The 57,671-nt window shown below is 72.4% G+C and carries 50 protein-coding genes (1 of these 50 running past the window's edge); 37 read left to right on the top strand and 13 right to left on the bottom strand.

The window, feature by feature from the left end:
• From HNP84_RS46940 to HNP84_RS46920, 5 genes are all read right to left on the bottom strand, one after another.
• Positions 1-2,020 carry the 5' portion of a beta-glucosidase family protein gene (locus HNP84_RS46940; RefSeq protein ID WP_221337644.1) on the bottom strand. Its footprint begins 533 nt before the window's first position, so 2,020 of the gene's 2,553 nt are visible here — the first part of the coding sequence; its start codon is at positions 2,018-2,020; the stop codon falls past the left edge of the window.
• Positions 2,021-2,228: 208 nt separating this feature from the next.
• On the bottom strand, positions 2,229-2,492 hold the full coding sequence (locus HNP84_RS46935) for a hypothetical protein (RefSeq protein WP_185056628.1): 264 nt from the start codon (positions 2,490-2,492) through the stop codon (positions 2,229-2,231).
• 773 nt (positions 2,493-3,265) lie between these two features.
• The gene (locus HNP84_RS46930; protein ID WP_185056627.1) at positions 3,266-4,282 is read right to left on the bottom strand and encodes a zinc-dependent alcohol dehydrogenase; all 1,017 of its coding nucleotides are present in this window, start codon (positions 4,280-4,282) and stop codon (positions 3,266-3,268) included.
• A gap of 48 nt (positions 4,283-4,330) precedes the next feature.
• Positions 4,331-6,589 carry a beta-glucosidase gene (locus HNP84_RS46925; RefSeq protein ID WP_185056626.1) on the bottom strand — a complete coding sequence of 753 codons (2,259 nt, stop codon included), beginning with the start codon at positions 6,587-6,589 and terminating at the stop codon, positions 4,331-4,333.
• A 19-nt stretch (positions 6,590-6,608) separates the two neighbouring features.
• Positions 6,609-7,925, bottom strand: a complete 1,317-nt coding sequence (locus HNP84_RS46920) for an MFS transporter (protein WP_185056625.1) — start codon at positions 7,923-7,925, stop codon at positions 6,609-6,611.
• Positions 7,926-8,514: 589 nt separating this feature from the next.
• Here HNP84_RS46920 and HNP84_RS46915 point away from each other — a divergent pair.
• From HNP84_RS46915 to HNP84_RS46905, 3 genes are all read left to right on the top strand, one after another.
• The gene (locus HNP84_RS46915) at positions 8,515-11,433 is read left to right on the top strand and encodes a glycoside hydrolase family 2 TIM barrel-domain containing protein (protein WP_221337643.1); all 2,919 of its coding nucleotides are present in this window, start codon (positions 8,515-8,517) and stop codon (positions 11,431-11,433) included.
• Between the two features lie 93 nt (positions 11,434-11,526).
• Entirely contained in the window at positions 11,527-12,522 is a 996-nt protein-coding gene (locus HNP84_RS56570) for a LacI family DNA-binding transcriptional regulator (RefSeq protein WP_185056624.1), read from the top strand.
• 78 nt (positions 12,523-12,600) lie between these two features.
• Positions 12,601-14,103 carry a glycoside hydrolase family 43 protein gene (locus tag HNP84_RS46905; RefSeq protein WP_185056623.1) on the top strand — a complete coding sequence of 501 codons (1,503 nt, stop codon included), beginning with the start codon at positions 12,601-12,603 and terminating at the stop codon, positions 14,101-14,103.
• A gap of 137 nt (positions 14,104-14,240) precedes the next feature.
• Here the strand turns inward: HNP84_RS46905 and HNP84_RS46900 are convergent, their stop codons facing one another.
• Complete coding sequence (locus HNP84_RS46900; protein WP_185056622.1) at positions 14,241-15,116, bottom strand: alpha/beta fold hydrolase; 876 nt, start codon at positions 15,114-15,116, stop codon at positions 14,241-14,243.
• 61 nt (positions 15,117-15,177) lie between these two features.
• On the opposite strand from HNP84_RS46900, the gene HNP84_RS46895 reads away from it, so the two are divergent.
• Positions 15,178-15,759 carry a TetR/AcrR family transcriptional regulator gene (locus tag HNP84_RS46895; protein WP_185056621.1) on the top strand — a complete coding sequence of 194 codons (582 nt, stop codon included), beginning with the start codon at positions 15,178-15,180 and terminating at the stop codon, positions 15,757-15,759.
• On the opposite strand, the gene HNP84_RS46890 is transcribed toward HNP84_RS46895, so the two are convergent.
• The 5 genes from HNP84_RS46890 to HNP84_RS46870 form a co-directional block, all read right to left on the bottom strand.
• Positions 15,760-18,168: an alpha-L-rhamnosidase gene (locus HNP84_RS46890; RefSeq protein WP_185056620.1), complete on the bottom strand. Its 2,409-nt coding sequence runs from the start codon at positions 18,166-18,168 to the stop codon at positions 15,760-15,762.
• 13 nt (positions 18,169-18,181) lie between these two features.
• The gene (locus HNP84_RS46885; RefSeq protein ID WP_221337642.1) at positions 18,182-19,444 is read right to left on the bottom strand and encodes an MFS transporter; all 1,263 of its coding nucleotides are present in this window, start codon (positions 19,442-19,444) and stop codon (positions 18,182-18,184) included.
• 420 nt (positions 19,445-19,864) lie between these two features.
• Positions 19,865-20,254, bottom strand: a complete 390-nt coding sequence (locus HNP84_RS46880; protein ID WP_185056619.1) for a nuclear transport factor 2 family protein — start codon at positions 20,252-20,254, stop codon at positions 19,865-19,867.
• Positions 20,255-20,400: 146 nt separating this feature from the next.
• Positions 20,401-21,306, bottom strand: coding sequence for an SDR family NAD(P)-dependent oxidoreductase (locus HNP84_RS46875; RefSeq protein ID WP_185056618.1), 906 nt, complete (start codon positions 21,304-21,306; stop codon positions 20,401-20,403).
• Positions 21,307-21,328: 22 nt separating this feature from the next.
• Positions 21,329-23,617, bottom strand: a complete 2,289-nt coding sequence (locus tag HNP84_RS46870) for a CaiB/BaiF CoA-transferase family protein (RefSeq protein WP_185056617.1) — start codon at positions 23,615-23,617, stop codon at positions 21,329-21,331.
• Between the two features lie 268 nt (positions 23,618-23,885).
• On the opposite strand from HNP84_RS46870, the gene HNP84_RS46865 reads away from it, so the two are divergent.
• Both HNP84_RS46865 and HNP84_RS46860 read left to right on the top strand, forming a co-directional pair.
• A complete protein-coding gene (locus HNP84_RS46865; protein ID WP_185056616.1) occupies positions 23,886-24,374 on the top strand; it encodes a MarR family winged helix-turn-helix transcriptional regulator in 489 nt (162 codons plus the stop codon).
• A 120-nt stretch (positions 24,375-24,494) separates the two neighbouring features.
• The gene (locus HNP84_RS46860) at positions 24,495-25,640 is read left to right on the top strand and encodes a CaiB/BaiF CoA transferase family protein (RefSeq protein ID WP_185056615.1); all 1,146 of its coding nucleotides are present in this window, start codon (positions 24,495-24,497) and stop codon (positions 25,638-25,640) included.
• Between the two features lie 26 nt (positions 25,641-25,666).
• Here HNP84_RS46860 and HNP84_RS46855 read toward each other — a convergent pair whose 3' ends face one another.
• Entirely contained in the window at positions 25,667-26,266 is a 600-nt protein-coding gene (locus tag HNP84_RS46855) for a TetR/AcrR family transcriptional regulator (RefSeq protein ID WP_185056614.1), read from the bottom strand.
• A gap of 194 nt (positions 26,267-26,460) precedes the next feature.
• On the opposite strand from HNP84_RS46855, the gene HNP84_RS46850 reads away from it, so the two are divergent.
• From HNP84_RS46850 to HNP84_RS46795, 12 genes are all read left to right on the top strand, one after another.
• Complete coding sequence (locus tag HNP84_RS46850; protein WP_185056613.1) at positions 26,461-27,645, top strand: acyl-CoA dehydrogenase family protein; 1,185 nt, start codon at positions 26,461-26,463, stop codon at positions 27,643-27,645.
• Between the two features lie 43 nt (positions 27,646-27,688).
• Positions 27,689-28,813 carry an acyl-CoA dehydrogenase family protein gene (locus HNP84_RS46845; protein ID WP_185056612.1) on the top strand — a complete coding sequence of 375 codons (1,125 nt, stop codon included), beginning with the start codon at positions 27,689-27,691 and terminating at the stop codon, positions 28,811-28,813.
• A 29-nt stretch (positions 28,814-28,842) separates the two neighbouring features.
• Positions 28,843-29,739, top strand: coding sequence for an SMP-30/gluconolactonase/LRE family protein (locus tag HNP84_RS46840; protein WP_185056611.1), 897 nt, complete (start codon positions 28,843-28,845; stop codon positions 29,737-29,739).
• Positions 29,736-29,963 carry a ferredoxin gene (locus HNP84_RS46835; protein ID WP_185056610.1) on the top strand — a complete coding sequence of 76 codons (228 nt, stop codon included), beginning with the start codon at positions 29,736-29,738 and terminating at the stop codon, positions 29,961-29,963. The genes HNP84_RS46840 and HNP84_RS46835 overlap by 4 nt, the downstream gene beginning before the upstream one ends.
• Positions 29,964-29,990: 27 nt before the next feature.
• A complete protein-coding gene (locus HNP84_RS56565; RefSeq protein ID WP_221337640.1) occupies positions 29,991-31,208 on the top strand; it encodes a cytochrome P450 in 1,218 nt (405 codons plus the stop codon).
• Between the two features lie 28 nt (positions 31,209-31,236).
• A complete protein-coding gene (locus HNP84_RS46825; protein ID WP_221337639.1) occupies positions 31,237-32,589 on the top strand; it encodes an FAD-dependent oxidoreductase in 1,353 nt (450 codons plus the stop codon).
• Complete coding sequence (fdxA, locus tag HNP84_RS46820; RefSeq protein WP_185056608.1) at positions 32,586-32,933, top strand: ferredoxin; 348 nt, start codon at positions 32,586-32,588, stop codon at positions 32,931-32,933. The genes HNP84_RS46825 and fdxA overlap by 4 nt, the downstream gene beginning before the upstream one ends.
• Positions 32,926-33,567 (top strand): NUDIX hydrolase, encoded by a 642-nt coding sequence (locus tag HNP84_RS46815; protein WP_185056607.1) that lies wholly within the window; start codon positions 32,926-32,928, stop codon positions 33,565-33,567. The genes fdxA and HNP84_RS46815 overlap by 8 nt, the downstream gene beginning before the upstream one ends.
• Positions 33,568-33,595: 28 nt before the next feature.
• Entirely contained in the window at positions 33,596-34,723 is a 1,128-nt protein-coding gene (locus HNP84_RS46810; protein WP_185056606.1) for an FAS1-like dehydratase domain-containing protein, read from the top strand.
• Positions 34,724-34,744: 21 nt separating this feature from the next.
• The gene (locus HNP84_RS46805) at positions 34,745-35,050 is read left to right on the top strand and encodes a hypothetical protein (RefSeq protein ID WP_185056605.1); all 306 of its coding nucleotides are present in this window, start codon (positions 34,745-34,747) and stop codon (positions 35,048-35,050) included.
• A gap of 11 nt (positions 35,051-35,061) precedes the next feature.
• On the top strand, positions 35,062-36,561 hold the full coding sequence (locus HNP84_RS46800) for a class I adenylate-forming enzyme family protein (RefSeq protein ID WP_185056604.1): 1,500 nt from the start codon (positions 35,062-35,064) through the stop codon (positions 36,559-36,561).
• A 168-nt stretch (positions 36,562-36,729) separates the two neighbouring features.
• Positions 36,730-37,077 carry a DUF6247 family protein gene (locus HNP84_RS46795; RefSeq protein ID WP_185056603.1) on the top strand — a complete coding sequence of 116 codons (348 nt, stop codon included), beginning with the start codon at positions 36,730-36,732 and terminating at the stop codon, positions 37,075-37,077.
• A 38-nt stretch (positions 37,078-37,115) separates the two neighbouring features.
• Here HNP84_RS46795 and HNP84_RS46790 read toward each other — a convergent pair whose 3' ends face one another.
• Positions 37,116-37,808 carry a TetR/AcrR family transcriptional regulator gene (locus HNP84_RS46790; protein WP_185056602.1) on the bottom strand — a complete coding sequence of 231 codons (693 nt, stop codon included), beginning with the start codon at positions 37,806-37,808 and terminating at the stop codon, positions 37,116-37,118.
• A gap of 433 nt (positions 37,809-38,241) precedes the next feature.
• Here HNP84_RS46790 and HNP84_RS46785 point away from each other — a divergent pair, with 433 nt between their 5' ends.
• The 19 genes from HNP84_RS46785 to HNP84_RS46695 all read left to right on the top strand — a co-directional run bounded on the left by HNP84_RS46785 (position 38,242) and on the right by HNP84_RS46695 (position 57,107).
• Positions 38,242-39,291 carry an acyl-CoA dehydrogenase family protein gene (locus HNP84_RS46785; protein WP_185056601.1) on the top strand — a complete coding sequence of 350 codons (1,050 nt, stop codon included), beginning with the start codon at positions 38,242-38,244 and terminating at the stop codon, positions 39,289-39,291.
• A gap of 1 nt (position 39,292) precedes the next feature.
• Positions 39,293-40,420: an acyl-CoA dehydrogenase family protein gene (locus tag HNP84_RS46780; protein WP_185056600.1), complete on the top strand. Its 1,128-nt coding sequence runs from the start codon at positions 39,293-39,295 to the stop codon at positions 40,418-40,420.
• A gap of 170 nt (positions 40,421-40,590) precedes the next feature.
• On the top strand, positions 40,591-41,826 hold the full coding sequence (locus HNP84_RS46775) for an ABC transporter substrate-binding protein (protein WP_185056599.1): 1,236 nt from the start codon (positions 40,591-40,593) through the stop codon (positions 41,824-41,826).
• A 3-nt stretch (positions 41,827-41,829) separates the two neighbouring features.
• Positions 41,830-42,696, top strand: coding sequence for a branched-chain amino acid ABC transporter permease (locus tag HNP84_RS46770; protein ID WP_185056598.1), 867 nt, complete (start codon positions 41,830-41,832; stop codon positions 42,694-42,696).
• A gap of 2 nt (positions 42,697-42,698) precedes the next feature.
• Positions 42,699-44,522 (top strand): branched-chain amino acid ABC transporter ATP-binding protein/permease, encoded by a 1,824-nt coding sequence (locus tag HNP84_RS46765; RefSeq protein WP_185056597.1) that lies wholly within the window; start codon positions 42,699-42,701, stop codon positions 44,520-44,522.
• A complete protein-coding gene (locus tag HNP84_RS46760) occupies positions 44,522-45,271 on the top strand; it encodes an ABC transporter ATP-binding protein (RefSeq protein ID WP_185056596.1) in 750 nt (249 codons plus the stop codon). Before HNP84_RS46765 ends, HNP84_RS46760 begins: the two co-directional genes overlap by 1 nt.
• A 17-nt stretch (positions 45,272-45,288) precedes the next feature.
• Complete coding sequence (locus tag HNP84_RS46755) at positions 45,289-46,035, top strand: SDR family NAD(P)-dependent oxidoreductase (protein WP_185056595.1); 747 nt, start codon at positions 45,289-45,291, stop codon at positions 46,033-46,035.
• A 2-nt stretch (positions 46,036-46,037) separates the two neighbouring features.
• Positions 46,038-47,183: a CaiB/BaiF CoA transferase family protein gene (locus HNP84_RS46750; protein WP_185056594.1), complete on the top strand. Its 1,146-nt coding sequence runs from the start codon at positions 46,038-46,040 to the stop codon at positions 47,181-47,183.
• Positions 47,180-49,288: an acetate--CoA ligase family protein gene (locus HNP84_RS46745; RefSeq protein WP_185056593.1), complete on the top strand. Its 2,109-nt coding sequence runs from the start codon at positions 47,180-47,182 to the stop codon at positions 49,286-49,288. Before HNP84_RS46750 ends, HNP84_RS46745 begins: the two co-directional genes overlap by 4 nt.
• A complete protein-coding gene (locus tag HNP84_RS46740; protein ID WP_185056592.1) occupies positions 49,281-49,727 on the top strand; it encodes an FAS1-like dehydratase domain-containing protein in 447 nt (148 codons plus the stop codon). The genes HNP84_RS46745 and HNP84_RS46740 overlap by 8 nt, the downstream gene beginning before the upstream one ends.
• Complete coding sequence (locus tag HNP84_RS46735) at positions 49,724-50,182, top strand: MaoC/PaaZ C-terminal domain-containing protein (RefSeq protein WP_221337638.1); 459 nt, start codon at positions 49,724-49,726, stop codon at positions 50,180-50,182. The genes HNP84_RS46740 and HNP84_RS46735 overlap by 4 nt, the downstream gene beginning before the upstream one ends.
• Positions 50,179-50,601, top strand: coding sequence for a Zn-ribbon domain-containing OB-fold protein (locus tag HNP84_RS46730; RefSeq protein WP_185056591.1), 423 nt, complete (start codon positions 50,179-50,181; stop codon positions 50,599-50,601). The genes HNP84_RS46735 and HNP84_RS46730 overlap by 4 nt, the downstream gene beginning before the upstream one ends.
• Complete coding sequence (locus HNP84_RS46725) at positions 50,588-51,769, top strand: acetyl-CoA acetyltransferase (protein WP_185056590.1); 1,182 nt, start codon at positions 50,588-50,590, stop codon at positions 51,767-51,769. Before HNP84_RS46730 ends, HNP84_RS46725 begins: the two co-directional genes overlap by 14 nt.
• Positions 51,766-52,551, top strand: coding sequence for an enoyl-CoA hydratase/isomerase family protein (locus HNP84_RS46720; RefSeq protein WP_221337637.1), 786 nt, complete (start codon positions 51,766-51,768; stop codon positions 52,549-52,551). The genes HNP84_RS46725 and HNP84_RS46720 overlap by 4 nt, the downstream gene beginning before the upstream one ends.
• Positions 52,548-53,351 carry an enoyl-CoA hydratase/isomerase family protein gene (locus HNP84_RS46715; protein ID WP_185056589.1) on the top strand — a complete coding sequence of 268 codons (804 nt, stop codon included), beginning with the start codon at positions 52,548-52,550 and terminating at the stop codon, positions 53,349-53,351. Before HNP84_RS46720 ends, HNP84_RS46715 begins: the two co-directional genes overlap by 4 nt.
• A gap of 3 nt (positions 53,352-53,354) precedes the next feature.
• Entirely contained in the window at positions 53,355-54,140 is a 786-nt protein-coding gene (locus HNP84_RS46710; protein ID WP_185056588.1) for an electron transfer flavoprotein subunit beta/FixA family protein, read from the top strand.
• Between the two features lie 13 nt (positions 54,141-54,153).
• A complete protein-coding gene (locus HNP84_RS46705; RefSeq protein WP_185056587.1) occupies positions 54,154-55,116 on the top strand; it encodes an electron transfer flavoprotein subunit alpha/FixB family protein in 963 nt (320 codons plus the stop codon).
• Positions 55,113-56,288 (top strand): MFS transporter, encoded by a 1,176-nt coding sequence (locus HNP84_RS46700; protein WP_185056586.1) that lies wholly within the window; start codon positions 55,113-55,115, stop codon positions 56,286-56,288. The genes HNP84_RS46705 and HNP84_RS46700 overlap by 4 nt, the downstream gene beginning before the upstream one ends.
• 120 nt (positions 56,289-56,408) lie before the next feature.
• The gene (locus HNP84_RS46695; protein ID WP_185056585.1) at positions 56,409-57,107 is read left to right on the top strand and encodes a TetR/AcrR family transcriptional regulator; all 699 of its coding nucleotides are present in this window, start codon (positions 56,409-56,411) and stop codon (positions 57,105-57,107) included.
• Positions 57,108-57,671: the final 564 nt, after the last annotated feature.

The raw sequence follows: 57,671 nt of genomic DNA, 5'->3' as shown, positions 1-57,671 counted from the left end.
TTGCCGTACGTGCGATGACGTCACGGCCGTACACCTGGGCGACCTCGTCGCCCGCCCGATCGCCGACGTTGACCACGGTGAACGACAGCCGCACCACGCCGTCCGTCGGCACCTGTGGAGACTCGATCTCCAGGTCGCGGTAGTCGAACCTGGTGTAGCTGAGCCCGTGCCCGAAGGGGAACACCGCGCCGATCGAGCCGTCGACGTACGTGGGCTGCTGCAGCGTCCGCCAGTACGGAAGCGGAGCGGCGCCGGCCGAACGCAGCATCGCGATCGGCAGGCGCCCCGCCGGGTTGACGTCGCCGAACAGGACGGACGCGACGGCGTTACCGGCCTCCTCACCGCCGAAGAACGAGCTCACGATCGCGGGAACGGAGTCGGCCATCCACCCGAGAACGTACGGCCGGCCATGGCTGAGGACCACGACCGTCGGTGTCCCCGTGGCCACGACGGCCTCGACCAGTTCGCGCTGCACGCCGGGGAGGGCGCACTCGGTGCTGTCGAGGCCCTCGCCGACCGTGCCGAACCCGTTGATTCCCGACTGGTCGCCGACGACGACCACGGCCACCTCCGCGGCGCTCGCCGCGCGCACCGCGGCCCCGAAACCGGACCGGTCTTCGCCGGCGACCGGGCAGCCGGGCTCGTACAGCACGTTCACGTCGTCTCCGGCGCGCCGCCGGATGCCCTCCAGGAAGGTCACGACCGGCACCGATTCGACCATCAGCCTGGCATCGTCGGGGCTTCCCCTGCCGGCGAGGTCCTCGACGTCCTCGGGGCGCGCCTGCGGGTCGGCGGCGAGGTGGAATCGCGTGGTCATGCTGTCGAGAACCTGGTAGCTGTAGTCCCCGAGCTGGCCCATCGGGCGGTCCGCATTCGGGCCGATCACGGCGATCGTGCGCAGCGAAGGGCTGAGGGGGAGCACCGGCGCATCGCCGACCGGTTCGTTCCGCAGGAGGATGACGGACTTCTCCGCGATCCTGCGCGAGAGCGCCCGCTCCTGATCCGAGTCGAAGGTCTCGGGCACCGGCTCCGCTTCGGCGTAGGGGTTCTCGAACAGCCCGAGGCGGAACTTGGCGAGCAGCACGCGCGAGACGGCCCGATCCAGGTCGGCCTCGTCGATGACGCCCGACCGCACGGCTTCGACGATCTGCTCCGCCGACACCTTGTTGTCGAGGTTCAGATCGACCCCGGCGCGCAGCGCCTGCGCGAGCGCGTGGGCCTCGTCCTCGGCGGTGCCGTGCTTGGTGTGCAACTGCCCCACCGCGGCGAGATCGGAGATCACCAGACCGTCGAAGCCGAATTCCTCGCGCAGCAGGCCGGTCAGGTAGGACTTCGATCCGGTGAGCGGAACCCCGTCGATGGCGTTGTACGCGGGCATCACGCCTCGCGCGCCGCCCTCGCGGATCGCCATCTCGAAGGGCACCCCGTGGATCTCGCGCAGCTCTCGTGGGCCGAGCTGCGCCGGTTCGGTGTTCCGGCCGCCGTCACTCGCGCTGTAGCCGAGGAAGTGCTTCAGCGTGGCGATGAGGGGAACCCGCGCGTCGGCGTTCTGAAGGCCGCGCACGAACGCGGTCGCCATCGTTCCGACCAGGTACGGCTCCTCGCCGTACGTCTCCTCCACGCGGCCCCATCGCGGGTCGCGGGCGACGTCGGCGAGCGGGGACAACGCCTGACGCACCCCGAGCCGGGCCATCTGCGTCCCGATCGTCCTGGCCATCTCCTCGATCAGCTCGGGATCCCAGGTGGCCGCCTGGGCGATCGCGTCGGGAAAGGTCGTCGCGTCACGGACCTTGAAGCCGATCAGGGCCTCTTCCGCGAGGAGGACGGGGATGCCCAGCCGCGTGTCTTCGACGTGCTTGCGCTGCAGCTCGTTCGCCCTGTGCACCGCCTCGCGAGGCGGCAGCCCGAGTGTGGACAGGCCCGCCGTCACGTTGCCCCACCCGGTCACGGGCGGTGTGTGCACATCGACGGCCGATCCGAAGGGCGCTTGCGTCTGGGCGGCCTTCTCCTCGAGTGTCATCCGGCCCAAAAGGTCGCGCACTCGCTCCTCAGCGGGAAGGGATGCGTCGCGATACGCCTCGTAGTTCTCCATCTGCCATTTCTCTTCGGGGGATGCGGACGATTGGACTACTGATGGGTGCCGCCGTCGCTGCGGATCCCGGCGCCGGTGATGAACGAGCCGTGGTCCGAGACCGGCACGCCGCTGCTGATCCCGCCCGGCACGATGTTCACCTGCCGTGCTGCTGGGCGATGCTGTGGGCGAAGGAGGCGACGCCGCCTCGGCCGGCCGCGTACGCGGCCATGGATGCGGCGACGTCCACGCCGACGATGGTGAGCCGGTCCCCGGCCGCGAGGGACGCGGTCTCCGCCAGCCCTTCCCCGGAGGCGTCGGAGGCCACCGCCCGGGCGCCCTCGGCCGGGAGCCGCAGGGCCATGGCCCGGCCGGCGCCGGCACCGGCGATCACGGTAGGTCGGTCGATGAGCCGTTCCATGGACGTGACCTCCGGAGATGATGACGGTGCCGGGCAGCGTCGGACCGCTTTCGCGCGCAAGCCTGTGGGTACGCTAGCTATCTCCATCTTCGTGCACAAGTGCTTGCGCGCGAAAGTTACCGCTACAGTGAGGGGCGCCGTACGGCTAGGCGCCGGCGGCGCTAAGCCCGCATCAACCGGGGCCTTTCGCTCCGATGCTCGTCATGCCCGCTAGGCGCCGACCGGCGTGGTGGGTGGGTGCTTCAGTTTTTCCAGTGCGATCCCCACTTCTCGTACGGCGTCGATGAACCGTGCAGCCGGGCGGTCCGCCGGTCATGGGACAAGCCTTTCTGAGAGGGCTCCGAAGACTCGAAGGAACATTCGCGGCGGCGATATTCAGTTGTTCGCTACCGGCATCAGTGCCGCTGGTCCTGGAGTCGCATCCTCAGGAGCACGCCTCGATTCGGCTCGCATGCGTTTGCCGCCGTGTTCAAGTGGCACCTCACGCTGTCGACGATGACCTGGGCCATGGGCACCCCACGAACGAACGCTAGGAGTACCTCACCAGGGCACGATGCCTGGTTCCCACTGAGCGGGACCTGTCATGGCTGCGATGGCTTCGGCGCGTCCGTGCCCCTGTAGCCTTACGACGCCGACGTCCAGGTTCACCGGGATCCCTCCAGTGTGGTCTTCCCCCGTGATGGCGAAGCGCCGGTGCGTACACTCCCGTGGTCTCAGGGCGGCACGCACGTCCATCGGGCACGACGGGTAGCGCCAGTGAAGGCGGCACGACGTCAGTCGAAAACGACGACGACTTTGTCGGTGGCGCCGGGAACCGACGCGAGCCGAATGGCTCGTTCCGCTTCGGCGAAAGGCACGATGTCACTGATGAGGTGCCGGTACTTCCGCCAGTCGGCGATGATCGATTCGGTCACCTCGAAGATCTCGGTCGGGTAGCCCATGGCGAGCCGGATGTCGGGTTCGCTGGGGAGGATGTCTCGCAGGTCGATCTCCACCGGCTTGTTGTGGACGCCGACGATCGTGAGAACCGCGCCGTGCTTGAGTCCCTTGAGAGCCGTTTCGATCACGGCAGGCACGCCGGCGGCGTCCAGGTAGACGTCCGTATCCGGCCGCGGCGGCCGTCCGACGGGTCCTGGCACCTGTCCGTGGAGTTCCTTGAGGCGCTCGATCACGTCCTCCTCGGCCGAGTTGACGACCCCGTCCGCGCCGATCAGCCGCGCCTTCTCCAGCCGGTTGGCGACCACGTCCACCACCACGACGTGATCCGCGCCATTGGACTTGGACGCGACGGCCGCTCCCAGCCCTATCGGGCCGGCGCCGAAGATGACCACCTTGGTTCCTGCGCCGGTGCCGGACCGGTTGACGCCGTGGAACGCGACGGCCATCGGTTCGTTGAGCGCCGCCACCTCCCACGGGATGTCATCGGGAATCACGCGGAAATGCACGCCGGGCTTGGCATCCGGAAGGACGAGCAGTTCGGACAGCGCGCCCTGGACGCCTCCGTTGCCGATGATGCCGTCGGCGTTCGCCATCGGGTTGACCACCACATGGTCCCCGACGGACACACCCGATACGTCGGCGCCGATTTCGACGACTTCACCGGCGGCCTCATGCCCCAGCGGTATGTCGTACCGCTGATGCGGCAGCCCGCCGATGTGGGTGTAGAACACGTCGGTACCGCAGATCCCGCAGGCCCTGACCTTCACCAGGACGTCGCGCGGCCCTGCGGCCGGGCGGGCGATGTCGAGCAGTTCGACGGTGCCAGGAGCGGTGACTCTCAAACTCTTCACGTCCGTCTCCAGACTGTCTTCGATGACGGGGTTTCGCGTGACGCGGGCTCAGGCCGGGCGGCTGGCCGCCATGAGTGATCGCAGAGCGTCCGTGGAGACGTCCAGGCCCGAGATGCCGATGAACTGCCGCATCGTCATTGAGGCGATCATCGCCATCTGTTCCTCGGTGATCGGCGCGCCTGTCAGCCCGAGCGCGTCCATGACCTTCGAGCCCACGCCGGGATGCTCGAACCACGCCCCGACGGGGGTGTCCATGGTCAACTCGGTGGCGATGCGCTCGCCCTGGAGTGTGAGGGTCGAGGACCGCAGCACGGTGTTGGCGTCGGCGCACACCTCGATGCGGTAGTCGCCTGGGGCGACCGCCCAGCGACCCACGCGGACGTCCCAGTATGCGAAGGCGCGCCGGGGAAGGTCGATCTCCACCGTCGCGGTCTCGCCGGGGTCGAGCCGGACCTTGGCGAACCCCCGCAGCTCCCGCAGCGGGCGCCGGACGGGCCCGGCTTCGGTCGCCACGTAGACCTGGACGACATGCTTGCCGGCACGAGTCCCCGTGTTGGTCACCACGACTTCGGCGGTCGCGCTGTCGGCGCCCTTGCGGGTGACGCGCAGAGCGCGTGTCTCGAACGTCGTATAGGACAGGCCGTGCCCGAAGGGGTATCTCACGGGAGTCCCCGCGGTGGAGAAGTAGCGGTAGCCGACGAGGACTCCCTCGCCGTATCGCACGTGTCCCTGCTCGCCGGGGAAGTTCAGCCAGCTCGGATGGTCCTGGAGCCGGATGGGGATGCTCTCGGCCAGGTGGCCGGACGGGTTCACCCGGCCGAAGAGGATGTCGGCGACAGCGTGTCCGCCTCCTTGGCCGAGCAGGAATCCCTCAAGGATCGCGTGCACGTCGTCGTGCCATCCCTCCAGCGAGACGATGCCGCCGTTGGCGAGGACGACGACGGTGCGGTGCGCGGCGGCCGCGACCTCGCGGATGAGCTCGACCTGTGCCGGGGGAAGGTCGATGGTGTCCCGGTCGAATCCCTCCGACTCCCGCTGTTCGCTCAGACCGGCGAACACCACCGCGATGTCGGCGCTGCGGGCCGCGGCGATCGCGTCGGAGACGAGCCGCTCGTCCCGCGGCCCATCGAGGACGAACCCGGGCGTGTAGCCGACGGTCGCTCCCACCTCGGCCGCGATCGTACGGATCTCGTCGATCGGCCGGTCGACGCGCGTCGCATTGACGTGCGCGCTGCCCCCGCCCTGATACCGCGGGTGCTCGGCGAACGCGCCGATGACCGCGACATGGACCCCACCGGGGATGGGCAGGACCTGGTCCTCGTTGCGGAGCAGCACCGCGCACTCCTGCGCGATCTGCCGGGCGATCCGGTGGTGCTCCTCGTAATCGACCGCGGCGGCCGAGGTCACCTTGCGCCGGGCCAGCGCGGCGATCCGCGCGACACTCGCATCGACGTGGGATTCTGAGACCTCTCCGGATCGCAGGGCCGTGAGCACGTCCTCGTCGTGGCCCATGTCACCACCGGGCATTTCGAGATCGAGGCCCGCCTTAAGAGCCGCGACCCGGTCGGTCACCGCACTCCAGTCCGAGACGACGACCCCTTCGAAGCCCCATTCGCCGCGGAGCACCTCGGTGAGCAACCACCGGTTCTCGGAGGCGCTCACGCCGTTGATCTTGTTGTAGGACGCCATCACCGTCGCCGGGCGCGCCTCGGTGACGATGTGTTCGAACGCCGGCAGGTAGATCTCGCGGAGCGTGCGCTCGTCGACATCGGAGCTGATGGTCTGCCGGTTCGTCTCCTGATTGTTCGCGGCGAAGTGCTTCACGGACGCGCCTGGGCCCTCGGCCTGGAGAGCGCGGGTGAACGCGGCCCCGAGAACACCGGACAGGTGCGGGTCCTCGGAGTAGTACTCGAAGTTCCGCCCGCACAGCGGGGAGCGCTTGATATTGACGCCTGGGCCGAGAACGACATCGACTCCCTGTGCGGCCGCCTCCTTGCCGAGCGCTGTGCCGAGCCGGGCCGCCATGGCCGGGTCCCAGCTGGAGCCGATCGCGACGCCGGGCGGGAAACAGGTCGCCTTATCGCTTTCGAACAGCGCGAGGTTGTCATGATGGCCGGACTGGTGCCGCAGACCATACGGCCCATCGGCCATCGCTATCGCGGCGATCCCCGCTTCTTCGAGCGCTTCGGTCTCCCAGAAGTTCCTGCCGGACAGCAGGCTCGCCTTCCGCTCTGCGGGAATCCCGGAAAGCGGTGCCGCCTGTGAGGCGTCGGCGGCGGGTCTGTCATCGTCGTGATGAGTGGTCATCGTTGCCTATCTGTGGGTGCTAGCGAACGGCGCGGATACGCTGGGCCGTGAGACCGGCCCCGAGGGCCACTACCGCGCCGACCAGGAACAGGGCCGTGTAGTTTCCGCCCCCACCGATGAGCAGGATGGCGGGCGCGAACATCGGGGCGAGGGCCGTGGAGGTGGTGTTCGCGACGTAGTAGATGCCCATCCACCGCCCCGCCTCGGAGCTGTCCGGGATCACGTCGCCGGCCAGGGCCAGGTCAACGGAGCCGAACAGTCCCGCTGCGGCGAGAACGAAGCCGACGGCGGTGGCGAATTGAGGCACCCCGTTCGCGAACGCCAGGATGACCAGACCGGTCGCGGAAAGCGCGGAGGCGAGGTAGATGAACGCCTTTCGGCGCTTCAGCCGGTCGGAGACGATCCCGCCCACGACCGCGAAAAGGGTGGTCACGGCGATTCCGATGCCACCGACGAACGCGAGCTGCCGCCCGGCGTCTTCCGGGACGAGACCGAGCCGGTCGAGCAGGAAATACAGCTGGTAGGTGCTCAGGAAGGTCAGCCCCACCTGCATCAGGAAACGGCCGAGCCAGACCAGGGCGAAGTCCCGGTGCCTTCGCGGGTCGAACACCAGTTGACGGAACACCGCCCCCAGGGATTGACGCTCCGTCGCGGCCGGCGCCGGCCCGTCGGGGATGGTGACCGCGTACACGACGAACAGGACCGCCAGCACGGCGACGGGAAGGAGGAACAGCAGCAGCGGATCGCCGGTGAGCATGCTTCCGACGAGGGTGCCTGCCACGCCCGCGAGCTGGCCGCCGACCCCCACCAGGGCGCCGACCGTTCCGCGCTGGCCGGAGGGGATCGTCTCCGCGAGTACGGGGTTCATGGCGCCCAACGCGCACGCCAGGCCGACGGTGTAGACGGCCCAGCCGATGCCGATCGACACCGTGGTGGTGGCCAGAGCCATGAGCAGGCCGCTGCCCGCGCAGATGATGATGCCCGCGACGATCCAGGGGCGTCGTCGCCCCCACCGCAGCCGGGTCCGGTCGGACAGGACGCCGCACAGCGGCCCGGCCAGCAGATTGATCACGGCGGCGACCGCGACGATGACGCCGAGGGCCGTCTCCTTCCCCTGCGGATCCACCTGCTGCACCTTGTAGGCGACGGCGAAGAGGGTCGGGGTGAGCAGGGCAAAGCTGCCCGCGAACATCGTGATCGTGTAGACGAAGATCAGCCACTTCGACGCGCGCGGCGGTTCGGGCTGGACGCCGGTGACGACAGGACCGTTCGGACCGGGGTCATCAGCGGTATCCGTCGGAAGCTTGGTGCCACGGTCCGGATGTTGGGTGGTCATTGTCTGACTCCGTCGTCGTCTCTTCGAACGTGGTGCGCGATCCGGCGCACCTTCTTGCCGATCGCCGGGTCCCAGCTCGCCGCCTGGCCCCCACGCCGGCGCGAACCGATGGCTTTGTCCGTGCACCGAAGTCAACGAGGTCCATGGGGACGGCACCCTGGATCGGACCGGCCTTCATGATTCGCGGTGTCCTTGGGGCGGGCGGGATGCGCGGGTGACGGTCGAGAACGGGTGAGTCCGACGTCCCCTCCGGCGCGTTGTGGTGAGGACTGGCCGCCATCGTTACTCCACCATTTCCGGGCGCTTTCGCGCGCAAGCTTGCCGGTACGGTAGCCCCCTCAACTTTCACGCACAAGTACTTGCGCGCGTAAGTTCATCTGCCTACAGTTGGGGCCTCGTCTCCCGCGAGGAGCACGAGGAGCACGAGGAGCACGGGCTTGCGTCGTGGGGCGACCGATCCGGGCCCGGACGAGCCGGTCCGCCACCGTTGATCGGTGCTTCCACCGGCCCGACTGTCAGAAGGATCGCCTTGTCCCGCGGCGAACCGCATGCGCGTCCACGCCCGCACGCTTACTGAGGAGTAGCATCCGTGAAACGCCTGCCCATGGGGGCGCTGCGCCGTACGCCCGACATCGTCCTCGACGGGACGTGGGAGTTCCGGCTCCTGCCGTATGAGCAGGAGTGGAAGAGCGTGGAGGTGCCGGAACTGTGGACGATGCGGGAGAAGGCCGATCCGCCGCACTATCTCAACGTCGCGATGCCGTTCGACGAGGTGCCTCCCGCGGTCCCGGAGCACAATCCAACCGGTGTCTACCGGCGGACCGTGGAACTGACGCCACAACCGGGGCGCCGGACGATCTTGCACGTCGGCGCCGCCGAAGGTCACCTGAGCGTCACCGTCAACGGCCACCCCGTCGGGACCAGCACCGACTCGCATCTCGCGGCCGAGTTCGACATCACCGACGCCGTGATAGCGGGCTCCAACACGATCGAGCTCCAGATCGCCAAATGGTCGGCGGTCACCTACCTGGAGGACCAGGACCACTGGTGGCAGGCCGGCCTGTCCCGATCGGTGTTCCTCTACACCGTGCCGGAGGTGCACCTGCGTGACGTGGCCGTGGTGGCGGACTACGAGGCCGGGCGCGGAAGCTTGAAAGTGACGGTGGCCACGGCCGGACTGGACCATCTGCACGAGGTCGCGTGGTCGGCACGGATCGAGGTGCTCGGCCGGACGGAGACACGCGGAATCAGCCCGCGCGTGGTGGAGCCCGCCTTCGCGCCGCCGTTGACCGATCGCTCGAAGCGGCCCAAGCCGCTGGGCCTCCCCGACGGGCTCATGGATCTGCTCAGCCTGCGCGCGGCCGGCGCTCCCATCGCCGAGGAACTGCGCCCGGCGGCCGATGGCATGATGCCGCCGCGGGAGAAGGCGGGCACCGCGGTCCTCACACTCGACGCCCTTGAGGTCGCCCCCTGGACGGCCGAGACACCGCATCTGGAAGAGCTGCTGGTCGAGTTGGTCTCGCCCGCGGGCGAGACCGTGGACACGGCGCGGTTGCGCATCGGTTTCCGCCGCGTACGCATCGAGGGGCGTGACCTGCTGGTCAACGGCGAACGCGTGCTCATCCAGGGAGTCAACCGCCACGATGTGGACCCGCGCACCGGCCGCGTCATCTCGCGGGAGCTGATGCTGGCGGAACTGTCCCTGCTCAAGCGGTTCAACGTGAACGCGATCCGTACCTCGCACTATCCCAACGACCCGGTCTTCCTCGACCTGTGCGACGAGATCGGCTTCTACGTGGTCGATGAGGCCGACATCGAGGGGCACGCCTTCACCACCACGCTCGCCCACGATCCGCGTTACCTGCCCGAGTTCGTCGAGCGGGTCTCCCGGATGGTGCTGCGCGACCGTAACCATCCCTCGCTGATCATCTGGTCGCTCGGTAACGAGACCGGTTACGGGCCCAGCCACGATACCGCCGCCGCGTGGGTGCGCGCCGTCGATCCGACACGGCCGTTGCACTACGAAGGCGCGATCGCCAGGGACTGGCATGCCGGCCACGCGGCCAGCGACCTGGTCTGCCCGATGTATCCCTCGTTCGAGGCCCTCACGGCCTTTTCCGCCGATCCGCGAGCGGACCGGCCGGTCATCCTGTGCGAGTACGCCTACTCGCAAGGGAACTCGACCGGCGGACTGGCCGAGTACTGGCGGCTGTTCGAGAACCTGCCGGGCCTGCAAGGCGGCTTCATCTGGGAATTCAAGGACCACGCGCTCGACCCCGACGGCGACGGCCGGTACCGCTATGGCGGCGACTTCGGCGACGAGCCGAACGACGGCGTCACGCTCCTCAACGGCGTGGTCTTCCCCGACCTCACCCCCAAGCCCGCGCTGTACGAGGCGCGCGGCCTGTTCAGCCCGATCCGCATCACCTCCGGCGCGGAGGAGGCCCAGGCCGGTACGTTACGGCTGCGCAACCGGCAGACCTTCGCCGACCTCGGTGCCTACGACCTGCGGCTGCAGGTGGAGACCGAAGACGGGCCGGTGGGCGCGGTCACGCTCCCCGCGCCGCCGGCGGCGCCAGGTGCGGAGGCCATCATCGACGTGCCGGATTCGATCCGTGCGCTGCTCGGCACGGCCCTGGCGCTCACCGTGAGCGTGCGTACGCGCCGGGACGCCGTGTGGGCGCCGGCGGGCACAGAGGTCTCCGCCCATCAGGTCACCTTCCCCCGCAGGCTGCCGCGCCTTCCCCGTGACACCGGCACCGCACACGCCGAAGTGCGTCATCCGCTGTTGCGCCGTGGGCCGCAACTGTGCCTGTGGCGGGCCCTGACCGACAACGACCAGTCGTTCGCCCTGGACAACCGGTTCGTCCGATCCGGTTTCTTCCAGCTCACGCCCATCGATGTCCGCGCCGACGCCGGGACGGCCACCATCCGGTACCGCGCGGCCTTCGGTGACGAGGTCGTGCACACCCGCACCGTCACGGTCCTGGACCAGGGAGACTACCTGTTGGCCGAGCATGTGACGCTGCCCGATGCCGTCGGCGACGGGCTGCGCGTGGGCATGGAGTTCGAGCTCGTGGACGGCTTCGAACAGGCCCGATGGGTGGGGCTGGGGCCGTGGGAGAACTACCCCGACCGCCGAGCCTCGGCCCTGCTCGGCGCGTGGGAGAGCCCCATCGGCGATCTCGCCGTGCCGTATCTGAAACCGCAGGAGAACGGTGGCCGCGGGGAGGTCACCGAACTACGCCTGTCCGGCCCGGCCGGAACCGTGCGAACCGTGCACGCGACGCCCCTGCACATGACCGTGAGCCGTTACGCGATCAGCGAGCTGGAGGCGGCGGCACACTGGTGGGAACTGCGGCCGAGCCGCAAGACCGTCGTCCATCTCGACATCGCTCATCGCGGCGTCGGCACCGGACTTCTGGGCCCCGACACTTTGCCCGCGTATCGGCTGCCCCGGCGCGAATACGCCTGGCAGTGGCGCCTGACACTCTCCGAAGAGGACTGATGGACCCCGCGATTTGCGGGCGATGGATGATTCCATGAGATAGTGATAGGGCTTGCGCGTGCAAGCCCTATCGCAGGCAGAGGTGAAGTTCTCGTGACGCAGCGAAACAGGCGTGTCACCGCAACGGATGTCGCCCGCTCGCTTGGATTGTCCCGCGCCACCGTGGGCTATGTGTTCAACAACACCCCGGGCCAGAGCATCCCCGCCGCCACGCGTGAGCGCGTCCTGGCCGAGGCCGCGCGTCTGGGCTACCGGCCGCACCGGACCGCCCAGGCGCTCGCCAGAGGGCGCAGCATGATCATTTTGCTGGTGCTGCCGGACTGGCCCATGGAGCACAGCCTGCGCCAGAACCTGGAGACGGCCTCCCAAATCCTCGACGAGGCGGGCTACGCCCTGGTGACCTACACCCGCCACGAAAGGGGGCACGCCCGGCCCCTGTGGGAGTTGCTCAACCCGGACGTCGTCATCTCCTGGACGCCCATCACCGCCGCCGAGCGCAGCTCCATGCAGGCCAGCGGCATCACCAAGATCCTTCCTCAGGTGCAGCAGGAGCGGTCCGCCCTGGCGTCGGCGACGCTCACCGCGGGCACTCGCCTGCAGATCACGCACTTGCACGAACTGGGGCACCGGCGGCTCGCCTTCGCGACGAGCACCAATGAGCGCTTCTCCCTGCTGTCGGAAGGACGGGTGGAAGCGGCGCGGCAGGCAGCCGACCGGCTCGGCCTCGACCCCCTCGACGTCCGTCCGGTCGATCATCTCGATGGCAGCGTGGCACGAGCCGTACGGGAATGGCACGCGAATGGCGTCACCGCCGTGGCCGCCTTCAATGACGACATCGCCGCGATGACCGTGGCCGCCGCGCAACGCGCCGGCCTGTCCGTCCCCGGTGACCTGGCCGTCATCGGTCACGACGACACGCCGATGGCGAGCATGCTCTACCCGTCGCTGTCCAGCGTCAGCATCGACAGCGTCGGCCTGGGCCGTTACCTCGCCAACCTGGCCCTGCACGCGGCCGAGGACCGGCCGTTGCCCGAGACGCCCCCCGACCTGCACGCGACCATCGTGGCCCGCGAATCCACTCGGCGGTAGGGCGGCGGCATCGGCCCGCCCTGCGACAGGCCGCCCGCCCGCCGCCCGCCCCGCATAACCCGATAGAAAGAGCCACAGGTGACGACGACACCTATCATCGCGGGGTTCTACCCCGACCCGACCATCTGCCGGGTGGGAGAGACGTACTACATCGCCAACTCCAGCTTCGAGTACGCGCCAGGCGTGCCGATCCACCGCAGCACCGACCTGGTGAGCTGGACGTTGGTGACCAACGCGCTGCAGCGTCCCGAGCAGTTGGACGTGCGTGCCGCCCCCGCGAGCACGGGAGTGTACGCACCGACGCTTCGCCACCACGGGGGGAGGTTCTGGCTTGTCACCACGAACGTGGTGGAAATCCACCGCGGCCAGATGATCGTCTCGGCCGATGACCCCGCGGGGCCATGGTCGGAGCCGGTCTACGTGGACGGCGCCATCGGGATCGACCCGGACCTGGTCTGGGACGAGGACGGGATATGCCACCTCACCTGGGCATCGACCGCGCCTGAGCTGACCGGAATCATCAGCGCGCCGATCGACCCCGCGACGGGCGCGATGCTCGCCCCGCCGAAGTCGCTCTGGAACGGCACCGGGCTGGCCTACCCGGAGGGCCCGCACCTCTACCGACGTGACGGCTGGTGGTACCTGCTGCTCGCGGAAGGCGGTACGGAGCGGGGGCATGCGGTCACCATCGCGCGTTCCCGTTCGCTGGATGGACCCTTCGAGGCGGCGCCGGCCAATCCGATCCTCACCCATCGCAGCTCGGGTCATCGCGTGCAGAACACCGGCCATGCCGACCTCGTCCAACTGGCCGACGGCTCGTGGGCCATGGTGTATCTCGGGGTACGCCCCCGCGGCCAGACCCCGATGTTCCACGTCAACGGCCGTGAGACGTTCATCGCGGGCGTGGAGTGGGTCGACGGCTGGCCTGTGGTCGATGAGGGGCGCTTCGCCCCGGTGCCGCCGGACCACTCCTTCGTCGATCGGTTCGACTCCTTCGAGCTCGACCGGCGTTGGGTGTCGCCGAACCTGTTCCCGCACACGTTCACCACGTGGCAGGCGCCCGGCCGCCTCGTGCTGACGGCGCCCGCCGAGGGCGACCCGAGGCCGGTGCTGGCGGCGCGTGCGCGGGACCTTGAGTGGACAGCGGAGGCCCGGCTCGACACCTCCAGGGGCACCGGGCGCTTCATCGTCGGCATCGACGGCTCCCACTGGTATGGGCTCACGGCCGACGCCGAGACGGTCGAGGCCACCGTGGTCGTCGGACCGGCCCGCACGACGATCGCGCGGGTGCCGGTTCCCCCGGGCGATGGGGTGAGGCTGCGCATCTCGGTCCGGGAACCCGCGGCGGCCGGCCCCATGCCACCGCCGGAGCCCGACGTCGTGGAACTGGCCGTCCTGGCCGCCGACGGGACGCCCCAGGTTCTCGGCGCGTTCGACGGACGCTACCTGTCAACCGAAGTGGCCGGCGGCTTCACCGGTCGCACGTTCGGCGTCGAGCCGGTCGCCGGCGAGGTCGTGGTGCGCGAGGTCTCCTACCGTCCCCACACTCCCACGGACGCCGAATCCGGCACCGCCTCGTGAGCGATGCCCCGCTCACCCAGAGCGCGGTTCTCCGCCGGCGGTGCCGGGCGCACCGCGTACGGCGCGGCGTGCGTGCGCCAGGAGGTGCTTTCCACCCTGATTCACCGCTGAGGACGATCTTCGAAAGAGCTTGGTGTTCAAGCGGTCGAGGAGACGTCCCGTAGGAACGAGCGGATCAACCGGCCGACCGCTTCGGGTGAATCGGCCGGTAGCCCGTGGCCGGCGTCCGCCACGATCTCTACCCGGGCCGAGGAGAGCAGCCTGCGCGTGCGGTCCGCCGCGCGCTGGACGTTGTGGACCGGGCTGCGTCCGCCGAGGATCACCAGGGTGGGCGCGGTGATGGCGCGTAGTTGGCCGTTGGTCAGAGGCTGAGGGGGACAGACGGCTCGCTGCCGGTGATCCAGCATCGCCGACACCAGCAGGTCTCGCATCGGCGGCTGCGGGAGGCGTCCCGCCCGGCACCAGGCCAGGTAGCGGACCGCGGCTGCGGTGGAGCCGGTGAGCGTCGTGGAGATCAGGCGGAGCCAGAAGCCGGCGCGGATGGGGGTGAGGGCCCTGGCCGGTTCGAGAGCTGTCACCGAGGCGACCCGCGATGGCCGGTGTACGGCCTGGTTGAGTGCCATCCAGCCGCCGTAGGACAAGCCGATCAGGTGGGCGCGGTCGCAGCCGAGTCCTGCCAGGACCTCATCCAGCCATTGCGCGCGCTGGTGCGCGTCGGTCAGCGGGCGCTGCTGGATGCTGGCGCCGGCATCGCCGAGGGTGTCGATGGCGAAGACGGTGCCGTACGGGGTCAGCGTGGGCACGAGGTGGGCCCAGGACGCCGAGGTGGCCTTGCCTCCGTGCAGAAGTATCACCGGTGGCCCCGTGCCGGCATGCGCCCGGTAGGTGGCGGTGGGGCCGAAGGAGGTTTCCACGTCCTGGCGGGTGTGTTCCGGCCAGGTCCGCATGGCCTGCTCGTACAGCGCGAAGAACCGCTCTCGCGCCGAGTCGTTGACGAATCCGCTCACATGCACGCAGGGCTCCACTTCGCGGGACCTCCGCTACATTACGATCGTAATGTATGGGAGGGGAACCGTGAGGACTCGATTGGACCCGTCGCGGCGCCAGGCCGCGATCGCCGAAGCGGTCGGCCGTGTGCTGAGCCGCGGCGGGCCGGACGGGCTGGGTCTGCGGCAGGTCGCGGCAGAGGCCGGAGTGACCACCGGGGCGATCCAGCATCACTTCACCACCAAGGACGAGATGCTGCTGTTCGCGCTGCGGCATCATGGACGTCGTCTGGCCGAGCGGCTCTCGGCGCGGGCGGCCGGCGCGCCGCAGCCCTCGCCACCCCATCGGGTGCTGCGCGCGATCGCGCTGGAGTTGCTCCCGCTGGACGAGGAGCGTGCCGTCGAGGCGAGGCTGGCCGCGGCCTTCACGGCCCGCGCCGCGGCCGACCCGGATCTCGCGGCCGTTTTCCGCGAGCAGTACGCGCTGCTGCATACCCTGGTGGCCGATCAGTTCCGGCGGGCCGGCGTGTCCGATGCCGACGCCGACGCCCGGGAACTGCTCTGCCTTGTCGAGGGCTTGCGCACCGAGCGTCTCCTCGGCCAGGCCGACGACGATGCGATCCTGGCCCTGTTGGACCGTGCGCTTGATCGGCTTCCAGCCTTGCCCTGATCATGCTTCCAGTGCGGTCTTCAGGTCGTTCGCCAGTTCCTCCGACGCGCCGGGGACGAAGCCGAGCACGTTGTTGAGGGAGTAGGTGGCGGCCTCGGGGGCGGTGCCGTCGAGGGGGATGCCGGGGAAGTGCTTGGCGAACGCCTCCGTAACCGCCCGCCACACCGCCGGGTCCCCGGCGAGCGTCTTCAGCGGGGTGTCCATGGTGTACGGCTCGGGCGGGCCGTCCTTGCCGGGCAGGTCGCAGCCGAAGGAGTGGCTGCCGCCGGTGATCTCGGCGGTCGTGCCGTCGGGCAGTTCGACCAGGGCGTGGGTGCCGTCGGGGATGGTCACGTCGAGGGTGAACCGGCGGGTCAGGCGCCAGCCGATGCGTACCTGGCCGTGGACGGTGGTGTGGGTGAGGGTGGCGTGGGTGAGGCCGCCGCCGGGTTTGGGGGCGATCCGCATGCGCCGGTAGCCGGGTTCGAGCGGGGCCAGGCCGCCGACGGTCTTGTGCAGCCAGTCGCAGACCGCGCCGAGGGCGTAGTGGTTGAGCGAGGTCATGCCGGTGGAGTTGAGGGTGCCGTCGGGGCGGATGGCGTCCCAGCGTTCCCAGATCGTGGTCGCGCCCATGGTGACCGGGTAGAGGAAGGAGGGGCAGCCGGTCTCCAGGAGCAGCAGGTAGGCCTCTTCCAGGTGGCCGGTCTTGGTGAGGGCGGGCAGGACCAACGGGGTTCCCGCGAAGCCGGTGGAGATCTTGAAGCCGGCCTTGGCGACCAGTTGCGCCAGGCGCGCGCCGGCATGGGCCTCCTGGCCGGGGTCGAGCAGGTCGAAGCAGATGGCCAGGGCGTAGGCGGTGGTGCTCTCGCCGGCGACCCGGCCGTTCTTGGTGACGTATTCGGCGCGGAAGGCGTCGCGTGTCCTTTCGGCCAATGACGCGAAGTGTCCGGCGTCGGCGGTGGCGAGGATGCGGGCGGTGTCGGCCATCTCGCGTGTGGTCTTGGCCAGGTAGGCGGCGGCCACCAGGTGCCGGTCGGTCTTGCCGCCCGCGGCGTTGTCCGGGGGTGCGTCGGGGTCGAGCCAGTCGCCGAACTGGAAGCCGCTGCTCCACAGCCCGTTGTCGTCGAGCCGGGTCTCGACGTCGCGGATGAAGGCGGCCATGGAGTCGTAGCAGCGTCTGAGGATCTCGGTGTCGCCGTACTCCTGGTACAGGACCCAGGGCAGGCTGACCGCCACGTCGCTCCACAGGGCGGTGGGGGAGGACGGGGTGGACAGCACGTCGGGCACCACCCAGGGCACGTAGCCCTTTTCGCGCTGCTCGGCGGCCAGGTCCTGCAGCCAGGAGCCGAGGACGTCGCGCACGTCGTACAGGAAGGCGGCGGTGGGGGCGAAGGCGTTGAGGTCGCCGGTCCAGCCGAGGCGCTCGTCGCGTTGCGGGCAGTCGGTCGGCAGGCCGACGAAGTTGCCGCGCATCGACCAGACGGTGTTGGCGTGCAGGCGGTTGAGCAGCTCGTGGGAGGTCTCCAGCCAGCCGGTGCGGCGCATGTCGCTGTGCACCACCACCGCTTCGACCTCCTCGAAGGGGCCGTCGATCTCGGCGTAGCGGAAGCCGTGGAAGGTGAAGCGGGGCTCCCAGACCTCCCGGCCGCCGCCGCGCAGGATGTAGCGATCGGTGGACCTGGCCGTGCGCAGGGTCTCGACGTCCAGTTCGCCGTCCTTCAACAGTTCGGCGTGGCGGATCGTCACGCTCTGCCCGGCCTGGCCGGTGACGGTGAGCCGTACCCAGCCGGAGATGTTCTGCCCGAAGTCGACGATCGTCTTGCCGTCCTTGATGACGGTCTCCACCGGGGTCAGCTCCTCGATCCGGCGGATCGGGGTGGCGACCGTGGGCACCAGGGTGCCGAGGTCCCACTCGAAGGGCTCCACCCGTGCCCAGGTGCCGGTGAACCCCGGCAGGTTCCAGCCCCGCGGCTCCCGCCGGGCGTCGTAGGTCTCGCCGTCGTACAGACTCGCGGCCAGCACCGCGCCGGTGCCCGCCCGCCACTGTTCGTCGGTGGCGATGACCACTGTCTGCTCGCCGTAGGTGAGTTCCAGTCGCATGTACAGCGCCGGCCGCTTCGTGTAGTGGTGTCTTCTGCCCTCGAAGCCGAGGCGTCCGGCGGCCCAGCCCTCGCCGACGATCGCGCCCAGGGCGTTGGCTCCCGAGCGGATCAGGTGGGTGACGTCATGGGTGCTGACCTGGAGCCGGTGCCGGTAGGACGTCCAGCCGGGCGCCAGCACCTCATCGCCCACCCGGGTGCCGTTCAGGTAGGGCTCGACGATGCCCAGCGCGGTCACCTGGAGGCGGGCATGGTCGGGCAGCCGGTCACAGGTGAACTCGCGCCGGAAGTAGGGCGCCTCGGCGGGAAACGGCGCGGTGACGAACGACATCAAGGCGAGCTCCTCAGCGGACGGACTTGATACGGAGGATGACCAGGCCACCGAGCAGGGTGCAGGCGGCGGCGACGAGGTAGAGCAGCGTGTAGTTCTTCTCCGCGCCGCTCGCGCCGACGGCGAGGAAGACGGGCGCGACGAACGGCGCGACGGATTGCGGGAGCGAGGCGGCGAAGCCGAACACACCCAGGTAGCGGCCCGCGTCGGTGTCCCGCTCGGGCAGCACGTCCAGCGCGAGCGCCTGGTCCACGGCCGAGAACATGCCCAGGCCCACCGAGCAGATGAGCGACCCGGCGAACAGCGGCGGCACGCTCGACGACAGCGCCATCGTCACCGTGCCCAGCGCGTAGATCGCTCCGGCGGCCAGGACGAACACCCGGCGACGGCGCAGCCGGTCCGACAGGAACCCGCCGCCCAGCGCCCCGCCCGCGGTGGCCAGTACGCCGAGGCCGGCGACCGCCGCGATCGTGCCCGCCACCTGCTCCACGCCCACCCCCAGCCGGGAGGCGAAGAAGAAGGCGGTGAAGGTGGTGTTCAGGCTCAGACCGAAGTAGAAGGCGAAGCGTCCCAGCCAGTTCAGGGAGAAGTCGGGGAAGCGCCGCACGCTCCAGGTGTACTTCAGCAGCAGCGACCGGAAGGTCAACGGCTCGGCGGCGGGCAGGTCCCTGCTGTCGGCCTCACCGGCCAGCCAGGCGAACAGGACCACCGACAGCACGCCGACGGCGCCGGGGACGAGGAACAGCATCAGGGCCTTGCCCGACAGGGTTCCGGCCAGCATCACGCCCACCACGGGCGCGACCAGCGCGGCGAAGCCGCTCAGCCCGGCGACCTTGCCGCGCTGCTCCTCCGGCAGCCGGTCGGCCTGGGAGCTGAGCAGACCGCCCAGCGTGCTGCCCCAGCCGAACTGGGCCAGCACCCAGCCGAGCCCGAGGACGAGGATGCTCGGGGCCAGTGCCATCACGATCAGGGAGACGACGCCCACGATCATGCCGCCGACGATGAACGGCCGGCGGCGGCCCAGGCGGGAGCGGGTGCGGTCGCTCAACGTGCCCATCAGCGGCCCGGTCAGGATCGGGACCAGCGCGCCGACGCCGGTGATGTAGCCGAGGTACTGCTCCTGGCCGGGAGCGAGTTGGGCGACCCGGATCGACAGGGAGATGGCGAGCGGCGTGGTCAACGCCATGAAGACCCCGAACTGGGCCAGGACCATCAGCCAGATGTAGGTCGGGCTGACCTTGGGTGGGAGGGAGACTGCCGGTGCGCTTGCACTCATGGGGGACCCCGTGGTTTCGAAGGGGTGAGATGTGTCCCGGATGTTAACCACACGCTACTTACGCGCGCAAGTAATGCGGGCTCGGGTTACACCCGGTGCAACCCAGGGGGTGGCCCGTCCTCCGAGGGCGCCGTCCGCGGAGAACATCGGCGTGCGGTATCGCCGCCCCTGCCGGGAGCGCAGCGCACCGCGGCGCCGCCGACCGCCCGGACGGCGGCCGGGGAGCCTCGTGCGCGAGACGGCATCGAGGAGTCGCGGGCCGCACGTCACCACGACGATCGCGAACGCTTCGCCGCCGACATGGGCTGTCGCACGGAAGCGGAAGCCGCGGACATGTCCGCGGCTTCCGCAGGGCTGGGCCACCCGCGCGCGGAGGTGGTCAGCCGATCCCTTCGCGCTCCCTGGTGGCCCGGGGGCCGTTCACCCGTCCTGACCGTGCCTCCGCACAGCCATGTCGTCCGGGTTCCAGAACGCACGCATGGAGGTGATCCGGCCGTCCTCGTCGAAGGTCATCACATCGATCGGCGCCACGTCGATGGTCTGATCCGGCAGCTCGGTGCGGACGAGGAAGTGGAAGGCGGCGCTGCCGGCGGCGACGCGGAGGGCGATCAGCTCGGTGTGCCGTCTCGACGTCTCGATCGCCGCGTAGAACTCCCTGATCGCGGCGCGACCGCGCCGCGGCTCACTGCCCACCGGGTCTTCGAGCGTCGCGTCCTCGGCGTAGCAGGCCGCGATGTCGCCGGCCGTGCCGTCGGCCACGGCCTTGAGATAACGGGCCACGGCTTCGCGGATGACATCGGCAGATGGCATGTCCGGTCGTCCCCTTCGTGTACGGGCGGCGGTGGGGCCGATGCTAGGGATTCGCGCGGGCCGGCCCCTTCGGTGTCCCGGTGAACGGGAGGGGCCGAAGGGAGCCGGGTGAGAGGCGTCCGCGGCTGCCGGCCCGCGGAGCGGCGTCAGGTGATCACGGTCCCGGGGTCCGGGACGGTGAGCGGGGCCACCTGGGCGTCGGTCATGTCGAGGATCTCGTCCAGGCGGCCGGCCACGGTCTCGGGGGTCAGGGCCGGGTCGTGGATGCCGCGCGAGTTCAGCATCACCATCCGGGTGACCAGGCCGCCGGCCGCGTTCAGCACCTCGCCGGTGACGCGGCAGCTCTCGTGCGCCAGGTACGCCGCGACCGGCGCCACCAGCTCCGGCGGCATGTGCTCGCGCATGTACTCGATCGTGCCGGGCGGCAGGGTGTCGCCGGTGAGCTCCACCATGCGCGTCGCGGCCCCGGGGGCGACCGCGTTGACCTTGACGCCGTGCGGCGCGCCGGCCACGGCGAGGTTGCGGGTCAGGCCGTACACCGCGCCCTTGGCCGAGCCGTAGTGCACCATGTCCGGCACGCCGAGCAGCGCGGCCGAGACCGTGTTCACGATCCGCCCCTGCCCGCTCGCCACCAGGTGCGGCCAGGCGGCGCGGGCCAGCATGAGGCTGCCCAGGTAGTGCACGTCCAGGAACGCCTGATACGTCGTGAGCGGCAGCTCGTCGAACGGGCCGATGCGGAAGTTGCCGGCGTTGTTGACCACCGCGTCGATCCGGCCGAAGGCGTCCAGCGCCGTGGCGACGACGGACGCGGCGCCCTCCTCGGTGGCGACGGAGGCGGTGCTGGCCACGGCGGTGCCGCCGGCCTTCTCGATGGCGGTCACGGTCTCCTCGGCCGGGCCCGCGGAGGGTGCGGCGCCGTCGGTGTCGCCGCCCAGGTCGTTGACCACGACCGAGGCGCCGCGCTCGGCGAACAGCCGCGCGTACGCCCGGCCGATGCCGCGGCCCGCGCCGGTGACGATCACGACGCGGCCGGTGAAGTCCAGCGTGCTCATGGGATCTCCTTCGGATTGGGGGTCAGGGGCGGGTGGCGCAGACGCCGCGGGCCACCAGGTCGTCGATCTCGGCGGGGGAGAGGCCGGCGACCTCGCTCAGCACCTCGCGGTTGTCCCGGCCGAGGGTGGGCGGGGCCAGGCGCGACCAGCGCTCGACGCCGTCGTAGCGGAAGGGGATCACCGGCAACAGGATCTTCCCGGCGACCGGGTGGTCGATCTCCTCGAACATCCCCCGGCCGCTCATCTGGGGGTGGTCGTGGATGAAGCGGGGATCGGCCGCGACCGCGGCCGGGACGCCGGCGCGCAGCAGCTCCGCCGCCGCGTCCTCGGCGCGGCGGGTGGCCGCCCACGTCTCCAGCTCGCGGTCCAGAAGGTCCTCCTGGGCCTTGCGCCCGGCGTACGCGTCCAGCCCGCGGTCCTCGCGCCAGCGGGGGAGGCCCACGACCTCGCGCAGCGCGGCCCACTGCTCGTCGGTCTCGATCGAGACGGCCAGCCAGCTCTCGGCGCCCTCGCACCGGTAGACGCCCTGCGGCGCGACGCCCGGCGCGTGGTTGCCCTCGCGGCCCGGGGCCGTGCCCGTCGCGGTGGCCACGATGACCTGCTCGGCGGCCATGGTCAGGGCCGCCTCGGCGAGCGGGGCCTCCACGAGCATGCCGCGCCCGGTGGCGGCCCGGCGGTGCAGCGCGGCGAGCAGGGCCACCGCGGCGTTCGCGCCGCCCATCGGGTCGGCGGGGCCGCTCGGGTTGACCGGGGGCCCGCCCGGGTAGCCGGTCGTCCAGCACAGGCCCGAGTACTGCTCGACGGTCTGCGCGTAGCCGACCCGGTCGCGCAGCGGGCCGGTCAGCCCGAACGCGGGCATGCGCAGCATGACGATCGACGGGTTGAGCGCTCGCACGCCGTCCCAGTCCAGGCCCAGGTTCTCCATGACGCGCGGGGCGAAGTTCTCCAGCAGCACGTCCGCGTCCGCGATCATCCTCTTCAGCACGTCCAGGCCCGCCGGATCGGTCAGGTCCAGGGTGATCGCGCGCTTGTTGTGGTTGATGCCGAGGAAGAAGTAGCCGCGCTCCCACCACAGGTCGGCCGACGGGTCACCGCCCAGCACCCGGGCGCCGTCGATGCGCCGGGGTGACTCGATCTTGATGACGTCGGCGCCCAGGGAGGCGAGCAGCGTGGCGGTGAACGAGCCGGCCCACCAGGTGCCCAGGTCCAGGACGCGCAGGCCGGCCAGGGGCAGGCCCGCCGCGGGCCGGGTCCGCGGGCGGGGGCGGTTCTCGGGCGTGCGCTCGCGGGACGCCTCGGGCCTGCGTCCGTCGAACAGGAACGGGACCACCGGATGCCGGAAGGCGCCGGTGGCGTCGGGGACGTAGAAGCCGCGGGCGACGGTGTGCGGGTCGTCCAGGATGCTCATGCCGTTGTGCACCGGCGAGGCCGGGATGCGCAACAGGCCCGCTCGCTCCAGGATCTCCGCCGTGGTGTGCCGGCGGGTCCAGGAGCGCACCACCTCGGTCCACTCCTTCTCCCGGGCGTAGCGGCCGGTGTGCGTGAGCAGTTCCTCGTCCTCAAGGAGGTCGGGACGCTCGATGAGGATCAGGAAGTCCTGGAGCTGCTGCGCCGAGGCGAGGTTGAACCCGACCCAGCCGTCCGCGGTCGGCTCCACGGAGGGGGTCAGCCGCCGGCGCATCACCACCGGCTCGCGGCTCGCCCCGCTCAGCGCGGACATGGCGTCCACGAACAGGTTCGTGACGTAGGCGTTCACCTCCAGGAGGGAGATGTCGAGGCGGGCGCGCGCACCTCCGCGGACGGCGGCCAGCGCGCCCGCGGCGGCCAGCGCCCCGGCCACCCACTCGGCCGGGTGGCCGCCCGCCATCAGCGGGTAGGAGTCGGGCACCCCGCGCAGCCGGAGCGAGCCGCACTCGGCCTGGAGGGTGAAGTCGGTCCACGGCCTGCCCTGTCCCGACCACGGGCCGCCGCCGCCCCAGGGGGAGATGTCCACGGTCACCGGCACGTCCGGCGCGGGGGAGGGGGTGGGCGCGTCGTCCCATTCGCGGATGAGGATGTCCGCGCCCACGGCGAGTGCGCCGACGTCGCCGGTGACCGTCTTCTTGCCCGCGCTCAGGAAGGCGAACAGTGGCCGGTCACCGGAACCGGTGCGCGGGTCGCGGCGCAGAGGATGCCCGCCCGAGGGCTCCACCAGGATCACCTCGGCGCCGCAGTCGGCCAGCGTCCTGCCCGCGTACGCCCCCGCGATGCCGCGGGAGACCTCCACGACGCGCAGATCCGCGAGCAGGGGTTCGGCGGGTGGATCGGCCATTGCGGCTCCTTTTCGGTGGTACGGGACACTTCGGTGGTACGGGACACGGCGACGCCGGCGCGTCCGATCGGCTTGATCGCCGGCTGAGTATGCTCGGGACATGCGCGCCCCGGGCGCGCGGCAGGGCGCCAGCTATACTGTCGCCCGGAAACAATGTCGGAACGACAGCGTAATGCGCGTCGCCCGGACAGGGAAGAGCCGGACGCGGGAACGAGCGGGCGCGACGCGGACGCGATCGTGCCGCCCGCAGGGCGGCGAAGGAGGAGGCGTGGGCGAGGAGTCCGGCGAGCCGGGCACGTTGGATGGCGATGTGGGGGCCCCGCTGATTCTCAGCTCGTTCGGCTTCATCATCGGCCGCTGGACGGCGGTCGGCATGATGGACCTGATCCTGGCGCGCGCGGGCGTCGAACTGGACGCCGCGGCGGCGACCGTGCTGCTCACGCTGCAGCGCGGCGGTGGGACGGCCCGGCCGTCCGCGCTCGCCCAGGAGACGGGCACCAGCGCCTCCAACATCAGCAAAGTGCTGGCCCGGCTGCAGGCCGCGGGCATGATCGAGAGGCACACCGAGGCCGGCGACCTGCGGGCGGTCGCCGTGGCGATGACCTCGGCCGGGCGTCAGGCCGTGCGCGACATCGACGCCACCTCGATCGCGATGCTCAACGAGATGCTGCGCGACTGGCCGGAGGCGGAGTTGAAGCAGTTCAGCGTGCTGCTCGGCCGCTTCGCCCGTTCCCTGCGCGACACCTTCACTCCCTGAAGCCACCCCCTGAAGCCACGCCCTGAAGCCGGGACTCGGCGGTGTCCTGGCGGGTCCGTTCGCGTGTTAATGTGTCGGAACGACAATATTTCCGGACGACAGTAATGCGAGGAGGTGGGCATGGCCGGACCTCTCAGGGGAAGGCGCGTGGTGGAGGTGGCCGGACAGGGGCCCGTCCCGTTCGCCGGGATGATGCTCGCCGACATGGGAGCCGAGGTCATCCGAGTGGAGCGGATGCCGGGCGGCCGGGCCGGCTGGCCGGACCGCCACCGCACCGACACCCTCTCCCGGGGACGTCGATCCGTGCAGGTCGACCTGAAGAACCCGCTGGGCGCGGACGTCGTGCTGCGGCTGGTGGCCGGCGCCGACGCGCTGATCGAGGGCTTCCGGCCGGGCGTCGCCGAGCGCCTGGGCATCGGGCCCGCCGAGTGCCTGGCCCGCAACCCCGCCCTCGTCTACGGCCGGATGACCGGCTGGGGGCAGCACGGGCCGGAGGCGCGGCGGGCCGGGCACGACCTGAACTATCTCGCGCTCACCGGCGCGCTGTACTCCATCGGCCAGGCCGGCGGCCCACCCGTGCCGCCGCTGAACCTGGTGGCCGACTTCGGCGGCGGCGGCATGCTGCTGGCCTTCGGCGTGGTGTGCGCGCTGCTGGAGGCCGGGCGGTCGGGACAGGGCCAGGTCATCGACGCGGCCATGGTCGATGGCGTGGCCGCGCTCATGGCCCCGTTCTACGCCATGGCCGCCGCGGGCCGGTGGAGCGAGCGGCGCGGCACCAACATCCTCGACTCCGGCGCCCACTTCTACGGCGTCTACGAGACCGCCGACGGCAGGCACGTCGCGGTGGCGGCGATCGAGCCGAAGTTCTACCAGGCCCTGATCGCCACCCTCGGCCTGGACGCCGGCGACCTGCCGCCGCAGATGGACGCGGCGAGGTGGCCGGAGATGAAGCGGCGGCTGGCGGCGGTGTTCCGCACCCGGACCCTCAAGGAGTGGTGCGCGGCGTTCGAGGAGGTGGACGCCTGCTTCGCGCCGGTGCTGACCCCCGTGGAGGCCGTGGAGCACCCCCACGCGGTCGCGCGGCAGGCGTTCACGCGGGTGGACGGCATCCCGCAGCCCGCGCCGGCCCCGCGCTTCGCGCGCACCCCCGCCGGCATGCCCGAGCCGCCGCCCCGCCCCGGGGAGCACACCGGCGAGGTGCTGGCCGCCGCCGGGTTCACCGACTCCGACATCGACGCGCTGCGCGCGCAGGGCGTTGTCGCCTGACCGCCGTGCGACGCCAGACGCCTTTCTCAGCCGGCCGCCCAGCCGTGGAGCAGGAAGTCCATGAACGTGCCCGCGATCTCGGCGGTGTCCAGGTCGCCGTCCGGCCGCAGCCAGCGGTAGGTCGAGTTGAGCATGCCGACGAACGCGAGCCCGGCCAGGCGCACGTCCATCGGCTTGAAGGCGCCCTCGTCGATGCCCGCCTGGATGATGTCCCGCAGCCCGCGGGTCCACCGGGCGCGGGCGGCCTTGACCCGCTCCAGGCGCTCTCCCTTCAGGTGACGCCACTCGTGGAAGTAGACCGTGGCGGCGTCGGGGTTCGCGGCCACCCAGCGCAGGTGCTCCTCGGCGATCGTGCGCAGCTTGTCCACCGGCGTGTCGCCCGCCGCCAGCACCGCCTCCATCCGCCGCTCGGTGGACTGCGCGATGTCCCAGACGATCGCGTCGAGCAGGTCCTCCTTGCTGCGGATGTGCACGTACAGGCTGCCCGCGTGCATGCCCATCTCGGCGCCGATGTCGCGCATGGAGGTGCCGTGATAGCCGGTCTGGGCGAAGCGCCGCGTCGCGGCGTCCAAGATCGCCGTGACGTGGCGGCTCTGCGCGCCCGGCCCGGTGTTCGTCGTGCTCATCGTGCTCGGACGATACACCGCCGCGCCGCCGTTTCCGCAGCCGGAGCCGGGCGCGGAGCCACCGCAAGATCGTGCAACAAATGTTTGTTGAAGCATTGACGCGCCCGAGAACCCGCTCGTACGGTGCGGGTTACCGAGCCGTCGCATCCCGGCCGGCCGTCCGGCCCGGCACCATCGACGTGAAGGAACCATTCGTGCGTCTGTCCTACACCCCCGAGCAACTCGCCCTCCGGGACGAGCTCCGCGAGTACTTCAGCGAGATCATGACCCCGGAGGTCCGGCACGCCCTGCGCGACGGCTACTCCGTCCCGGAGGCCACCGAGACCTACCGCGCGATCGTGCGCCGGCTCGGCGAGGACGGCTGGCTGGGCATCGGCTGGCCCAAGGAGATCGGCGGGCAGGGCCGCACCATGGTGGAGCAGGCCATCTTCAACGACGAGGCCGCCTACGCCGACGTGCCCACCCCGCTGCTGACCATCAACAGCGTCGGCCCGGCCATCGCCGCGTACGGCACCGAGGAGCACAAGCGCACCCTGCTCGCCGGCATCCTCGAAGGCCGGGTGCACTTCGCCATCGGCTACTCCGAGCCCGAGTCCGGGACCGACCTGGCCTCGCTGCGCACCCGAGCGGTCCGCGAGGGCGACGAGTACGTCGTCAACGGCCAGAAACTGTGGACCGGCATGATGGAGGCCGCCGACTACATCTGGCTCGCCGTGCGCACCGACCCCGAGGCCCCCAAGCACAAGGGCATCTCGGTCCTGCTCGTCCCCCGGCACGCGCCCGGCATCTCCTCCACCCGGCTGCGCACGATGGGCCGGCACTCCGTCGCGGCGGTGAGCTTCGACGACGTACGCGTGCCGGTCGCCAACCGCATCGGCCCGGAGAACGGCGGCTGGAAGCTGGTGACCGGCCAGCTCAACACCGAGCGCGTCGCCCTGGTCTCGGCCGCCGGCCTGGAGAAGGCACTGGAGCGGGTCGTGGCATGGGCCTCGGCGCGGCGCACCCCCGGCGGCGGCAGGCACATCGACCAGCCGTGGGTGCGCGCCAACCTGGCCCGGGTGCGCGCCGAGATCGAGTTCCTCAAGCTGCTCAACCACAAGCTGGCCGCCGCCGTGGACCGGGGCGAGCTGCAGCCGGCCGACGCCTCGGCGGCCAAGGTGTACGGCAGCGAGCTCACCGTACGGGCCAACCGCCTGCTGTCGGAGGTCACCGGGCAGCACGGCTATCTCGCCCCCGGCGCCCCCGAAGCGGTCCTGGACGGCGGCCTGGGCAAGCGGGCCGCCTCCGCGCACGTGATGACCTTCATCGGCGGGGCCAACGAGATCCAGCGCGACCTCATCGCCCAGCTCGGCCTCGGCCTCCCGCGCTCCCCGCGCTGAACCGCGCCGTACGCGCCCGCCCCCATCCTTTCGGAGCATCCCTGTGGACTTCACCTTCGACGAACAGCAGCTCGCCGTCCGCGAGCTGGCCCGCGAGATCCTGGCCGACCGCGCCACGCCCGAGCGGCTCAACGAGCTGGACGCCGCCGGCGGCGACTGGTTCGACGAGAAGCTCTGGGCCGAGCTGGCCGAGGCCGGCCTGATCGGCCTGCCGTTGCCGGAGGACGCCGGCGGCGGCGGGACCGGCTTCATGGAGCTGTGCGTGGCCATCGAGGCCGTCGCGGCGTCGGCCGCGCACATCCCCCTGTACGAGGCGATCCTGCTCGGCGGGCTGCCGGTCGCCCGGTTCGGCACCGCGGAACAGCAGGCCCGGCTGCTGCCCGGCCTGGCCGCGGGCCGCACACTGCTGTCGGCCGCGCTCGCCGAGCCCGGCGGCCACCCCGCGCACGCCCCGGCCACCACCGCGAGCCCCGCCGCGGACGGATCCTGGACGCTGACCGGCGTCAAGACACTCGTCCCGCTCGCCGACCGCGCCGAACGCGTCCTGGTGCCCGCCGCGGACGCGAGCGGGCGCACCGGGATCTTCCTCCTCGACCCGAACACGGCGGGGGTGAGCGCCGAGCGCCAGGACACGATCAGCGGGCAGCCGGCGTACCTGCTGACCCTGCGGGACGCGGCCGTGGCCGCCGATGACGTGCTGCGAGCCCCGGGCGAGGGCGGGGAGCTGCTGGACTGGCTGCTGCCGCGCGCCACGGCCGGCGTGTGCGCCCGGCAGCTCGGCGCGTGCGACGCGGCCCTGCGCATGACGGCCGGCTACGTCTCCCAGCGCGAGCAGTTCGGCCGCCCGATCGGCACCTTCCAGGCCGTCGCCCAGCGCATCGCCGACGCCTACATCGACACCGAGGGCATCCGCCTGACCGCCTGGCAGGCCATCTGGCGGCTAGAGCAGGGGCTGCCCGCGGCCGAGGAGGTGGCCATCGCCAAGTGGTGGGCCGCCGACGCCGGCGCGCGCGTGCTCGACGCCGCCCTGCACCTGCACGGCGGCATCGGCGCCGACCTCGACTATCCCGTCCACCGCCACTTCCTCGCCGGCAAGTGGAACGAGTTCGCGCTCGGCGGGCCGGCCGCGCAACTGGAGCACCTCGGCGCGCTCATCGCCGGGCGCTGACCCCACCCCCCAACGACAGGAGACCAGCCATGCAGACGTATCCCGCGGAGCGCATCACCACCGGCTACAGCTGGACCGAGTGCCCCCGCTGGCACGACGGCTCCTTCTACTTCTCCGACATGTACAACCGCCGCGTGATGAGGGTCGCCGAGGACGGCACCGCCGAGGTCTTCCTGGACCTGTCCGGCCGCGAGGGCCTGGACGGGCAGGACGTCGTGCTGATCGGCACCGGGTTCCTGCCCGACGGCAGGCTCCTGGTCAACTCCATGCACGAGCGCGTGGTGCTCGTCTACGACGGCGCCGAGGTCGGCCTGTACGCCGACCTGCGCCAGGTCGCCACCGGCCCGATCAACGACATGGTGGTGGACGCCCACGGCCGGGCCTACGTCACCCAGCTCGGCTTCGAGCTGTTCCAGGGGGAGAGCCCCAAGGAGTCCTACATCATCGTGGTCGAGCCCGACGGCTCGTCCCGCGACCTGATCGAGGCGGGCGCGGTCATGGGCGCCAACGGCATCGCCCTGTCGGCCGACGGCGCCACTCTGGTCACCGCCGAGGCGTTCGCCAACCGCATCACCGCCTTCGATCTCTCCCCGGACCGCGTCGTCACCGGGCGGCGCGTGTTCGCCGAGGTGACCGAACTGCCCGACGGCATGTGCCTGGACGCGGAGGGCGCGGCCTGGGTGGCCCAGCCGACCGGCGCGGGCGCGATCCGCATCCTCGACGGCGGCGACGTCGTCGCCAAGGTGACCGTGCCCGCCGAGGAGGCCGGCAACTCGGTGGCGTGCGTGCTCGGCGGTCCCGACCGGCGCTCGCTGTATCTGTGCTGCGGGTTCGAGGTCTTCGACGCCGGCAAGTCGCGCTGCGAGGGCCAGGGCTCGATCTGGCGGGCGGCCGTGCCCGTCACCGCCGGGGAGGCCCGCCCGTGACCGCCGAGAAGTGGAGCCTGGAGGTCGACCGGCGGCGCTGCGTCGGCAACGGCATGTGCGTCGCCGTCGCGCCGGAGCACTTCACCCTCACCGACGGCAGATCATCGCCGATCAGCGCGCAGGTCGCGCCCGCTGAGGAGGTGACCGAGGCGTTCGAGCTGTGCCCGATGTCGGCCATCACCATCCGCGACGCCGCAGGCGCCGAGATCGACCCCACCCGCTGACCCCCACCCACGACCAGGGAGGACGTCGTGACCGACACGACCGCCCAGTTCCCCTTCCCGCCGACGTCGCCGGAGAAGGCGCATGAGCAGATGCGCCGCATTCGTGAGGACCGGCCGATGACGCAGGTCCAGTACGCCTTCGGCGGCAAGGTGTGGGCCATCCACCGGCACGCCGCGGTCAAGCAGATGCTGGAGGACCGCAGGTTCGTGCGCAAGCCCTTCGCCACCGGCGCCATGGAGGTGCCCTACCCCGTCCAGTTCCCGGACTTCCTCAAGACGACCATGCAGTTCGCCGACCCGCCGGAGCACACCCGGCTGCGGCGGCTGGTCGCCAAGGCGTTCACCATGCGCCGCGTCGAGCTGCTGCGCGAGAAGACCCGGCGGTTCGCCGAGGACCTGCTCGACGCGATGGAGCGCAAGGGCCCGCCGGCCGACCTGGTGCGCGACTACACGCTGCAGGTGCCGATCCTGGTGCTCAGCGAGCTGCTCGGTGTCCCGGCCGCCGACCGGGACAAGTTCACCGCCTGGAGCCAGGTCATGCTGGCCACCAACGGCCTGTCGGAGCAGGAGCTCGCCGAGCACGGCGCCGCGCTGTACACCTACCTCGTCGAGCTGATCGCCGCACGCCGCGCCGAACCGGCCGACGACCTGCTCAGCGCCCTGGCCACCGCCCGGGAGAAGGACGACTCGCTCACCGACGAGGAGATCCTGCCCATCGCGATGCTGCTTTTGGTGGCCGGGTTCGACAACACCGCCAACTTCGCCACCCAGGGCGTGCTGGCGCTGCTGCGCAACCCCGACCAGCTCCGGGTCTTCCTGGCCGACATCGACGGGGTGGCGCCCACGCTGGCGGACGAGGTGCTGCGGCACGGAGGCTTCGCGCTCGGCAACGACGTGGAGGGCAGCGCCGGCCTCGTGCCGTTCGTCGCCACCGAGGACGTCGAGATCGACGGGCAGCTCGTCCGCGCCGGCGAGTGCGTCATGGCCGACATCAGCACGGCCAACCACGACGAGAACGCCTTCGCCGACCCCGAGCGGTTCGACGTCACGCGGTCCCCCAACCCGCATCTGACGCTCAGCCACGGCCTGCACCACTGCCTGGGCGCCTCGCTGGCCCGGATGGAGATGCAGGTCATCATCGGCTCGGTGTTCCGGCGCTTCCCCGGCCTGGCGCTCGCGGGCGAGGAGAGCTACGCCACCGACTTCCTCACCGCCGGCATGAGCAGCCTGCCGGTCACCTGGTGAGGCCGGCCCGCCCGCGATACCGATGAGCATGGACGAGCACGTGCACCACCCACCAGGGCCGCGGCGTGTGGCCGTCGTCGGTGCCGGCCCGGCCGGGCTGTTCACCGCCGACGAGCTGGTCCGCCAGGACCGGCTCCCGGTCACCGTGGACCTGCTGGAGCGCCTCCCCGTCCCGTTCGGCCTGGTCCGGTACGGGGTGGCGCCCGACCACCCGAAGATCAAGGCGGTCACGAGGTCGCTGCAGAAGATCGTCGAGCATCCTCGGGTCCGCTTCCTCGGCGGCGTCGGCTTCGGCGCGGAGCTGGACCGCGAGGACCTGCTGCGGCACTATGACGCGGTCGTGTACGCCGCCGGCGCCCCCGCCGACCGGGGCCTGGGCATTCCCGGCGAGTCGTCGCCCGGCTGCCATCCGGCCACCGCGTTCGTGTCCTGGTACAGCGGCCACCCCGACGCCGGCCCGCCCTTCGCGCTGGACGCCCGGCACGCGGTCGTGGTCGGCGCCGGGAACGTCGCGCTGGACGTGGCGCGGGTGCTGGCCAAGCCCGCCCGCGCCCTGGAGCGCACCGACATGCCCCAGCCCGTCCTGGACGCCCTGGCGGTGAGCAAGGTCACCGACATCACGGTCCTGGTCCGGCGCGGCCCGGAGCACACCAGGTTCACCACCAAGGAGCTGCGCGAGCTGGACGAACTGGACGGCGTGGCGATCCGGGTGCCGCCCGGCGAGGCCGAGCCGGGCGGCGGGCCGCTGGACCGCACCGCCGAGAACAACCTCGCGCTGTTCCGGTCCTGGACCGGGGAGCCGGCCGCGGGCACGGAGCGTACGATCACCTTCCGGTTCTGGCGGCGGCCGGTCGAGGTGCGGGGCACGCCGTCGGTGCGGGAACTGATCGTGGAGCGCACCCGGCTGGACGCCTCCGGCGCGCTCACCGGAACCGGCGAGCGCGAGGTGCTGCCCGCCGGGCTGGTGCTGCGCTCGGTCGGCTACCGCGGCCTGCCGCTGCCGGGGGTCCCCTTCGACCACGAGCGCGGCGTGATCCGCAACGCGGGCGGCCGGGTCGTGGACGAGGCGGGCGAGCCATGCCCCCGGGAGTACGTCGCCGGCTGGCTCAAACGGGGCCCGAGCGGCGTCATCGGCACCAACCGCATGGACGCCGCCGAAACGGTCGCCCTGATGGTGGAGGACCTGATCGGCGACCGGAACGGCTCCGGGGGCCCGCCGATCGACGCGCTGCTGCGCGAGCGCGGCATCAGCCCGGTCACGCTGGACGGCTGGCGCCGCATCGACGCCGCCGAGATCGAGCTGGGCCGGCGGGCGGGCCGGGAGCGTACCAAGATCACCGACTGGGCGGAGCTGCGCCGGCTGGGGGGCGTGCCGGGATGACCTTTCTGATCGGACCCGAGTGCGTCGATGTCATGGACCGCTCCTGCGTGCGGGTCTGTCCCGTGGACTGCATCTACGAGGGCGCCCGGAAGCTGTACATCAACCCCGAGGAGTGCATCGACTGCGCCGCCTGCGAGGCCGAGTGCCCCGTGCAGGCCATCTACTTCGACGAGGACGTGCCCGAGGAGCTGAGCTGGGCGGTCGCCGACAACGCGGCGTTCTTCACCGAGGTGCTGCCCGGCCGGGCGGCCCCGCTCGGCTCGCCCGGCGGCGCCCGCGAGGTCGGCCCGGTCGGCGCCGACACCCCGCGCGTCGCCGGCCTGCCCCGGGCGGCCGATGGCTGAGCTCGCCGAGGCGGCCACCTGCGTGCTGCTCCGCGACGGCCGATCCGGCGTGGAGGTCCTGCTGCTGCGCCGTTCCGCCGCCCAGCGCGCCTTCCCGGGGGCCTGGGTGTTCCCGGGCGGGCAGGTGGACCCGGCCGACCGGGTCCGGCCGGAGGCGGCGCGCCGGGCGGCGGTGCGCGAGACGCGGGAGGAGTCGGGGATCGAGCTGGAGGAGGACACCCTCGTGCCCTGGTCCTGCTGGACCCCGCCGGCACAGGCGCCCCGCCGCTTCCGCACCTGGTTCTTCCTGGCCGAAGCACCGCCCGGCCAGGCGGCCCGCGTGGACGGACGGGAGAGTGTGGAGCACGCCTGGCTGACCCCGGCCGCCGCGCTGGCCCGGCACGCGGCGGGGGACATGGTCCTGCTGCCCCCGACATGGACCACGCTGGGCGAGCTGAGCGGGCACCGCTCCGCCGCCGGCATCCTGAACGCCGCCCGTGCCCGCCCGCCGGCGATCTTCACTAGCGCGTTGAGCCGGGACGAACGCGGCCGGTTCCTGCTGGTCACGGCCGAAGGCGGTGCGCCGTACCGGCTGCGGCTGGACGGCCTGCCCTGGCGCCGCGAGGCGGCGGGCGAGGCTCCGCCACCACCCTGAGGCGCCACCACCCTGAGGAAAGGACGTCATGTCAGGCAAGATCACCACGCTGGACGAGTTCGAGGCCGCCTACCGCGAAGGGCTCGGCCGTCCGCTGCACCCCCGGCCGTGGCGCACGGTCACCGAGGAGTGGATCCGGCGCTTCGGCGACGGCGCCGGCGACTACAACCCGCTCTACCGCGACCCCCGCCACGTCTCCGGCCGCTACCTGGAGCTGATCGCCTCACCGGCGTTCGTCTTCTCCGTCGACTTCGGCGCCAACGCCTCCATCTGGGGGCACATCCCGCAGTCCGACGTGTCCACCAAGGATCTCACCATGCTGTACCTGGGCGCGTCCCTGGAGTGGTACCGGCCGATCTACGTCGGCGACCGCATCCGCAGCGTGGAGACGCCGGCCGGCATCCGCCGCACCAGCACCCGGCAGATCGGCGAGGCGTGCGTGTGCACGGGCGTCACCGAGTACTGGAACTCCCGCGGCGAGCTCGTCGCCAGGCTGACCAACGAGATGCTGCGCTTCGCCAACCCCGGCGAGGGAGTCGAGGCCGCCACGGCGTCCGCCCGCCCGGCCGGCGGCGTGGCCCCCGACCCCCTGGTATGGGAGCGCACCCGGCGCGGGGCCGAGCCACGCTACTGGGAGAGCGTGTCGGCGGGGGATAAGCTGCCCGACCTGCCCAAGGGCACCTACACCGTCACCGAGCTGTACCTGTTCGCCCACGCGGCGCTGAACACGCGGCGCTCGCGCGCGGTGGACGAGGGCACCATCGACATGGGCGCGGGCGGGCGCGCCGACCCGGAGTACGCCCGCCGCAACCGCGCCCAGGCCACCACGTTCGACTACGGCCCGCAGCGCATCTGCTGGATGATCCAGGCCGTCACCGACTGGATGGGCGACCACGGCGACCTGCTGCGCATCGACACCCGGCTGCGCCGGCCCAACCTGGTCGGCGACATGAACACCGTTCAGGGCACGGTGAAGCGCACCTACCGTGACGGCGGCGACCTGCTCGCGGAGATCGACCTCGTCAACGTCAACCAGGAGGACGTGGTCACCGCCGGCGGCACGGCCACGGTCCGCCTGCCCGCCGAGGGGACCGTGCCCACCCCCGCGCCGCTCTTCGCCGAGGAACGGCAGCCCGCACCCGGAATCTACGGATAGCACGAGACGAGGAAACACCCGATGCAGCTCAACCCCGGTCAGCGGCTCAGGAGCGCGTCCTCCGAGGCCGAGGTCATCGTGATACGCGCGCCGAAGGGCGAGGTCCACCTGACCTGCGCGGGCGCCCCGATGATCCCCTTCGAGCAGGCCCAGGCCGCCGGCGCCGCCGCTCCGGCGGACGCGCCCCCGCTGCTCATCGGCAAGCGGTACTGCGACGAGGAGGGGACGCTGGAACTGCTGTGCACCCGCGGGGGAGCGGGGCCGCTGGCCGCGGGCTCCCGGGAGCTGGCCGTCAAGGCCGCCAAGCCCTTGCCGGCCTCCGACTGAACGGTGCCGCGATGAACATCCTCACGCTGCTGGAGATCGTGGCCGCCGCGGACGGCGACCGGGTCGCGCTCGGCGACCGCGACACCGGCCTGACGTACGCCGGCCTGCTCGACCTGGCCGCACGCACCGCCCGGCGCCTCGACGGCGGCGAGGGCACGGTCCTGTACGCCACGACGGCCTCGCCCGCCTTCCCCGCCGCACTGTTCGCGGCGGCCTGGACCGGGCGCCCCTTCGCCCCGCTCAGCTACCGCCTGGCCGGCGATCCGCTGCGCCGCCTCATCGCCGCGCAGGCCCCGGCCCTGCTGGTCGCCGGGCGGGCGGTCCTCGACCTGGCCGCCGAGGTGCCCGGCGTGACCGGCACCGGCCCGGACGACCTGCTCCGTACCGCGGCGACCATGCCTCCCACCGAGACGGCGGCGCCGCAGGACCCCGAGGCGCCCGCCGTCCTGCTGCACACCAGCGGCACCACCGGCACGCCCAAGGTGGCCGTGCTGCGCCACCGCCACCTCACCAGCTACGTCCTGGAGAGCACCGAGCTGCTCAGCGCCGCCCCCGACGAGGCGGCGCTGGTGAGCGTCCCGCCGTACCACATCGCCGGGGTCGCCGGGCTGCTCACCGGGATCTACAGCGGGCGGCGCATCGTGCAGCTCCCGAACTTCGAGGCCGCCGAGTGGGTGCGGCTCGCCCGCGAGCAGCACGTCACCCACGCCATGGTGGTGCCCACCATGCTGGCCCGCATCGTCGAGGTGCTGCGCGCCGACGGCGGCGGGCTGCCCGCGCTGCGCCACCTGTCGTACGGCGGCGGCCGGATGCCCCGCCCCGTCATCGAGCGGGCGCTGGAGCTGCTGCCCGGCGTGGACTTCGTCAACGGCTACGGCCTGACCGAGACCACCTCCTCCATCGCCGTGCTCACCCCGCAGGACCACCGCGACGCCGTCGCCTCCGCCGACCCCCGCGTACGGCGCCGCCTGGAGTCGGTCGGCCGTCCGCTGCCCGCCGTGGAGATCGAGGTGCGCGACTCCGGCGGCAGGCCCGTGCCCCAGGGGAGCGCCGGCGAGCTGTGGGTGCGCGGCCCGCAGGTGTCCGGCGAGTACGCCCACGCCTCCCACCTGGAGGAGGGCGGCTGGTTCCGCACCCGCGACGGCGGCTGGATCGACGAGGACGGCTACGTCTACGTCGAGGGCCGGCTCGACGACGTGATCGTGCGCGGGGGAGAGAACCTGTCCCCGGGCGAGATCGAGAACGCGCTGATCGCCCACCCGGACGTCGCCGAGGCCGCGGTGTTCGGCGTGCCCGACGAGCAGTGGGGCGAGGTCGTGGCCGCCGCCGTGGTGCCGCGCCCAGGCGCCCGGGTCTCCGCCGAGGACCTGCGGGAGTGGGTGGCCGCCCGGCTGCGCTCCAGCCGTGTCCCCGCCCTGATCGACGTCCGCGATTCGCTGCCCCGCAACGAGATGGGCAAGCTCCTGCGCCGCGTCCTGCGCGCGCACCTGCGACCCGCCCCCCGGCCATGAGCCGCTGGGAAGCGCCGGCGCCGATCCGCCGTCGCTGACCGCGCCGGCCCACGGCGATGCGGCCGCCGGGGGGCCGGCCGCGACGCCCGCCATCCGACGTTACGCCGATGCGCAGGCGGAACGCCACCGTCCCTCTGTGGGCTCAGGGGACAGGGAAGGGAGCCGGGCATGACCGCACAACCGCACGATTCCCATCTCCGCCGGTGCACCTCTGCCCGAGAAGAACCTGCGGCGCTGGTCGTTCCGGAGGATCGTGATGCTTCCGACGCCGGCCTGAAGGCCGTGCTCGACGAGGTCGGGGTGAGCCTGGATCTTGGAGCGCCGAACGCCTTCGCGCACCGATGGTGGATCTCCGCGTGCGACTCGGCGAAGGACCCCGAGGGGCGTCGGCGCATGCACGCCCAAGCCGGACGGGCACTGGCCGGCGACCCCGTCCCTCAGGGGCGGCCGTGGCGGGAGATGGGCCGCCTCGCCGGCGGAGCCGTCCTGTGCACCGGCGCCCGCGATGCGTCCTGACGGCCGGCCGGTCCCGGTGGTGGTGTGACCGGTCGTGCTCAGGGCCGGCCCGGGGGCACGTCGGCGAGGCGGGCGAAGACGTCGATGGCGCGGGCCACCAGTTCCTCGGCCTCCTCGCGGGTCGCGCAGTTGGCCACCTCGCGGCAGATGCCGCCCATGGCGTCGGTGACGATCGCCACCACGGCGCGCACGCTCAGCGCGTCGTCCTGGCCCAGCAGGTTCGTGCTCTCGCGCAGCAGCGTGGTGTTCTTGCGCATCCACTCCTGGTTGATCCGGCGCATGTACAGCCCGAAGCCGGGCGGGGTGTCGCCGTCGGCGGCCAGGCGGACCACGTCGCGGTGCTCCCAGGCGCCCAGCAGGTAGGCGCGGGTGCCGGCCAGGAACAGGCGCAGCCCGTTGGTCACCCCGGCCGCCCGCACCGCCGCCACGGTCTCCCTGGCCCGCCGCTCCTGCGTGCGCTGGTACAGCATGTAGATGGCCTGGTAGAGGTTGGTCTTGCTGCCGTAGTGGTAGTACAGCGACCCCACGCTCATCCCGGCGCGCTCGGTGATGTCGCTGACGCTCGTCGCCGAGAAGCCCTGCTTGACGAACAACTCCCGGGCGGCGGCCATGAGCTTCTGCGCCGCCTCCGTCTGCAGCCGCGGATCGTCCAGGTCGATCAGCGACTCGACGTCCTCCCCGGGCTGGGGCGGCGCTCCCTGCCTGCCCGATGTCGCCTTGGCCTTCGCCATCTGCTTCTCCGATCGAGGGCCGCCGCCGGGCGGTGGCGGCTCGGCGGGACGTCCTGTTCTGAACGGGGTTCAGTCTAGAGGAGCACGCGCCATGCGAGCACCCCATAGCCACGGCTCCGATGGCATGACGCCGGCGCTCCGGCGGGCCGGCGGCCCTGCCCGCCGGTTCGCCTGAATCCCATTCTCCGGGACGAAACCCCATTTCGGACGCCGTGCGGGCTAGTCTCCGGACTCCAGGTCCTCCCGCCCTGTCGCCCTTGATTCCCTGATGAACAAGGCGTCCCCGGCGATCGGTGCGCGCCGGTCCTGGTTACGGACAGGTAACGCCATCGTTTCCGTTGACGCCCTTCTCGGCCCCGTGTTAGACAGACTTTGAACCTCATTCAGTCGCATCTGGTGAGGGGATTTCGACAGACGCACAGGAGGTGCGGTTGTGCTTGCCCTGCTCGACGCAGAGCAGCAGATGCTCAAAGAGGTGGCCGGCCAGATCGCCCGCGCCGCCGAAGTGGCCAATCCCGGAGACCTGAAGACCCGCGACCGGGCGGCGGCGTGGGAGTCGCTGGCCCAGGCGGGCCTGCTCGGGCTGCGGGTCCGCGACGAGGAGGGCCGCCCCTCCGCCTCCGGGGTCGAGGTCGCGGTCGTGGCGGAGGCGCTGGGCGCCGGGCTGGTGCCGGTGCCCTACCTCGGCTCGGCCGTGCTCGCCACCGAGCTGCTCGCCCTGGCCGGGGCCGGCCCGGAAGCCGAGGAGCTGGCCGCAGGCGGGAAACGGGCCGGGATCCTGCTGAACCGCGACCTGTCCGCGCCGGCCAGGCTGCCCGGTGACGAGCAGGGGTACGCCTGGGACTGCGACGGCGCCGCGGAGGCGCTGGCCCTGGTCGAGGCGCCCGGGGGCGCCCAGGTGGTGCGGGTCCCGCTGGACGGCGCGTTCACCCCGGTCGCCGGCGCCGACCTCACCCGCTCCCTGGCCCGCTACGACGCCCCGATCGACCCGTCCGGGCTGACCCGCGCGGGCCGCCCGCTCACCGAAGCCGAACTGGCCCGCTGGGAAGCGCTCGCCCTGGCCGCGCTGTGCGCCGACACGGTGGGCGTGATGCGCTCCGCCGTGACCAAGGCGGTGGAGTACGCCAAGGAACGGATCCAGTACGGCGTGCCGATCGGATCGTTCCAGGCCGTGCAGCACATGTGCGCCGAGGCGTACGTGAGCGCCGAGGCCGCCGCGAGCGCCACCGGCTACGCCGCCTGGGCGGTGGACGTTCTGGAGCCCGGCGAGGCGCTGACCGCCGCGCGCACCGCGAAGGCGCAGTGCGGCGCCGTGGCGCGCGAGGTCACCGAGACGGTCATGCAGATCTTCGGCGGCATCGGCCAGACCTACGAGCACATCGCGCACGTGCACACCCGTCGCGCGCTGACCGACCGCCAGGTCCTCGGCGACGAGGACGCCCAGTTGCTGCGCATCGCCGACGTCCGGCTGACGGGAGAGTGAGATGGACTACCGCGACACCCCCGAGGAGGCCGAGTTCCGCGCGTCCCTGCGGGCCTGGCTGGCCGAGAACATCCCGGCCGGCTGGGACAAGATCGAGGACCGCGACGAGGCCGCGCGCATGCAGCGCGCCTGGCACCGCACCCTCTACGAGGCCGGATACATCGGCATGAGCTGGCCGAAGGAGTACGGCGGCCGCAGCCTGAGCCCGATGTACGAGGCGATCCTGAACGAGGAGGCGGGCAACCTGAACGCCCCTCGGCTCCCGTCCGTCGGCTACATCGGCCGGGCCGTCTTCACCTACGGCTCGGAAGAGCAGAAGAAGCGCTTCCTGCCTCCGCTGCTGTCGGGCGAGGCGCAGTGGTGCCAGGGGTTCAGCGAGCCCGAGGCCGGCTCCGACCTCGCCTCGCTGCGCACCCTCGCCCGCCTCGACGGTGACCACTATGTGGTGAACGGGCAGAAGATGTGGACCAGCGGCGGCCAGTACGCCGACTGGTGCCTGCTGCTCGCCCGCACCGACCCCGACGTCCCCAAGCACAAGGGCATCTCCGCCTTCCTGGTCTCGATGCGCGAGCCCGGCGTGACCGTGCGGCCCATCGTCCTGGCCAGCGGAGAGGCCGAGACCTGCGAGGTCTTCTGGGACGACGTGCGCATCCCGGTCGCGCAGCGACTCGGCGCTCCCGGCGAGGGCTGGCGGATCGCGATGACCACGGTCGCCTACGAGCGCGGGCCGGCCGACATCGGCTTCATCGCGAGCTACCGCCACACGCTGCGGCGGGTGGAGCGCCTGGCGGCCGAGCGCGGCCTGCTGGAGCGGCCCGAGACGCGCAAGAAGCTGGCCGCGGCGTACGTGCGCGGCGAGGTGCTGCGCCTGAACTGCATGGAGCAGCTCTCGCTGCGCGTCTCCGGGCGCGAGCCCGGCCCGGAGGGCTCGGTGGCCAAGCTGCTGTGGGCCGACGCCGAGCAGTCGCTGCAGCACCTGGCCATGGACATCCTCGGCGCCGACTGCATGACCGGCGCCGCCGGCGAATGGCTCGGCTCCTACTTCACCTCCCGCCCGGTCAGCGTCTACGGCGGCTCGGCGCAGATCCAGAAGAACATCATCGCGCGCATGCTCGGCCTGCCCCGCTGAACCCGCCGGGGCCGAACCCGCCTTCCCGCCTGCCGCCGCACGCCCGCACCCCAGGGCACCCAAACTTGGAAGATCTTCAAGCCGTCTGGTCGTCCGCCCCCGACACCCCCCGACCAACCTCCTGAACTTCATTCAGTCGCAGGCACGCCTGCGCGACTGAGGAGGCCGCAATGCGATCATGGCACAAACGTCTCGCGGTGGCATCGCTGGGCACGCTCCTGGCGCTTCCCCTCACCGGCTGCGGCGGCGGCTCCAGCGGCGCCGGACCCGCCGGTGACAAGCCCTTCGTCGTCTACTTCACCGGCGACTACTCCAGCGAGGTCTCCACGAACAACGCGAGCCTGGACGCCGGCATCAAGCTGGCCGCGGAGGAGTTCAACGCCTCCGGCGGCATCGACGGCCGCAGGATCGTGGTCGAGACGGCCAACGACCAGAACGACCCGACCAAGGCGGTCAGCCTGCTCCAGCAGCGTCTCGCCTCGGGGGACAAGCCCGACCTGGTCTACCCGGGAGGCTCCAGCGCGGTCTCGCTGTCGCTGCTGCCCATCCTCACCCGGCAGAAGATCATCTCGGTGGGCGGCACGGTCAGCACGCTGCTCAACGACCCGGCCAAGTTCCCCTACCACTTCGGCATCTCCTCGCCCGGCCAGGACTACGTGCCCGCCCTGCTCAACGAGGCCAAGGCCAAGGGCTACAAGAAGATCGCCATGCTCTACTCCAACGACGCCACCGGGCAGAGCTCGGCCAAGATCTACAAGGAGGCCGTCGAGGGCGCCGGGCTGCGGTTCACCGAGGCCCGCTACGAGGCGTCCGCCCTCGACATGACCTCCCAGCTCAACCAGCTCCGGGCGCAGGACCCCGACGCGCTGGTGCTCAACGGCTACGGCACCGCCGCCCTGTACGTCATGCGCAGCCGGGCCCAGATCGGCTGGGACGTGCCCAGCTACTGCGACCAGCTCTGCTCCAGCTTCCCCTACCTGAAGAACCTCGACGCCGGCCAGCTCAAGAACGTCTACGTCGCCGTCTCCTCGGCGTCCCTGAGCACCAGCGAGCGGCACCCCGGCCTGGCGGGGTTCATCGGCAAGATCAAGGCGGGCCCGGCCGGTGAGGGGATCACCAGCACCGGCTGGACGCTCTACTCCACCGGCCACGACGCGCTCGCGCTCGTCGTCTACGCCGCCCGGCAGGCCAACTCCACCGACGCCGACCGGCTGAAGGCGACGCTGGAGAAGCTGCCCCAGCCGTCCGGGCCGCCACCGTGGTTCAGCGCCGGTCCCAAGGGCGAGTACCTGCAGTTCGCCTACACCCCCACCGACCACTTCCCCGCCGCCAACGCCGAGACCTACCAGTACGTCTCGCCCGGCACCTACAACGAGGACGGCTTCTACGTCCCCGGCCAGGTGTGAGCGATGACGACCGTATGGGCCGGACTGGCGACGGGAGCGATCTACTCCCTGGTCGCCATCGGGTACAACGTGGTGCTCCTGGCCTCCGGCACGTTCAACTTCGCGCACGCCCAGTTGCTGATGGCCGGCACCTTCCTGGCCTACACCGGCGCGGTCACCCTGGGCCTGCCGGTGCTGCCGACCCTGCTGCTCGGCGCGGCCGGGGTCGCCGTGGTGGCGCTGCTGGAGGAGCGGATCGCGATCCGGCCGCTGCTGGGCCGCTCCGACGCCCACGGCGCGCTGATCACCACGGTCGGCGCCGCCACCATCCTGGACGGGCTGGCCGCGGTGATCTGGGGCCGCGAACCGCTCACCGTGCCCTCCGTGCTGCCGGACGAGCCGCTGACCCTGCTCGGCGGCACCGTCCGCCCGGTGGACCTGGCGCTGATCGCGCTCACGCTGCTGACCGGCGTCGGACTGCACCTGTGGTCGCGCCACTCCCTGCTGGGCCTGGCCTCCCTCGCCTCGGCCGAGGACCGCGAGGCCGCCGCCGCCCGCGGCATCAACGTGCGGCTGCTCGGCACCGGCGCCTTCGTCCTGGCCGGCGCCATCGCCGGGGTGTTCGGGCTGCTGGTGGGCGCGCGCACGTACGCCGTCTTCGACCTCGGGCACTCCCTGGCGCTGTTCGGCTTCGTGGCCATCGCGATCGGCGGCTCGGGCAGCCAGCTCGGCGGTCTGATCGGCGGCTTCGCCACCGGGCTCGTCTACGCCTTCGCCGCCCGCTACATCGGGGCGGAGTTCCCGCAGATCGTGGTGTTCGGGGTGTTCCTGCTGATCCTGTTCCTGCGACCGCGCGGCCTGTTCGGCGCCGCGCTCGAACGGCGGGTGTAGCCATGGCCCTGCTCGCGCACCGCTTCCGCCTCCCCATCGCACTCCTGCTGCTCGGACTGCTGCTGGCCGCCCCCGCCGCCGGCCTGATCGACGCGTACTGGGCCCGCACCGTGATGCTGATCGCGATCCTCAGCCTGCTGGTGAGCGGGCTGAACGTGGTCCTCGGCTACGCCGGGGAACTCGCGCTCGGCCAGGTCGCCCTGTACGCCGTCGGCGCCTACGTCGCCGGGTACATCGGCGTCGGCCTCGGCGCCACCGACGTGTTCCTCGCCCTCGGCGCCGCCGTCCTGGCCGCCGTCGCGGTCGGGCTGGTCACCGGAATACCCGGGCTGCGCCTGGGCGGCTGGTCCCTGGCCATGGTGACGTTCTTCCTGGTCATCCTGGTCCCGAATCTCATCGACGTGTTCGAGCCGTTCACCGGCGGCACCCTCGGCCTGGCCACCGCCGTCCCGACGCTGTTCGGCGCGGAGCTCACCGGCGACGGGCTGTACCTGCTGATCGTCGCGGTCGCCGCGATCTGGTTCGCCCTGGTGCGCAACCTGCTGCTGTCCCGGCACGGCGACGTGTTCCTGGTCCTGCGGCAGAGCCCGATCCTGGCCTCGGTCCTGGGCGTGTCGGTGTACCGGCTCAAGCTGCTCGTGTACGTCATCGGCGCCATCCCGGCCGCCCTGGCGGGCGCCCTGTTCGCCATGCTCGACGGTTTCGTCGCGCCGGAGACCTTCACCTTCGCCCTCGCGCTCAGCGTGCTGGCGGCCTCGGTGATCGGCGGCTCCACCTCCGTCTACGGCGCCATCGCCGGCGCGCTGGTGATGCAGCTCGGCCAGCAGACGCTGACCCGGTTCCAGGACTGGCAGCTCGTCATCTACGGCGGCTTCCTGCTGCTGGCCGGAATCGTGTTCAACCGAGGGCTCGCCGGGCTGTGGCACGACGGGCTGGCCGCCGCGCGGCGGCGCGGCCTGCTGCCCAAGGCCCCGGCCGCGGCGGCGGTCGCCGAGGGCGAGGCCGAACTCGGCACGCTGGACGGCGCGGTGCTGCGCACCGAGGAGCTGGAGAAGTCCTTCGGCGGCAACAAGGCGCTGCAAGGGGTGTCCATCGAGGCGCGCCCCGGCGAGGTGACCGCGCTGATCGGGCCCAACGGCTCCGGGAAGACCACCCTGCTCAACCTGATCTCCGGCTTCTACCGGCCCTCCGGAGGGCGGCTGATGCTCGGGGAGACGGAGATCGGCGGGCGCCCGGCGTACCGGATCGCCCGGCTGGGCGTCACCCGTACCTTCCAGACCCCGCTGATCCCCAAGGACATGACCACCCGCGCCTTCGTCGCCACCGGCCGGTACGCGACGCACAAGGTCGGCATCGCCACCGCGCTGCTCCGCCTGCCCGCCTTCCGCCGCGGGTACCGGGCCGACGACGCGGAGGCGCTGCGGCTGCTGCGCCTGCTCGGCATCGAGGAGACGGCCGACCGCCCGGTGGACTCCCTCGCGCTGGGCACCCGCCGCCTGGTGGAGGTGGCCCGCGCCCTCGCCTCCCGCCCGCGCGTCTTCCTGTTCGACGAGGTCGGCTCCGGCCTGGACGAGAGCGACCTGCGGGTGCTGGAGCACGCCGTCGGGATGATCCGCGAGGCCGGCGGGACCGTGATCCTCGTGGAGCACAACTTCCCCCTGGTGCTCAAGCTGGCCGACCGCATCCACGTGCTCAGCCAGGGACGTCTGATCGCCTCCGGCACCCCCGCCGAGATCCAGGCCGACCGGCGGGTGCTCGCCGAGTACACCGGCGCGACCGATCCGGCGGACCTCGAACCGGCCGAGCCGCGGAAGGGAGGCCGCTGATGTTGTCGGTCACCGGGATCACCGGCGGATACGGCGACCTGCGCGTGCTACGCGAGGTGGACGTGTCCGTACGCGCGGGGCGCATCACCGCCGTGCTCGGGCGCAACGGCGCGGGCAAGACCTCCCTGCTGTCCGCCGTCGCCGGGCTGCTGCCGTCCGTCGGCGCCGGCCGCGTCGAACTGGACGGGCGCGACCTCACCGGCCTGCCGCCCCACCGGCGCATCCGCGCCGGGCTGGCCCTGGTCCAGGAGAACAAGCGCGTCTTCCACGCGCGCACCGTCGAGGAGAACCTGCTCCTGGGCGGCTACGCGCTGGGCGGCCGGGGCCTGCGCAGCCCCGCGCGGCGCGCCGCGCTGGAGCAGGCGTACGAGCGGTTCCCGATGCTGCGCGAGCGGCGGCGGGCGCCGGCGGGCAGCCTGTCCGGCGGCCAGCAGCAGATGCTGGCCATCGCCCAGGCGCTGATGCCGGGCCCCAAGGTGCTGATGCTCGACGAGCCCTCCGCCGGACTCGCCCCCGTCATCGTCAAGGAGGTCCTGGCGATGGTCGCGAAGCTGCGGGACGAAGGGCTGTCCATCCTGCTCGTCGAGCAGCGGGTGGAACAGGCGCTGGAGATCGCCGACGACGTGGCGGTGATGGAGGGCGGGCGGATCGCCGCCTCGGGCCCGAAGAACGGGTTCGACGACGGCGCGGTGATCCGCGAGATCTACCTGGGCCGCTCCGACGAGCGGCTCACCACAGGCAAATCATGAAGTCAGGAGCGCAACGCATGCTGTTGAAGGACAGGGTCGCGGTCGTCACCGGCGCCGCACAGGGGATCGGCCGCGCGGTGGCGGAGGCGTACGCCCGCGAGGGCGCCCGCGTCGCCGTGGTGGACGTGCAGGCCGAGGCCGCGGAGAAGGCGGCCGCGGCGATCCGCGAGGGCGGCGGCGAGGCCCTGGCGGTGGCCTGCGACGTGTCGCGGCGCGACGAGGTGGACCGCGCGGCCGCCGCCGTGAAGGAGGCGTACGGGCCGATCGACGTGCTGGTGAGCAACGCCGGCATCACCCGCCCCGCCATGCTGCACAAGATGACCGAGGAGCAGTGGGACCAGGTCGTCAAGGTGCACATGTACGGCTCGTTCTACTGGCTGCAGGCCGTGGTCGCGGACATGATCGAGCGGGAGTGGGGGCGGATCATCCTCACCTCCTCCTCCACCGCGCAGAACGGCTCCATCGGCCAGATCAACTACGCCGCGGCCAAGTCCGGCATGCTCGGCATGGCCCGCACCGCCGCCCGCGAGCTGGGCCGCTACAACATCCTGGTCAACGCGGTCGCCCCGGCCGCGGCGACCCAGATGACGGAGAAGATCCGCACCGACCCCCGTTTCGCCGACGCGGTCAAGCGCTCGCCGCTGCGCCGCCACGCCGAGCCGGAGGAGATCGCGCCGACCTTCGTCTTCCTCGCCTCCGACGCCTCCAGCTTCCTCACCGGGCAGGTGATCTCGGTGGACGGCGGCGGGATGATGGTGCGCTGAGCATGGCGACCGGCTCCGCGACCCGCCCGCTGGACGGCGTGCGCGTCGTGACCTTCGCCCAGCTCTACCAGGGCCCGTACGCCACCATGGTCCTCGCCGACCTCGGCGCGGACGTGATCGTGGTGGAGCGGCCCGGCACCGGCGACCCGGCCCGCGCCCAGGGCGTCATGTTCCAGGCACTCAACCGCGGCAAGCGCTCGGTCACCCTGGACCTCAAGCAGGCCGAGGGCCGGAGGCGGGCGCGCGAGCTGGCGCGTACCGCCGACGTGCTCTTCGAGGCGTACCGGCCCGGGACCATGGACCGCTTCGGCCTGGGCTACCGGGAGCTCAGCGCGATCAACCCCCGGCTGGTGTACGTGTCCGTTTCCGGCTTCGGCCAGGACGGGCCGTACCGCGACCGGGCCGGGCACGACCTGATGTACCAGGCCGCCGCCGGGTTGCTGGACGCGCTGTGCGACCGGCCCGAGGCCGTGCAGCCCCCGCCGGACCTGGAGGCGGGCGCGATCGTCGGCGCCCTGTACGCCGCGCTCGGCGCCCTCGCCGGTCTGACCGGCCGGGCCGCGACCGGGCACGGCACCCACGTCGACGTCTCCACGCACGAGGCGCTGCTGTCGGTGCTGTCGCTGCGCGTGGAGGACGTCCTCAACGGGCCGGGCGAGAGCACGGCCGGGCACGAGCCCGGATACGTGCTCTACCGCTGCGCCGACGGGAACCTCATCGCCCTGGGCATCGGCTTCGAGGACCACTTCTGGACGCTGCTGTGCCGGGCCACCGGCCTGACCGGCCACATGTGGCTGCGCCGGGCCGAGCGCCTGGCGCGGGCGGACGGCCTCGCCGCGGACCTGGCCCGGGTGCTGGCCACCCGGCCCAGGGCGCACTGGCTGGAGACCTTCGACCGGGCCGGCGTGCCCGCGGCGCCGGTGCACCGGCTCGCCGAGGCCCTGCGCGACCCGCACGTGGCCGCGCGCCGGACCGTACGGACCCTGCGCGGCGCCGGCCGCAGGTACGTCCGCCAGCCGCTGCGCCTGAGCGCCTACGCCGATCCCGACCCCGGCCCCGCCCCGCTCCTGGGCGAGCACACCGGCTCGATCCTGCGTGAGCTGGAGGCGCACGAGAGCCCGCACGAGAGAAGGCGACTGCAAGCATGACCATGACCGAATCCCGGCCGGCGCTGGACCGGCTGCTGTCCCCGCGCTCGATCGCCATGGTCGGCGCGTCCAACGCCCGCACCCGCATCGGCGGGTCCGTGTTCGCCAACCTGCTGCGCGCCTTCCCCGGCGAGGTGCACCCGATCCACCCCAAGGACGAGGTCGTCCAGGGCCGGCCGGCCTTCCGCAGCGTGGCCCACCTGCCCGAGCCGGTGGACATGGCGGTCGTCGCGGTCCCCGCCGCGGCCGTGGTGGACGTGGTCGCCGAGTGCGCGGCCCGCGGCATCGGCGGCGCCACCGTCATCACCTCCGGATTCGCCGAGACCGGCGCCGAGGGGCGCGAGCTCCAGGACCGGCTCACCGAGGTCGCCAGGACCACCGGCATCCGGCTGATCGGGCCGAACTGCATCGGCTACATGAACGCCCACGACGGCGTGATGGCCAACTTCATGCTGACCGCCGACGAGCCCCTGCCCATCGCGGGTCCGGTGGCGCTGGTCTCACAGAGCGGCGGCTTCGGCTCCTACATCACGCACAAGGCGATCCTGGCCGGGCTGCGGCTCGGCTGGTTCGTCTCCACCGGCAACGAGGCCGACGTGAACGTGGCCGGCGTGCTGCGGCACCTGGTGGAGCGGCCCGAGGTGGGCGTGCTGCTGTCGTTCATCGAGACCCTGCGCGACCCGGAGGTCTTCATCGCCACCGCGCGCCGCGCCGCCGAACTGGACAAGCCGATGGTGCTGCTCAAGGCCGGACGCTCGGAGGAGGCGGCGCGCGCGGCCATGAGCCACACCGCCTCCATCGTCGGCTCGGCCACCGTGCTCGACGCGGTCTGCCGCCAGTACGGCGTCATCGTCGCCCAGACCATGGAGGAACTGCTCGACCTGGGCACCATCTTCCAGGACGGCCGCCGCGCCCGCGGCCCCCGGACGATCGTGATGACCGCCTCCGGCGGCGCGGGCGTGCTGCTCGCCGACGAGGCGCGCCACGCCGGGCTGTCGGTGCCGGTGCTGCCGGAGGAGGAGCAGCGGGACCTGGCCGCGAAGATGCCCGTCCCGTTCTACGGCAGCACCGGCAACCCGGTCGACACCACCGCGCAGACCACGGCGATGCCCGGCGCGTACCGGCAGGTGCTGATGTCGGTGGCCGGCAGCCCGTCGGCCGACATGCTCGCGGCCGTCACCTGGGCCACCCCCGGCCCGGCCAACGACGCCATCGTGGAGATGTACCAGACCACCGACCGGCCGGTCGCGATCCTGTCCACCGCGTGGACCGAGCAGTTCCAGGCCGCCGGGGTCCCGACGTACACCGATCCCCGCCGGGCGATGGCCGCGCTCGGCGCGCTCGCCGCGTACTCCGCGCGCGGCCCGCTGCCGCCCGATCCGGCCGCGTTCGTCCCGGACGCGGCACGCGTGCGCGAGGCGCGAGAGCTGATCGCCGCCGCCGCGCCGCAGACGGTGCTGCTGGAGTCCACCGGCAAACGCGTCCTGGCCCGTTACGGCATCCCGGTCACCCGGGAGGAGCTGGTGCACGACGCCGAGGCGGCGGTCGAGGCGGCGGCCCGCGTCGGCGGCCCGGTCGCGCTGAAGGTGATGTCCTACCGGCTCCCGCACAAGTCCGACGCGGGCGCGATCCGGCTCGGCCTGGCGGGCGCCGAGGAGGTGCGGGCCGGATACCGCGACATGCTGGCCGAGGTCGCGGCCCGCGCGCCCGAGGCGGTCGTGGAGGGCGTGCTGGTCCAGCAGATGGTCCCGGCCCGGCTGGAGCTGACCTGCGGGGTGCAGCGCGACCCGGTGTTCGGGCCGATGGTCGCCGTCGGGCTCGGCGGCGTGCTGGTGGAGGTGCTCGCCGAGGCCGCGCTGCTGCGTCCGCCGTTCGACGCCGCCACCGCCGAGAAGGCGCTGGGCGGGCTGCTCGGCGGACGCCTCCTTCACGGTCGGCGCGGCCTGTCGGAGCCCGAACGGCGGGCCGTGGCCGAGATCATGGTCCGGCTCGGCGAGCTGGCCCTGGAACTGGACGAGGTGGCCGAGATCGACGTCAACCCGCTGCGCGTGGCCGATGGCCGGGTCTGCGCCGCCGACGCCCTGATCGTGGTGCGCCATGGCTGACCGCGGCCTGATCGGCTGGGAGTACCAGTGCTACAGCTTCCCGGTGGAGCACGGCAAGGTGCGCGAGTTCGCCGTCGCCGTCAAGGACGACGACCCCGTGCTGCACGACGTCGCGGCGGCGCGGGCCGCGGGCTACGCGGACCTGCCGGCGCCGCCCACGTTCTCGGCCGTCACCGCCCACTGGGCGCCGCCGGGCGGCCTGGACGCGCTCGGGCTGGACCTGCGGCGCGTGCTGGCCGGGGAAGCCGAGTGGGAGTACCTGGAGGACATCGTCGCCGGCGATGTGCTGACCGTGCGCTCCCGGGTGGCCGACGTGGTCGGCAAGACCGGCAGCCGGGGTGCCATGACGCTGGTGACCACCGAGCACACCTTCACCGACCAGCATGACCGGACCGTGCTGCGGCTGCGCACCACGGTGATCGAACTGGGGGAGCATTGACCCAAGCGCACACGTCCGCGCCCGCCGTGCCGGCGCTGCCGCCGGCGCCCGTACGGCGGGTCGGCCCGCTCACGCGCACCGACTTCGTCCGGTACGCGGGCGCGGGCGGGGACTTCAACCCGATGCACCACGACGACGACTTCGCCCGCGCCGCCGGATACCCCTCGGTGTTCGGCCACGGGCTGCTGACCGCCGGCATCCTGAGCGGCTACGCCGCCGCCTGGCTCGGCCGGCGCAACCTGCGCCGCTTCGGCGTCCGGTACGTCGGCCAGGTCTGGCCCGGAGACACCCTGGTGCTGGCCGGGGAACCGGTCCGGGCCACCGCCGGCGCCGACGGGCGTACGGAGGTGGAGGTGAGCCTGACCGTGCACAGCGAGGCGGACGGGCGGGAGCCGCGCCTGGTGCTCCGGGGCCAGGCCACCGCGACTCTGCCAGGAGAGGAGAGGACGGCATGAGCGGGCCGGGCAAGGTCGCCGACCTGCGGCGCGCGGGCCTCGCGCCGCATCTGGAGTACACCGAGCGGCTGGCCGAGGGCGCCGTGCCGTTCCAGTCCTGCGAGGAGTGCCGGGCCGCGGTGTTCCCGCCGCGGGTGCTGTGCCCCGCGTGCGGGGCGATGGAGCTGACCTGGGAACGCAGCGCCGGGCTCGGCACGGTCTACTCCACCAGCGTGCTGTTCCCCCGCGGCCGCGACCCGTATCCGGTCGTGCTGGTGGACCTCGACGAGGGCTTCCGCATGATGAGCACGGTGACCGGGACGCCCGCCGAGGAGGTCGCGATCGGCGCCCGCGTGCGCGCCCACGTCGATCCGGCCGGGCCCGACGGGCCGCACGTCGCCTTCACCCTGGAGACCGGGGAGCGTGATGAGCGGCCCTGACCTGCGCGGCGCCGCCGCCATCGCCGGAGTCGCCGAATCCGACCTGGGCGAGGTGGGACCCGGCCGTTACGCCCTGGACCTGGCCGCCCAGGCCGCCGGCGCCGCGCTCGCCGACGCCGGCCTGTCCACGCGCGACGTGGACGGGCTGTTCTGCGCGATCGCCGGGCGCGGCATGGCGCCGCTCGACGTGGCCGAGTACCTGGGCGTGCGGCCCCGCTACACCGACGGCACCATGGTGGGCGGCAGCTCGTTCGTCTCGCACCTGCACCACGCGGCGCTGGCCATCGCCGCCGGCGCCTGCCACACGGCGCTGATCGTGTACGGCAGCACCGCCCGCTCCGACAGCGTCCATGCCGGCAACGGCCGGGGCCGCCTGCCCGCCGCCCCGCCGGAAACGCCCTCCTACGAGGCCGCCTACCGGCCCCGCATGCCCGTGACCGGATACGCCCTGGCCGCCGCCCGCCACATGCACCAATACGGCACCACCCGCGCCCAGCTCGCCGAGGTGGCCGTCGCGGCCCGGCAGTGGGCCAGGCTCAACCCCAGGGCGTTCGTCCGCGACCCGCTGACCGTCGAGGACGTCCTGGCCAGCCGGATCGTGTCCAGCCCGCTGTCGGTGCTGGACTGCTGCCTGGTCACCGACGGCGGCGGGGCCCTGGTGGTGACCGCCGCCGACCGGGCGGGACACCTGCGCCGGCCGCCGGTCTACCTGCTGGGCGCGGGGGAGGCGCACTGGCACCGCGCCATCTCGCAGATGCCCGACCTCACCGTCACCGCCGCAACCGAGTCCTCCCGGCGCGCGTACGAGATGGCGAAGGTCGGCCCGCAGGACGTGGACGTGGTGCAGCTCTACGACGCCTTCACCATCAACACCGTGCTGTTCCTGGAGGACCTGGGCTTCTGCGCCAAGGGCGAGGGCGGCGCGTTCGTCTCCGGCGGGCGCATCGCCCCTGGCGGCTCGCTGCCGGTCAACACCAACGGCGGCGGCCTGTCCTACTGCCACCCCGGCATGTACGGCATCTTCACGCTGATCGAGGCGGCCCGGCAGATCCGTGGCGAGGCCGGGGAGCGGCAGCAGCCGGATGTGACGATCGCCCTCGCCCACGGCAACGGCGGCCAGCTCTCCAGCCAGGCCACCGCGATCCTCGGTTCGGAGCAGGCGCTGTGAGCGGGCACGGCGGTGTCCCGGTGCTGACCGAGCGGGACGGGCCGGTGCTCACCGTCACGCTCAACCGTCCCGACCGGCTCAACGCCCTGGACGTCCCGACCCTGCACGCGCTCGCCGAAGCCTGGCACGAGGCGGCCGACCCGGCGATACGCGCGGTCGTCGTCACCGGCGCCGGGCGCGGCTTCTGCGCCGGCGCCGACCTGCGCGCCCCCAGGGAGGGCCTGCACCCGGGGAGCAGCGGGCTGCGGCACACCTACCACCCCCACATGCTGGCGATGGCGGCCCTGGACAAGCCGGTCATCGCCGCGGTGAACGGCCCGGCCGCCGGCGCCGGCCTGTCCCTGGCCGCCGCGGCCGACCTGCGCGTCGCGGCCGAGGAGGCCACGTTCGTCCCCGCCTTCGTCTCGGTGGGCCTGATCCCCGACGCCGGCGCCGGGCACTTCCTGCCGCGCCTGCTCGGCTACGCCCGCGCCTACGAGTGGGTGGCCACCGGCCGCCGCCTGAGCGCGGCGGAGGCGCTGGCGTGGGGCCTGGTCTCCGAGGTGGTTCCCGCGGCCGACCTGATGCCGCACGCCACCCGGCTCGCCCACACGCTGGCCGGCATGCCGGGCCGCGCGGTGGGGCTCACCAAACGGCTGTTCACCCACGGCCTGAACTCCGATCTGGCCGGACTGCTCGACGAAGAGGCGCGCCTGCAGGCGCTGGCGGTCGCGGCGCCCGGCCGGGAACAGGCCCGCGCCGCGGTGGTCGGCCGGATATCCGCGAAACGGGAGGACGTATGACCGAGTACACGACGGTCCTGGTGGACCGCAAGGACGGCCTGGCCACCATCGCGCTGAACCGGCCCGACCGGCTCAACGCGATCGGCGGCGGGCTGGAGCGCGAGCTGAGCCTGGCCCTGGCCGAGGTCGCCGGCGACCCGGAGGTGCGCGCGGTGCTGCTGCGCGGCGAGGGCCGGGCGTTCTGCGCCGGCGGTGACGTCAAGGACATGGCCGAGCGCGCCGACGGCGAGGCCGGGCCCAGCGCCGGGCAGCAGGTGTACCAGGTCCTGCACGGCCGCCGCCTGCTGGAGACGATCCTGTCCGTCCCGCAGCCGATCGTCGCCGCCGTGCACGGGTACGCGATGGGGCTGGGCGCCACCATCGCGCTGTTCTGCGACGTGGTCATCGCGGCCGATGACGCGCAGATCGCCGACACCCACGTCTCGGCCGGGCTGGTCGCGGGCGACGGCGGGGCCGTGATGTGGCCGCTGGCGATGCCGCTGGGCGCGGCCCGGTACTACCTGATGACCGGCGACCGGCTCAGCGGGACCGAGGCGGCCCGGCTGGGGCTGGCGCTGCGCGCCGTACCCGCCGACCGGCTGCTGGAGGAGGCCACCGCGGTCGCGCGCCGCCTGGCCGACGCCGCCCCGCTGGCGGTCCGGGGCACCAAGGCCACGGTCAACAAGATCGTGCAGGAGCGGATGAACCTGCTGCTGGACGTGGGGCTCGCGCTGGAGGGCGGCACCTTCGTCAGCGAGGATCACAAGGAGGCGGCGGCCGCGTTCGTCGCCAAGCGCAAGCCCGTCTTCCGGGGGCGGTGAGCGATGCACATCGTGGTCTGCGTCAAGCACGTCCCCGACCTCGCCTCCCAGCCCCGCTTCACCCCCGGCCACACCGTGGACCGCGAAGGCGTCCCCGGCCGGCTGTCGGAGCTGGACGAGCACGCCGTCGAGCAGGCGCTGCGCATCGCGGAGACCGTGCCCGGCACCCGGGTCACCTACCTCACCATGGGGCCGGACGCCGCCGCCGAGGCGCTGCGCAAGGCCCTGGCCATGGGCGGCGACGCCGCGGTGCGCGTCGGCGACGACGCCCTGGCCGGCTCCGACGCGCCCGCCACCGCGCTGGTCCTCGCCGCCGCCCTGCGCCGGCTGGAGCCGGACCTGGTGATCTGCGCCATGGCCTCCACCGACGGCGGCACCTCGCTGGTGCCGGCGATGCTCGCCGAGCACCTGGAGCTGCCGCAGCTCACCTTCGCCGACGAGCTCACCTTCGATCCGGCGAGCGGGACCGTGCGCGTCCGCCGCGACGGGCCCGCCGGGACCGAGCACCGCGAGGCGGCGCTGCCCGCCCTGGTGTCGGTCACCGACCGCACCGGCGAGGCCCGCTACCCGTCCTTCAAGGGGATCATGGCGGCGAAGAAGAAGCGGCCGGAGACCTGGAGCCTCGCCGACCTCGGCGTTCCGGCCGGGCAGGTGGGCGCGGCGGCGGCCCGTACGGCCGTGGCGGCGATCGCCGCCCGCCCGCCGAGGACCGCCGGGACCCAGGTGCCCGACGAGGGGGAGGGCGGGCTCCTGCTCGCCGGCTTCCTGACCGAGCAGAAGTTCATCTGAGGGAGGGGTCCATATGGCAGAGGTCGTGGTGCTCGTCGGGCACATCGCGGACCAGGTGCGCAAACCGAGCCTGGAACTCCTCACCCTGGCCCGCAGGTTCGGCACCCCCGTCGCGGTCTGCGCCGGCGCCGCCGACGCGGCAGTGGACACCCTCGCCCGCTACGGCGCCGCGCGGGTGCACGTGATCGAGGCCGAGGGCATCGAGGACCACCCGCTGAGCTGGGTTCAGGTCCTGGCCGGCCTGGCCGCGGAGACGGCGCCGGAGCTGGTGCTGCTGGAGTCGTCGCCCGACGGCAGGGAGGTCGCCGCGCGCCTGGCGGTCCGGCTGGGCAGCGGCGTGCTCACCGACGCCGTGGACGTGCGTCCCGGGCCGTCCGGCCCGGAGGTCACCCAGTGGGCGTTCGGCGCCGCCTTCACCGTCACCTCCAGGGTGACCGCCGGCGTGCCCGTCGTCGCGGTGAAGCCGAACGCGGTGGCGCCCTCGCCGGAGCCCGCCGAGCCCGCCGTCACCCGCGGAAGCCTGCGGCTCGACGAGGCGTCGCTGCGCACCCGGGTCGTCTCGCGCGTCGCCCGCGCCGACACCGGGCGGCCGCAGCTCACCGAGGCCGAGATCGTGGTCTCCGGGGGCCGCGGGCTGGGCGGCGCGGAGAACTTCGCGCTCATCGAACGGCTCGCCGACGCCCTGGGCGGCGCCGTCGGCGCCTCCCGCGCGGCGGTGGACGCGGGCTGGTACCCGCACCAGTACCAGGTCGGCCAGACCGGCGTCACCGTCTCCCCGCAGCTCTACCTCGCGGCGGGCATCTCCGGCGCGATCCAGCACCGCGCGGGCATGCAGACCAGCAAGACGATCGTGGCGATCAACAAGGACAAGGACGCGCCGATCTTCGAACTGGCCGACTACGGCGTCGTGGGCGACCTGTTCCAGGTGATCCCCCAGCTCCTGGAGGAGATCGCGAGGCGGAGAGAGGGGAGTTGACCGGCTTCCGGGAACTACCCAGGGAAGTAAGGATCCTCACGGTCGTCGCGTTCACCGTCGCGGTCGGCTTCGGCATCCAGTCCCCGGCCATCCCGGTCTTCGCCGGCCAGTTCGGCGTGAGCAGCATGGCCGTCGGCGCGGTCGTCTCGGCGTTCGCGCTCATGCGGCTGTCCAGCGCGCTCCCGGGCGGCCGGCTGGTCAACAGGTTCGGCGAGCGGGCCATCCTCACCACGGGGATGGCCCTGCTCGCCGCGACCAGCGTCCTGGCCGGGCTGTCCTGGGACTACCTGCCGCTGCTGCTGTTCCGCGGCGCGTGCGGCATCGGCTCGGCGCTCTACAGCGTGTCGGCGCTGAGCCTGCTGCTGCGCGTGACCCCGCCCTCGCACCGGGGCAGGGCGGCGGGCCTGTTCCAGGGCAGCTTCTCCCTCGGCACGGTGACGGGCCCGGCGCTCGGCGGCGGCCTGCTCGCCATCTCGCCGCGGCTGCCCTTCTTCGTGTACGGCGCGGCGGTCGCGGTGGCCATGGCCTTCGCGACCGCGGCGCTGGCGCGCGCCAGACCGGCTCCGGATGCGCGAGCCCCCGCCCCGGACGCGGAGCGCGTCCCGGTGAGCCACGCGCTGCGGCAGCAGCCGTACTGGACGGCGCTGACCACGATCTTCAGCCTCGGCTGGGCGGTGTTCGGGGTACGGGTCTCGGTGCTGCCGCTGTTCCTGCTTGACGTGCTGGGGGAGGAGCCCACCTGGATCGGGGTGAGCCTGGCGCTGGGCGCGGTGCTCCAGGCCGTCGCCATGCCCACCGCGGGCCGGTCCGCCGACCTGTGGGGCCGCAAGCCGTCCCTGATCCTGGGGGAGGGGCTGGTCCTGGCCAGCCTGATCGTCGCCATGTCGTGGCAGGCGCTGCCCGGCTACCTGGCGGCGTTCGCGCTCATGGGCGTCGGAACCGCGTTCAGCAGCACGGGAGGGGCGGCCACGGTCGGCGACGTGGCGCGGGGGCGCGGCGGCACGCCGGTGGCGGCGTACCAGATGAGCGCCGACCTCGGCATGGTGGCCGGCCCGCTGGTCGCCGGCTACCTGGCGGAGTCCTACTCCTATCAGACCGCCCTGGTCGTCACCGCGGCGGTGGTGCTGGGTGGGCTGGCGATGGCCGTGGCGATGAGAACGCGCGCCGCGTAAGCCGGGGGGCGAAGATCGGCATTCGCGCCGCTGCCCTAGACTGAATTCCCTTCAGAATCGTTCGGACTCGAGAGGATCGGCCGCCGCTCGTCGCCGCCGACCTGGAGCGGAGAACATGTGGTGAGGCTCGCAACCTCCACGGCCGAGGCCGTCGAGCCGGCGTTCGACCTGGACGATCCGCGGCTGCGGACGGAGGCGGCGCAGAAGCTCATGGCCGCCGCCCGGGAGTTGTTCGTCAAGCGGGGCTTCTCGGCGACGAGCGTCAGCGACATCACCGAGCGCGCCGGGATGAGCGTGGGGTCGCTGTACTACCACTACGGCAGCAAGACCAACCTCTATCTGGCGATCTGGCTGCACTACCAGCGCAGACAGGCCGAGCGTGCCCGCGAGACCGTGCACGCCGTACGCGCCGCCGGGGTGAGCAACGGCCTGCGCCTGTTCCTGGCCGGCACCCGCGCCTACCTGCTGGGCGCCTGGGAGCACCGCGACGTGGTCCGCCTGGCCGCCGACGGCGACACCCCGCCCGGCTTCGGCCAGCGCATGCGCCGCATCAACCAGGACTGGCTGCGCCAGAACAGCATGCTGCTGCGCGACCCGGACGCGCTGGAGCGGGACGACGCGCTGGGCGTGCGCGCGGTGGTGGCGATCGTCACCGAGGCCATGGGCGGCATCTGCCGCGAGGTGGCCAACTGCGCGACCCGCGAGGAGGCCGAGGAACTGGTGGCCCGCGCCATCGACGTCTTCGCCCGCCTCGCCGACACCGGCCACGGCCACCTCCGCCCGCAGACCCACGGCCAGGAGATCGCGTCCCCCGTGTGACCGGCCCTCCGGCCGCACGGCACCCGTACACCACCACGACGCGGGTTTCCCGGGCCGGGTGGAGGAGACGGGAGCCGCACGCGTGTGGTGTGCGGCATGGCGGGAGTTCGCGGGGGAGGCGCGGGGAGTTCAGGCGCCGCTGTGCGGGCGTGGCGGCGGATGGCCTGAGCGGGGCCCGGAATGCGCATGCGACACGGCCGACCGGCCGCGCCGCGGGCGCGAGAGGCGGACGTGACGCGCGGAAGCGATCTTCGCCGCCGCCCGCCCCGGCCGTCCACGTGGCCGGGTCCGATGACGCGCGGGCCGTCCGCTGGCCGGGTCCGATGACGCGCGGGCCGTCCGCTGGCCGGGTCCGATGATGCGCGGGCCGTCCGCGCGGCCGGGTCCGATGACGCGCGCCGGTGGCCGGTCCGTGTGGTGACGGGGCGGCGCCACCGGCGCGGTGCTCACACGGTGCCGGCCCGCTCGTCCTTGACCGAGCGGATCAGGAGCTGGGCCACGTCCACGACCTCCAGCGACTCCTTCGCCTCACCGGAGTTCTTCTTCTCCGCGATCGCGTCACCC

The organism is Thermocatellispora tengchongensis, assembly GCF_014202315.1.
GTDB classification, from domain to species: Bacteria; Actinomycetota; Actinomycetes; order Streptosporangiales; family Streptosporangiaceae; genus Thermocatellispora; species Thermocatellispora tengchongensis.
This window is presented reverse-complemented; position numbering and strand designations above follow the sequence as displayed.

What these genes read in the sequence shown, in the direction of transcription:
- HNP84_RS46810 (WP_185056606.1), top strand. Translation starts at nt 33,596, where the DNA reads ATGTCAGGCAAGATCACCACGCTGGACGAGTTCGAGGCCGCCTACCGC.
- HNP84_RS46795 (WP_185056603.1), top strand. Translation starts at nt 36,730, where the DNA reads ATGACCGCACAACCGCACGATTCCCATCTCCGCCGGTGCACCTCTGCC.
- HNP84_RS46825 (WP_221337639.1), top strand. Translation starts at nt 31,237, where the DNA reads ATGGACGAGCACGTGCACCACCCACCAGGGCCGCGGCGTGTGGCCGTC.
- HNP84_RS46885 (WP_221337642.1), bottom strand. Translation starts at nt 19,444, where the DNA reads ATGAGTGCAAGCGCACCGGCAGTCTCCCTCCCACCCAAGGTCAGCCCG.
- HNP84_RS46730 (WP_185056591.1), top strand. Translation starts at nt 50,179, where the DNA reads ATGAGCGGGCCGGGCAAGGTCGCCGACCTGCGGCGCGCGGGCCTCGCG.
- HNP84_RS46920 (WP_185056625.1), bottom strand. Translation starts at nt 7,925, where the DNA reads ATGACCACCCAACATCCGGACCGTGGCACCAAGCTTCCGACGGATACC.
- HNP84_RS46780 (WP_185056600.1), top strand. Translation starts at nt 39,293, where the DNA reads ATGGACTACCGCGACACCCCCGAGGAGGCCGAGTTCCGCGCGTCCCTG.
- HNP84_RS46890 (WP_185056620.1), bottom strand. Translation starts at nt 18,168, where the DNA reads ATGTCGTTCGTCACCGCGCCGTTTCCCGCCGAGGCGCCCTACTTCCGG.
- HNP84_RS46705 (WP_185056587.1), top strand. Translation starts at nt 54,154, where the DNA reads ATGGCAGAGGTCGTGGTGCTCGTCGGGCACATCGCGGACCAGGTGCGC.
- HNP84_RS46855 (WP_185056614.1), bottom strand. Translation starts at nt 26,266, where the DNA reads ATGAGCACGACGAACACCGGGCCGGGCGCGCAGAGCCGCCACGTCACG.
- HNP84_RS46715 (WP_185056589.1), top strand. Translation starts at nt 52,548, where the DNA reads ATGACCGAGTACACGACGGTCCTGGTGGACCGCAAGGACGGCCTGGCC.
- HNP84_RS46750 (WP_185056594.1), top strand. Translation starts at nt 46,038, where the DNA reads ATGGCGACCGGCTCCGCGACCCGCCCGCTGGACGGCGTGCGCGTCGTG.
- HNP84_RS46815 (WP_185056607.1), top strand. Translation starts at nt 32,926, where the DNA reads ATGGCTGAGCTCGCCGAGGCGGCCACCTGCGTGCTGCTCCGCGACGGC.
- HNP84_RS46775 (WP_185056599.1), top strand. Translation starts at nt 40,591, where the DNA reads ATGCGATCATGGCACAAACGTCTCGCGGTGGCATCGCTGGGCACGCTC.
- HNP84_RS46935 (WP_185056628.1), bottom strand. Translation starts at nt 2,492, where the DNA reads ATGGAACGGCTCATCGACCGACCTACCGTGATCGCCGGTGCCGGCGCC.
- HNP84_RS46925 (WP_185056626.1), bottom strand. Translation starts at nt 6,589, where the DNA reads ATGACCACTCATCACGACGATGACAGACCCGCCGCCGACGCCTCACAG.
- HNP84_RS46765 (WP_185056597.1), top strand. Translation starts at nt 42,699, where the DNA reads ATGGCCCTGCTCGCGCACCGCTTCCGCCTCCCCATCGCACTCCTGCTG.
- HNP84_RS46770 (WP_185056598.1), top strand. Translation starts at nt 41,830, where the DNA reads ATGACGACCGTATGGGCCGGACTGGCGACGGGAGCGATCTACTCCCTG.
- HNP84_RS46880 (WP_185056619.1), bottom strand. Translation starts at nt 20,254, where the DNA reads ATGCCATCTGCCGATGTCATCCGCGAAGCCGTGGCCCGTTATCTCAAG.
- HNP84_RS46840 (WP_185056611.1), top strand. Translation starts at nt 28,843, where the DNA reads ATGCAGACGTATCCCGCGGAGCGCATCACCACCGGCTACAGCTGGACC.
- HNP84_RS46875 (WP_185056618.1), bottom strand. Translation starts at nt 21,306, where the DNA reads ATGAGCACGCTGGACTTCACCGGCCGCGTCGTGATCGTCACCGGCGCG.
- HNP84_RS46760 (WP_185056596.1), top strand. Translation starts at nt 44,522, where the DNA reads ATGTTGTCGGTCACCGGGATCACCGGCGGATACGGCGACCTGCGCGTG.
- HNP84_RS46725 (WP_185056590.1), top strand. Translation starts at nt 50,588, where the DNA reads ATGAGCGGCCCTGACCTGCGCGGCGCCGCCGCCATCGCCGGAGTCGCC.
- HNP84_RS46805 (WP_185056605.1), top strand. Translation starts at nt 34,745, where the DNA reads ATGCAGCTCAACCCCGGTCAGCGGCTCAGGAGCGCGTCCTCCGAGGCC.
- HNP84_RS46870 (WP_185056617.1), bottom strand. Translation starts at nt 23,617, where the DNA reads ATGGCCGATCCACCCGCCGAACCCCTGCTCGCGGATCTGCGCGTCGTG.
- HNP84_RS46860 (WP_185056615.1), top strand. Translation starts at nt 24,495, where the DNA reads ATGGCCGGACCTCTCAGGGGAAGGCGCGTGGTGGAGGTGGCCGGACAG.
- HNP84_RS46740 (WP_185056592.1), top strand. Translation starts at nt 49,281, where the DNA reads ATGGCTGACCGCGGCCTGATCGGCTGGGAGTACCAGTGCTACAGCTTC.
- HNP84_RS46755 (WP_185056595.1), top strand. Translation starts at nt 45,289, where the DNA reads ATGCTGTTGAAGGACAGGGTCGCGGTCGTCACCGGCGCCGCACAGGGG.
- fdxA (WP_185056608.1), top strand. Translation starts at nt 32,586, where the DNA reads ATGACCTTTCTGATCGGACCCGAGTGCGTCGATGTCATGGACCGCTCC.
- HNP84_RS46745 (WP_185056593.1), top strand. Translation starts at nt 47,180, where the DNA reads ATGACCATGACCGAATCCCGGCCGGCGCTGGACCGGCTGCTGTCCCCG.
- HNP84_RS46800 (WP_185056604.1), top strand. Translation starts at nt 35,062, where the DNA reads ATGAACATCCTCACGCTGCTGGAGATCGTGGCCGCCGCGGACGGCGAC.
- HNP84_RS46790 (WP_185056602.1), bottom strand. Translation starts at nt 37,808, where the DNA reads ATGGCGAAGGCCAAGGCGACATCGGGCAGGCAGGGAGCGCCGCCCCAG.
- HNP84_RS46710 (WP_185056588.1), top strand. Translation starts at nt 53,355, where the DNA reads ATGCACATCGTGGTCTGCGTCAAGCACGTCCCCGACCTCGCCTCCCAG.